We start from the raw sequence: 57,671 nt of genomic DNA on the forward strand, positions 1-57,671 counted from the left end.
TCCCGGTACAGGAGACCGCCGACGCGCTCGCCGAGCTCACCGCCGCCGACCTGCGCATCGGCGCGGTGATCGTGAACCGGGCGAGCGAAGGTCTGCTGCCCGCCGAGGCGCGCGGGGCGGCCGCCGAAGGAGCGCTGGACGGCGACGCCATCCGGGCCGGGCTGACCACGGCGGGAATCTCCTTGTCGGACGAGGATTTCGAAGGCCTGATCACCGAAACGGTCGAGCACGCCGCCACTCTGCAAGCGCAGGACGACAGCGCGGCCGAACTCGCCAAGATCGACGTGTCGCGGCTCTACCTGCCTGCCCTCGCGGACGGGATCGACCTTGGTGGCCTGTACGAACTGGCCGAACATCTGAGCGCGCAGGGAGTCCGATGAGCACGCCGAGCTCGAATGTGGCCGTACCACTAGATATTTCGGAGATAATCGCGGACCGCACCGCCCGGGTTGTCGTCTGCTGCGGCTCCGGCGGCGTCGGCAAAACGACCACAGCGGCGGCGATCGCGCTGCGCGCGGCCGAACTCGGCCGCAAGGTTGTGGTGCTGACCATCGACCCGGCCCGCCGACTGGCCCAGTCACTCGGCGTCGCCGATCTGGACAACGCTCCGCAGCGGGTGCCGCTCGGCCCGGAGGCCAAGGGCGAACTGCACGCGATGATGCTCAATATGCGCCGCACCTTCGACGACATGGTGCTCGAACACACCAGCCCGGACAAGGCCGAGCAGATTTTCGCCAACCCCTTCTATCAAACGGTCGCCTCCTCCTTCGGCGGAACGCAGGAGTACATGGCCATGGAGAAACTGGGGCAGCTGGCGGGCCGCAAGGAGTGGGACCTGATCGTGGTCGACACTCCCCCCTCACGCAACGCGCTCGACTTCCTCGACGCGCCCAAGCGGCTCGGCAATTTTCTCAACGGCAGAATGATTCGGGTCATCATGGCGCCGGGCCGCGGCGTCACCCGATTGGTGACCGGTGCGATGAGCCTGGCGGTGCGTGGCGTGTCCACCATCGTCGGCGGCCAGATGCTCAAGGACGCGTCGAATTTCTTGCAATCGCTGGAATCGCTGTTCGGCGGATTTCAGGACCGCGCCGACCGAACCTACGCGATGCTGTCCAAGCCCGGCACCCATTTCCTGGTGGTCGCGGCCGCCGAGCCCGACGCGCTGCGCGAGGCTTCGTTCTTCGTCGACCGGCTCTCGACCGAACGGATGCCGCTGGCCGGGCTGGTACTGAACCGGACGCATCCAGTGCTGAGCACCCTGTCCGCCGACCACGCGCGGACCGCTGCCGACCAACTGGCCGAGACCGATCCGATCACTTCATCGGTGTTGCGGATCCATGCACAGCGGGTCGCCACCGCGAAGCGCGAGAGGAATCTGTTGCATCGTTTTACGGGCGCGCATCCGCGGGTTCCGATCGTCTCGGTGACCGCTTTGCCCTTCGAAGTTTCCGATCTGGAGGCGCTGCGGGTGGTCGGTAATCAGCTCACGGGCACCCCTGCTCCCGAGCCGCTCGTAATATCCGATTGATATGCCCCGCAACGCCGACCGAGCCCGCTTCCGCGGGCTCGGTCGCATTCGGCTAGGGGTTAGATCGCCACCTGGTGCTGACGCTGGGCCTGGAAGAAGTCCGACCAGGAAGTCACCTCGGGGTGCTGCTTCAACAGCGCACGCCGCTGCCGCTCGGTCATGCCACCCCACACACCGAATTCGACACGATTATCGAGGGCGTCCGCCCCACACTGCATCAGCACCGGGCAGTGCCTGCAGATTGTCGCGGCTTTGCGCTGGGCAGCGCCACGGACGAACAGTTGATCGGGATCTACTTCCTTGCATCGGGCCTGGGCTACCCAGGCGATCCTTGCTTCGGCCTGCTCTACGTCCAATCGAGCGATGGGGGTTGTCATGTGCATTTGGTGTGCCCCTTTGCAGTCCGAACACCGGGTCAACGGCGCTCCAGAATCGCGTGTCAGCGTCGCAGCAACCCAAACCCCGCTGCGAACCGCACCACATTCCACTTTGAGTGTTAGCTCTATCACACTGGGTTCTCAATCTAGGTAAAGGTTGGCCTCGAGCGCAAGACCGATCCGAGACTTTTTGGTACGTCCGTCCCTCCAAACGTGATAGAGAACCGGGCGGTCGACTCGACACGCACTTTGGCCCTCTTGCGACACGCCGGAAGCCGCTCAGCGACACGCCAAGCGGGCCCCGCGAACCGCGAGTTCCGGTCAGAACACCACCCCGTAGGCTGGGGATCGTGCCGATCACACAAACGCTCGCGAGGCTGGCCGGCAGCTGCGCGCTGGCCGCGGTGCTTATCGCAGGAATGCTGTTCCCCCTCGCAGGCGGCTTCGGATTCGTTTCCAACCGTGCCGCCGATGCCGTAGACAACGTGTCCGCAGAGCTGGTGGAGGGCACCGCCCCCGCCGTCTCGACCATGGTCGACGCGACTGGAGCACCGATCGCCTGGCTCTATGAGCAGCGCAGATTCGAGGTTCCAAGCGACAAGATCTCCAACAACATGAAATTGGCGATCGTCTCCATCGAGGACAAGCGCTTCGCGGAGCACGCCGGTGTGGACTGGCAGGGCACGATGCGCGCGTTCCTCACCAATACGACAAGTGGCGACGTCCAGCAGGGCGCCTCCACGCTCGACCAGCAGTACGTGAAGAACTTCCAACTGCTCGTCGTCGCCAAGACCGACGCCGAGCGCCGCGCGGCCATCGAGACCACTCCCGCGCGCAAAATCCGTGAGATCCGGATGGCGCTCACGCTGGACTCGGAGCTGACCAAGGACGAGATCCTCACCAGGTATCTGAACCTTGTCCCGTTCGGCAACGCCTCCTACGGCATTCAGGACGCGGCGCAGACCTACTTCGGTATCGACGCCGCCGAGCTGAATGTGCCGCAGGCGGCGATGCTGGCAGGCATGGTGCAAAGCAGCTCGAAGCTGAACCCCTACACCAATCCCGGCGGCGTGACGGTTCGGCGTAACACCGTGCTGGACACGATGATCCAGAACATCCCGAGCCGCGCCGAAGAATTCCGCAAGGCCAAGGACGAAGCTCTCGGCGTGCTGCCGGAGCCGAAGGGCCTGCCGCGCGGCTGCATCGCCGCCCACGATCGCGGGTTCTTCTGCGACTACGCGCTGCAATATCTGGCCAACGCGGGCATCAGCCGCGAGCAGATCGACAAGGGCGGCTACCTGATCAAGACCACCCTCGATCCCGCGGTGCAGGATTCGGTGAAGCGGTCGGTGTCCGAGGCGGCCAACCCGAACCTCGAGGACATCGCACAGGTCATGTCGGTGGTCGGGCCAGGGCAGGACTCACATCCACTGATCGCGATGGCGAGCAGTCGCACCTACGGCCTCAACCGGGACGCGAACGAAACCGTGCAACCGCAGCCTTATTCGATGGTCGGTGACGGCGCGGGATCTATTTTCAAGATCTTCACCACCGCCGCGGCCATGGAGAAGGGCCTCGGTATCAACTCCCAACTCGATGTGCCCGGCCGATTCGAGGCAAGAGGCATGGGCAACGGTGGCGCCCGCGGCTGCCCGCCCGCGACCTACTGCGTCGAGAACGCGGGCAAGTACAAGTCGCCGATGTCGGTGACCGAGGCGTTGGCCACCTCGCCGAACACCGCGTTCGTCAAGCTGATCCAGGCCGTTGGTGTCACCCCGACCGTCGATATGGCGGTCCGGCTCGGCATGCGCTCCTACACCGAACCTGGCAGCTCAGGGCACGGCAACCAGAGCCTCGCGGACATGATGAAGGAACAGAACCTCGGCTCGTTCACCCTCGGTCCTGTCGCGATCAACCCGCTGGAGCTCTCGAACGTCGCCGCGACGATCGGTTCCGGTGGCCGGTGGTGCCCGCCGTCACCGATCAGAGAAGTGATCGACCGCTCCGGTAAGACGGTGCCGCTGACTCAGCAGGCCTGCGAGCAGGTCGTCGAGCCCGGCCTGGCCAACACCCTCGCCAATGCCATGAGTAAGGACGACATCAGCGGCACCGCGGCGGGCGCGGCCCAGTCGACAGGCTGGAACTTGCCGCTGTCGGCAAAGACGGGAACCACCGAAAGCCACCGCTCCTCCGCCTTCGTCGGCTTCACCAACGCACTCGCCGCCGCGGCCTACGTCTACGGTGACAGCCCGACGCCGGGTGAGATCTGCTCGTTCCCGCTGCGCAGCTGCGGCGACGGAAACCTCTTCGGCGGTAACGAACCGGCCCGCACCTGGTTCAACGCGATCAAGCCGGTGGTACCGAACTTCCCGCCGCCCGGCCTGCCACCGCTGGACGACAAGTACGTTCGTGGGTCCAATGGCGCGCAGGTGCCCGACGTCGCGAACATGTCACAGGGCGAGGCGACCGCAGCACTGGTCGCCGCGGGCTTCCAGGTTTCGCCGGTGAACGGAGTCGGAGCACAACCGAAGGGCACTGTGATGGGAACCGCGCCGAATGGCTCGGCGATCCCCGGCTCGGTCATCACGATCTACGTCAGTGACGGCACCGAACGGGCCGCACCGCCACCAGGTCCGCCGCCGGGCGTGCCGGGCTTGCCGCCACCACCGCGGTTGCCACCCATCCCGATTCCGATCCCCATCCCCGGCTTCCCACGATAGAAAACACCGCCGACCCGGACGCAATGCGCCGGGTCGGCGGTGTTTTCACAGGACGCTTTCGCAGGACGAGGACTAGAGGCGGGCTTTGACGGCGGCCGAGATGCGCGAGCCGTCGGCCTTACCCTTCGCGATCGCGGTGGCGGCCTTCATCACCTGGCCCATCTGACGCATACCCGGCCGCTCCCCCAACTCCTCGGCGACCTGGGCGATCGCGGTGTCGGCGACATGGGCTACCTCCGCGTCCGACAGTTGGGTCGGCAGGTACTCGGCGATGATCCGCGCCTCGGCGTGTTCGTTGGCGGCCAGCTCACCGCGGCCTGCCTGGGCAAAGATCTCGGCCGACTCGCTGCGCTTCTTCGCCTCTTTCTGCAACACGGCAATGACGTCGGCGTCGGACAGCTCGCGCGCCTGCGAGCCCGCGACCTCGGCGTTCTGGACGGCAGCCAGCAGCATTCGCAGGGTGGCGAGGCGCAGCTTGTCCTTTGCTTTCATCGCGGCGGTCATGTCCGCACGCAGCTGCGATTTGAGTTCCGACATGCGCAACACGGTAGCCGTTCGTACGGGTCTGGCCCACTACATTTGCCGTGGGGTCCGGTTTCGGACCGGACATCCGGACGCTTGTGCGTAAACACACTCGGCGATCCTCACCGGGGTCACCTATGCTGGGCAAATGCCCGTAATCTCGACCTCCGCCATCCGACGAACTGCGTTGGGAGCCGCCGGGGCCGCGGTGGCCGGTGTCGGCTACGCCTCGTTGATCGAACGAAACGCCTTCGCGTTGCGTGAGGCGACCATGCCGGTGCTGCAGCCGGGTTCGGCATCCCTACGGGTGCTGCACATCAGCGATCTGCACATGATGCCGGGGCAGAAGCTCAAGCAGCAGTGGCTGCGTGAGCTCGATCGGCTGGAGCCGGACCTGGTTGTCAACACCGGTGACAACCTGTCGCACCAGAAGTCGGTGCCTGCGGTTGTTCAGGCCCTCGGCGGATTGCTTTCCCGCCCTGGTCTTTTCATTTTCGGCAGCAACGACTACTTCGCGCCGGTGCCGAAGAACCCGGCGAAGTACTTCAAGAAGGACCACCGCCGCGTGTACGGCGCGCCGCTGCCGTGGAAGGACCTGCGCGCGGCGTTCACCGAGCGCGGTTGGCTGGATCTGACCCATGTGCGCCGCGATGTCGAGGTCGCGGGCATCCGGATCGCTACCGCGGGTGTCGACGATCCGCACCTGCAGCGCGACCGGTACGACACCGTCGCCGGCGCCCCGAATCCATTGGCCGACCTGAGCATCGGCCTGACCCACTCACCCGAGCCACGGGTACTCGATCGGTTCGCCGAGGACGGCTACGACCTGGTGATGGCTGGGCACACGCACGGCGGACAGCTATGTCTGCCCGGATACGGTGCGCTGGTGACCAACTGCGGTATCGATCGCTCCCGGGTGAAGGGCGCCTCGAAGTGGGGCGAGCACACCCAGCTGTACGTTTCCGCAGGCCTTGGCACCTCGCCGTGGGCACCGTACCGCTTCTGCTGCCGACCGGAGGCGACACTCGTGACGCTGGTCGCCGCACCGCCGAGGCGGCCTCTTGCCGACAGCGGGCAGGGTGTTTCGGCTTCGGAGGCCATCGCCCGCTAGGGTCGCTTGCCGAGACATCATGTCAGGCAGGGGACGACTGTGAGTGGATTCGACGACCGGCGCAACGACCCGACGGTTATGGGACAGCCCGGTGCGGCGCATCGGCAACAGCCGTACGGGACAGAGCAATCCGGACCCGAGGGCGATAACGGCGGGCAGACGCCCGCACCGAACTTCCAGTGGCAGCCTGTGCCTGGCGCGCAGCAGCCGCTGAATCCGCAGTGGGACGCCGGCGCAAGCCAACAGCCACCCGCGAACCACCAGTGGCAGCCCGCTGGGCCGCCACAGCCGGAGCCCACAGTGCAATGGCAGCCCAGCCCCGGCGGGCAAGCACAACCAGAGCCCACACTGCAGTGGCAGCCGAGTCCCATCGGGCAAGCGCCGGGACCCACGCCCCAATGGCAGCCCAGCTCTAGCGGGCAGTCATCGCCGAACCAATGGACTCCTGGCGGGGCGGCGCAGTTCGAACCCACTCTCCTACGTCAGCCTGCGCCCGACGCGCGGGCGGCACAGAACCAACAGTGGGATTCCAGCTCGGCCGAGGAGCTATCGCCGAACCAGCACTCGGCTCCCAGCCCATTCGGGTCCGCACAATTCGAGCCCATTCCCCAGGGGCACCCCGCGCCCAGCGGACAGATCCCGGAAACTCAACGGTGGGGCTCCGAGCCGAGCGAGCAGACGCCACCGAACCAGCCATGGCAGGCCACGGGCGCACCACAACCCGAGCCCTCTTTTCCGTGGCAGCCCGCGCCCAGCGGACACGCACCGCAAAACCAACAATGGGACTCCAGTGCGAGCGGACAGACACCACCGAACCAACAGTGGTCCGCTGGATCGCAGCAACAAGATCCCACACTCCAGTGGCAGCCGAGCCCTACCGGGCAGCCTGAGCCCACACTCCAGCAACAGCCAAACCCCAGCGGGCCAGCGCAGTCCGAGCCCACACTCCAATGGCAACCTGCACCGGCGCAGCCTGTCCAGTACGGCGAGGTATCGCCGGTCGGGCAGTTCTCCGCGAATCAGTACGGCGTATCGCAGCCCGCCTACGGCGGCTATGGTCGGCCGCCTGGATTCGGCGGACAGCCTGGTCAGCAGTTTCCGCATGGTCGCGGTCCGAACGGCCGGGCGGGCGGAGGTCACGGCAAAGCGTGGCTCGCCGCGGCGGTGGCGGCGATCGTGGTCGCCGGTGGTGCGACGGCCGCGGTGGTTGTCGCCGATCGTGGATCGGACGACACCCGCGCGCAGGACACGTCGCCTTCGATGGTGAGCGCGTTGACGACCACGGCGGGGGCGCATCCATCGTCGCCGAAGCCGAGTGCTGCCGAGCCCGCGCCCGGCGGGACCGGGACCCGCAACGAACCTCCGGTCGTTCCCGGCTATCAGGTGGTCGTCGCGCCGGATCGCGGCGCGGCCTATGACGTACCCGCCGACTGGACGGTCGCCTCCGAGGGCACCATCGGTGGTTTCGGTGAGCCGCCGAACGCCGTCGTCGGCAAGGGGTACGCGAGCGAAGGCAAGAGCTACTGCCCGGGATCCACCCGCACCGTCTCGTTCCTGACCGGCTCCAAGGAATCCGATTTGGCAAGTGCCGCAACGGAAGTCGGCACCAAAACGGCGCAGGTCGCGTATCACGGCGCCCCTGGGGCACCGGGCGGCGGTCAGCCGCTGAGCTCACTCGACGGCGGCCAGCAGGGCATGTTCGTCGAGACAAAAGGCAGCATCCCCCAAGCCAAACCGGGCTGCGCCACCGAGTACTCGGTCTACACTTTCGCTGCGCCCACCGAGAGCGGCAGCTTCGTTATGGTGATCGCCGCCGACACCGGCATCCCGAAGGCCGTCGACGCCCCGACCGCCATGCAGATCTTCGCCAGCGTCCGCGCACACGAGGGCTGATTGACCTGCTGGTTTAACGTCTAGTCCTTCGCTGTTGTAAGCTACCTCAGGTTCAACAACGGGGTGTGGCGCAGCTTGGTAGCGCGCTTCGTTCGGGACGAAGAGGTCGCAGGTTCAAATCCTGTCACCCCGACTCGTTGGTTGAGACGACAGCGGGGCCCCTGATCAGCATCACTGATCGGGGGCCCTACTCGTTCGCCGGGCAGCGAAGTGAACACCGAGGACCGAGCAGCGGAAGGCAGCATCTTCGCGCCGCCTCGACCATCATCGTCGCCACCTGACCTTCATCACCGTCACGTGCGGACACCTGCCGACCATCGACTTCGCTCGTTTCTTCGGCCAAATGCCGCGAGCAGCACCCGACGAGCGGGAAAACCGTAAACAATCCGTAAACCGGTTGGTCCAAGCTGATGGCACAGAAGGCAGCGGGTCGGACGGATCCGCTCGATCGAAGGGAAGCAACCTCATGCGCAAGCTGAAGCTCCAGGTCCAGATGACCGTCGACGGCTACATGTCCGGCCCGAACGGCGAGATGGACTGGATGACGTTCCCGTGGACCGACGACATCGGCGCCTACATCGGCGCGCTCACCGCTCAGATCGACACCATCGTGCTCGGGCGCAAGCTCGCCGAGGGCTTTATCCCGCATTGGGCGGCCGGGCCGGACGGCGAGCCCAAGGAGGCCATCGACCTGATGAACAACACGCCCAAGGTCGTGATCTCCAACAGCCTCGCCGAGTCACCGTGGGACAACACCGTCGTCGCGGGCGGCGATCTCGCCGAGATCATCAACAAGCTCAAGGCCCAACCGGGTGGCGACATCATCGTCTACGGCGGTGGCACCCTCGTCTCGAACCTGATCGCCGCGGGCCTGATCGATGAACTGCACCTGTTCGTCAACCCCACCGCGATCGGCGCTGGACTGCCCGTTTTCGCGAACCCCGGCAGGAACCAGCAGCTCAGCCTGGTCGCCGCCACACCATTCGACTGCGGGATCATCGCATTGCACTTCGAGCCGAAGCGTGCCTGAACAGTTGCGAGCGGGGTCGTTTCCGCCCGACTAACAAGGTCACACCTTTCGCACGGTCACACCCGCTGCGGCCAGCGCTTCCGTCGCTTCCTCCGGAGCGGTCCGATCGGTGACGACGGCGTGCAGCGCCGCAGCGGGGGCCGCGAAAGCCAAGGCGGTGTGCGAGAACTTCGCGCCTTCGGCGACAGCGATGACGCGGCGTGCCGAAGCGATGGCCGCCCGCTTCACCGCGGCGTCGCCGAGGTCGTAGGCCGTCAGCCCCTCGCCAGCGGAGAGTCCGCAGCACCCGAGCACAGCGGTGTCGAAGCGCAGAGCGGCCAGCGAAGCCTCGGTCAGCGGGCCTGTCAGGGCGAGTTCGGCGGGCCGCGGTTGCCCTCCGGGCACCAGCAGCGTCACCTGCGAAGCCCCGATCAGTGCGTTCACCGCGTGGAGAGACAGCGGCATGACAGTAAGCCGCCGGTGGGTAAGCGCGCGAGCCACCTCCAGACATGTGGTGCCGCTGTCCAGGACGACGGACTCACCGTCGGAGATCAGCGCGGCGACTTCGGTTGCGATTCGCCGCTTGGCCTCCAGGCCCTCCGTCGCGCGGAGACCGAAGGGCGGCTCCTCGCCGCGCAGCAATAGATTGCGTGCACCGCCGCGAAAGCGTTCCACGACGCCTTGGTCGGCCAGGACCTCCAGATCGCGGCGGACCGTCATCTCAGAAGCGCCGGTGATCTCCGCGAGGTCTGCGACGCCCAGCTGGCCTGCCTCGCGTACGGCTTCGGTGATCTGCCTCAGTCGGGCTGCGCTCGACATACTCGCCATGCCACAATCTAACATCAGCCATGTTCGAATTTGGGCCTTTCGAACATCGAATCTGTTGTTTATGTTCGTACGCATGGATCAAAGCACGGACCAAAGCTCGGGCAGGGGCCTCCGGGCCGGTCGGCTGGCCACCTTCGCCTACTTCGCGCTCAACGGCTTCCTCATGGGGATGTGGATCGTGCACATTCCAGCCATCGAACACCGGGCCGGAGTCAGCCACGCCGTACTCGGGTGGCTGCTGCTGATGCTCGGAGCAGGGGCCTTCGCGGGAATGCAGGTGGTCGGCCCGCTGACCGACCGGTTCGGCGCACGCACGGTCGTCCCGGTCAGTGCGGCTCTGTTCAGCGCGTCCCTGATCCTGCCCGGGTCGGCCACGAACGCCTGGACGCTGGGTGCGGCGCTGCTACTGGTCGGCTGCGGCAACGGCTCCATGGACGTCAGCATGAACGTGCATGCCGTGCAGGTGGAACGGGCATACGGGCGGCCGGTTATGTCCGCGTTCCATGCGACCTATTCCATCGGCGGTGTCCTGGCCACACTGATCGGCGCGCTGACGCTCAGCCTGGGCTGGAGCCCCGCGCTCACCCTGGGCCTGGCGGCGACGTTCGGGTCGGCGGTGTCGGTGGCGGCCGCTCCCCCGCTGCTCCGGCTGGAGCGGGAGCAGGCACCCGGCGCAGGGACAGAAACCGAGCCCGTGCGCACTCCTCGCCGCATTTGGATCCTGGCGTCGCTCGCGCTGATGCTCATGCTCTGCGAGGGCGTGGCGAACGACTGGAGCGCGTTGCACCTGCGGGACGTTCTCGATGCCTCCCCGGCCACCGCCGCCTTCGCCTACGGCGCGTTCGCCACCGCGATGACCGTCGGGCGATTCCTCGCGGACAGGACGTCCGCTCGGTTCGGGGCGATGGCGATCCTGCGCTACGGCGCAGCGGTGGCCGGGATCGGGCTTGCGACGGCGGCGATGTCGCCGTGGATTCCGCTGGCGCTGGTCGGCTGGACGATTGCGGGGATCGGCCTGTCCGGTTGCGTGCCCCAGTTGTTCAGCGCGGCAGGGCATACCGACCGGGCCGCCGCCGGGGCGAACGTCGCCCGGGTCGCCGGGATCGGCTATCTCGGGGTACTGGCCGGTCCAGCCGTCATTGGGCCGATGACGCGCTTCATGCCGTTGAACACCACGTTCCTACTGCCGGTGACGTTCTGTGTGATCGCCGCGTGTACGGCGGGGGTGTTGCGGGAGACGTCGGTGAGGAGACTCTTACCCCCTGCTAACTTGCGGACATCTCACTGAAACGCGAGGTCAATAGCGTACACACGCATGTCGACAAGGGTGGCCACACTGGCTGATGCGGCGGGACGGCCGCTGCGGGAGGTGGTCTATACGACGCTGCGTGGCGAGTTGATGAATGGGGACATCAGGTTCGGGGAGCGGCTGACGGAGCCGAAATTGGCGGCGCGGTTCGGGATTTCGCGGACGCCGATTCGGGAAGCGCTGACAGTGCTGTGCTCGGATGGGTTGTTGCAGCGGGAGGAGTACGGCTTTACACCGGTACGGCCGAGCATTCCACTGATTCGCGACCTGTACGAGTTGCGACTCACGTTGGAGCTGGGGGGAATTCAGCGAGCGATCGATAATTCCGTGGTGCGCCACGACCACGCGCTGCTCGAGAAGGAACGCGCCGGTTGGCTGGCGTTGCGGGCGGATCCACCGGTACAGGAGCCGGGGTTCGTGGTTCGCGACGAGGAATTCCATGTCACCTTGCTGACGGCGGCGGGCAACGCCGAGCTCGTCCGGTCGTTGAAGGCGGTGAACTCACGGATCCGACACGTCCGGATGTACGACTTCATGGTCAACAACCGGATCGAAACCACCATATCCGAGCACCTCAGCATCCTGGATGCCGTTCTGGCCGAGGATCTTTCGCTCGCATACCACTTGCTGCACACCCACGTCGGCGGGTCCCTCGATGTGGTGCTCGATCGGGTCACGCGGGCTATCACCGCGATGTCTCTGGCAACTGAATAGGAGGTAATGGTGCATTCGATACGAGTACAACCGCAGGCATCGCCCACCGAACGTGTTGCCGCCGCCTTTCGGCGGATCGCGGAGGTGGATCGGCAAGAGGTGTGGATCACGCTGCGCGCGGAAGACGACGTCGCGGCCGAGGCGGCCGCCGTCGAACAGCGGCTTGCCGAGGGTGAGTCACTGCCGCTGGCCGGAATATTGGTGGCGGTCAAGGACAACATCGATGTGGCCGGGCTGCCGACCACCGCGGCCTGCCCTGAATTCGCCTACACCGCAACAGTTACCGCGTCTTCGATAGAGCGGCTGATCGCGGCGGGCGCGATCGTGCTCGGCAAGACCAACCTGGACCAGTTCGCCACCGGCCTTGTCGGCACCCGCAGCCCGTACGGCGCCGTTCGTAATGCGCACTACCCGGAGTTGATCTCCGGCGGCTCCAGCTCGGGGTCGGCGGTGGCGGTCGCGTTGGGCATCGTGGACATCGGAATCGGCACCGACACAGCCGGATCCGGCCGGGTACCCGCTGCGCTGCACGGAATCGTCGGTATCAAGGCGACGCTCGGCGTCATCCCGGCACACGGTGTCATCCCGGCTTGCGCCGACTACGACGCCGTCACCGTCTTCGCCACCGACCTCGACCGCGCGGTCGCTGCCGCGGCCGCGATGGCGGGGCCGGAGCCGCGCGACCCGCGCAGCAGGAACTGGCCCTCGGACGTCCACCTCGCCGCACCCGAGGCGTTGCGCCTCGCCATCCCACGCGCCGAGGATCTGGCGGCGCTCAGCGCCCCCTACCGCGAAGCCTTCAACCGAACCGTCACCGCCGTAACGGGTTCCGGTGCCGCCACGGAAGAAGTCGATATTTCCGCGTTGCTCGACGCCGCCCGTCTGCTGTACGACGGCGCGATCGTCGCCGAACGCTATGCGGCGGTCGGCAAGTTCCTCGCTACCGCGCCCGCGGGCGCGGATCCAACGGTGTCGGCGATCATCGATGCCGCGCGGTCGACAACCGGTCCCGGATTCGCGGAGGATCTCGAGACGTTGGCAAGGACACGCGCGTCGGCCGCCGCGCTGCTGGCCGATTTCCACGGGCTGCTGCTGCCGACGACCACCGAGCACCCGAGTATCGCTGCCGTGCAGGCGGATCCGTTGACGATCAATCGGCGGCTGGGCACCTACACCAACTTCTGCAACCTGCTGGATATGGCGGCAGTGTCGGTGCCCGGTCTGCCAACTGTGGACGGCCTCCCGTTCGGGGTGATGGTCGTCGTCCCGGCCTTCGCCGATCAGGTCGCCGTCGATATCGCCGCACGGATCGTCGGCGCGGACACCGCTGCGACTCTGGTCGATCGCGGCACCGAACTGGCGGTGTTCGGTGCGCATTTGCGTGGCCAGCCACTGCACTGGCAGCTCACGGAGATCGGGGCTCGGTTCGCCGGGGAGATCCGCACCACCGACGCCTACCGACTGACCGCGCTGGACACCGTTCCGCCGAAGCCCGGGCTGGTCCGTCGCGGCGACGGTCTCGGCGCACCGATCCTCGGCGAGCTCTTCATGGTATCGGATGCGGGCCTCGGCCGATTCCTCGCCGCGTTGCCCACACCGATGGCGTTGACCAGCATCGAATTGTCCGATGAGCGTTCGGTTATCGGCTTCGCCTGCACCTATGACGCCGCCGAGGCGGCAACGGATATCACCTCGTTCGGCAGCTGGAAGGCCTACCTCCAACGCCAGAACTAGGGCTGAATTCACTCCCGAACGTTTGTCTTAAACATTTGTACTAGACAAGCGTGCAACGCTCTGTTAAACATATGTCTAAGACATTCGAGTCAGAGCAAGGGACCAGAACATGAACGCCAACTCCGCCACCCCCACCGACCAGCCTCGCGTCCTCGTTTCCGGCGGTGGAATCGGCGGCAATGCCGTGGCGCTGCAGTTGCTTCGGGCAGGCATCCGGGCCACCGTCGTCGAGCGTGCCGACGCGCCACGCCCTGGCGGTCAGGCTGTCGACCTGCGCGGACCGAGCAGCGAGGTGGCGCAGCGGATGGGCCTGATGCCAGGCATCCGCAAGCACCAGCTCGACGAGCGCGGCATTGTGATGGTGGACAGCGACGGCAAGGAGCTGCTGCGCATGCCCGCCGAAATGTTCGACGGCAAGGGCGCGGTAGCCGAAATCGAGCTCACTCGCGGAGACCTCAATCAGGTACTGCTCGACGCGCTCGCCGAAGCGGGCGGCGTGGACTACCGGTACGGCGAATGGATTACCGAGATCAGCCAGGACGACACCGGCGTCGAGGTCACCTTCGCATCCGGCGGCACCGAGCGCTTCGACATCCTGATCGGCGCGGACGGGTTGCACTCCGCCACCAGGCGCCTGGCATTCGGACCGGAAGAGGAGTTCTCGACCTATCTCGGCGGCTACATGTCGTTCTTCACGCTGCCGACCCCCGCGGGCACCGAAGACAATTGGTTCACGATGAACTCACTGGTCGGCGCGACAAGTGTCGGCCTTCGTCCCGACTATGACCCGTCCACTTGTAAAGCGATCATCACGATGCGCACCGACGCCGATTCGACGCTGCGCCGCGATATCCCCGCGCAGCAGCAAATGATCCGTGAGCGGCTCACCGGCGGCGGCCGCATCGCGACCACGGTCAGCGACGCCATGGCCGCGGCCGGTGACTTCTACTTCGACGAGCTGGCGCGGATCGACATGCCGACCTACTCGAAGGGCAGGGTCGTCCTGCTCGGCGACGCGGGTTACTGCGGATCGCCGCTCACCGGTCAGGGCACCGCGATGGCTTTGGTCGGCGCCTACGTGCTCGCGGGCGAAATCGTCTCGAACGCAGGTGATCCGGCGCGGGCGCTCGGCCGCTACGAAGAGGTGCTCCGCCCGTTCGTCGCCACGGCACAGGAGCTGCCGCCGGGCGGCCTGAAGGCGATGACGCCGAAGTCCCGCTTCGGGATTCGCGCGGGCCACCTGGTCAGCAGGCTGATGACCGCCAAGATCATGAAGCCGCTGATGATGAAGATGCTCAGCGGGACCGACGCCTACGACCTGCCCGATTACGCCGTGCAGACCATCGGCTGATCGCCGGACACACGATGACCGACGCCGTCCACCACGGCGCCGGTCATCGTCATTCGATCGTGGTTCGCTCGTCGAGCAGGAACGGCAACAAGAAGTTTCGCAGCATAGCCCGCTCCTCGTCCTCCCCCGCGCCGGGCAGGGTCAACAGGGAAACGATCACCCGTACCATCCACTGCCCGAGCATCCGCGCCGCGTCCGCGGGCAGACCCGGCCGGTAGCCCGCTACGAATCCGGTACCGATCGCATCGATCACGTGCGACGAATTCGACAGCTGGGCAACGATTCCGGAGTTCGCCGGCTCGAACCACACCGCCAGGTGCGGTGTCTTGCGCACCTCCGCAAGCACCGCGGCCACACCGTCGAGCAGTTGCTCGGCACGGTCGGTACCCGCATCGTCGGGACGATCGCGCCAGACCCGCTCGACCAATTGCCGCGCCTCCCGGCCCGCGAAGGCCACATACAACGTCTGGCGATTGTCGAAGTAGCGATAGAGCGTCGCCCTGGAACACCCTGCGGCGTCGGCCACTTCGGCCATTCCGACGCCGCTGACGCCCTTCTCCGAGAACAGCATGCGCACCGCGTCGAGGATGCGTGCTGTTGCCAGTTCCGTCCGGCCGTCGGCCAGCCAGTCCCCGTTCATGCCGCGCACCGGAACGGGACGGTCGTCGGCCTGCGCACATAAGGGCCGGGTGCGTACTCGACCGCGTCGATGTCGACCTGATAGTCCGGGAACCGATCGAGCAGCTCCTCCAAGGCAACTCTCGCCTGCATCCGCGCGGCCGCGGCGCCGAGGCAGTGGTGCGGGCCGTGGCCGAAGGTCAGGATTCGCTGCGGGTTTCGGTCGATGTTCAGTTCCTCCGCGTCGGCACCGTATGCCCGGTCGTCGCGGTTGGCCGCACCGTAGAGCAGGAACACCTTTCGTCCAACCGGCAACGTCTTTCCGTGCAATTCCACATCGCGCGTGGTTGTCCGAGCCAACCCCTGCACGGGCGAGGTGAGCCGGGCGAGTTCTTCGATCGCGAGTTCGATGCGGTCTTTGTCGGCCACGAGCGCGGACCGCTGCTCCGGGTGCTGTTGCAGCAATTGCACTGCGCCACCGAGTAATCCGGTGGTCGTATCGTTGCCGCCCGCGACCATCGTCCAGGTGTAGGCGAGGATCTGAATGAGGCCACGCATATCCTCGGCGTCGGCGGCCATGCCCGCTTGCACCAATAGCGAAACTGTGTCGTCGCCGGGTTCGGTGCGGCGCCGTTCGACGAGTCCGGCGAAGTAGCCGAGCATCTCCATCGAAGCCTGCTGCGCCTGGGTATTGCGTGCGTCGATACTTCCAGCGACCACGGCATCGGTCCACCCGTCGAACCGCCCTCGATCCTCGGCGGGCACCCCGAGATAGTGCGCGACAACCATGCTCGGCAATGGCTTGAACAGCTGCTCGACGATATCGCCGCCACCATGCTCGGCCAACAGATCGAGGCGTCGCCTGACGAACGCGCGCACCACCGGCTCGACGTCGACCACCTGCCGCGGCGTGAATCCGCGCGCGACCAATCGCCGAAACTCGGTGTGCACCGGCGGATCCTGCATAACCAGCGGCGGGTTGTCGGTCAGCCCGATCTGCTCCAGCTCCCCGTACTCCACCGTCAAACCGTCGCTGGAGGAGAAGGTCTCGGTATCCCGCACCGCCGCATACACATCGGCGTGCCGGGTCAGCACCCAGTAGTCGTTCTCGGGCTTCGCCTCCGGCACCACATGATGCGCCGGATCCTGGTCGCGCAGGGCGGCATACATCCCCCATGGCGACTTCCAGGTCTCGCCCGAGCGGAGTTCGAACCGGGGAGCGTCGCGATACTCTTGAAGCAACATGTAGCGACGCTAAGACAGATTAGCAATTTTGTCCACACCGGTCGGGGGGCGGCCGGGCCGGTCACCCCTCGTGAACCGGCCCGACCCATACCTGGGTGGGATCGTCGGCGTGCACCGAATGGTTACCTTCGGCAGTGGCGGGTCGCCGGTCAGCTCCTGGAAGTGCCATGGGCTCTATCGAAAAGCCAGCCGGAGCGGTCACCCCTCGCGGACCGATCCGGCTGGCCTTCTCCCAAGAACACGACCTGTCAACCCCTCGAAGACAGGTCGCGCCCGGTTCCACAAACAATGCCGCCCGGCGCTTGGCACACCCTTAACAAGATCTTGTACGCGAAAAAGCACAGGTAGACCCGCCGATATCACCGGGAACCGGTCGAGTTGCCACCATATGAGCGCGAATCGCGGGATGATGAAAAGAGGGCGCCAAGTAGATTGGAGCGGCGATGGAAACCGTGGTCGTGTGGATACTGGCCTGCTTGCTGTACTGGTGGGGCCTGCTGTAGAGCGCAGTAGCCGCTTTCGACGCTCGGGTCAGTCGATCGAGGTCGCGGACTCCGCTACGGTTTCGTCATGGACTGGATCCGGCATTGCGCAACCATGATCGAGTGATGCTGCGATCGGCGTCCCGCTGTGGATCAGCGCAGGGTTTCGGTGACGAGCTCGGTGGCGTCGGCGATTACGGCTTCGCCGGCCGTAGCGTCAACCGTTGCCTTGCGAGTCAGTATGGCGATCACGATCGGGGCTCGGCCGCCGTCCGGCCAGGTGATCGCCACGTCGTTCATGCAGCCGTAGTCTCCGGTGCCGGTCTTGTCGCCGGTCGCCCAGCCTGCGGGCAGTCCGGCGCGTATGCGCTTTTCGCCTGTGGTATTCGCCTTCAACCAGGCGATCAACCGATCGCGCTCCGGCGCGCCGAGTGCGTCGCCGAGAACCAACGCACGATAGTCGGCGGCCAGTGCGGCGGGGGTTGTGGTGTCCTGCGGGTCGCCGGGGACAGCGGCGTTGAGCTCGGGCTCCCAGCGATCCAGCCTGCTCACCTGGTCGCCGAGGGTACGCAGGAACGCCGTGACCGCCTCGGGGCCGCCGAGTTCGCGCAGCAGCAGGTTGGCGGCGGTGTTGTCACTGTGGGTGATCGCCGCTTCGGACAGCTCGGCCACCGACATTCCAGTGGCCACCCGTGTGCTTGTCACCGGCGAGTTCGCGATGAGATCGGCGGGAGTGAATTGGATGACCCTGTCGAAGTATCCGGTATCGAGCGGATGCGCCTTCAACAATGCCGCGACGGCAAGGGTTTTGAAGGTGGAAAGCAGCGGGAAGCGCTGGTTGCTGCTGTTCGACACGGTTTTGTCAGTGCCGGTATCGACCGCGAATAGGCCGATCTGGGATTCGTAGCGCAGCTCCAGGTCCGCGATCCGCGCGGCGTTGCGCACCGGAGCCTGCGCCGTCGCGCCCGGAAGATCCTGTGCCGCCTTCGAATCGGTGTCGCAGGCGGCCAGCAACGGGAGCATCGACACGGCGGTCAGTGCTACCCGATGGTTACGCGTCAGCCGAAACATGACCTCACTGTGTCAGGCGGTCGAGTCGCCGGAAAATCGGGGCGGCGACTCGACCCTGCGCAGCCGAGTCAGCCCTGTGCGGGCGGCGGGGTCGCGCCATCGTCGAGACCGGCGCGGACGCCCTCCTCGACCCGCTTGCCGAGATCCGAGTCCACCTTCGACCAGTACTCGAAGACTCGGGTGAGCACCGGCTCCCGCACACCGCCGAGCACGTGGCCGACGATGTTGTTCACCAGGCGGTCGCGCTGGTCATCGTCGAGGACCTCGCGCACCAGGGTGCCCGCCTGGGTGAAGTCGCCGTCCTCGGGGTGCTGGATGTAGCCCGCACGCACGATGGTCGGATCGAAGTCCCAGCTGCCGCCGTCGGGCGCCCGGTCCGGGTCGGCGTGCGGGCCGCCGAACGAATTCGGTGCGTAGACAGGCACATTCGCGTCGTTGTAGTCGTAACGCATGGCGCCCTCCTTGGAGTAGGAGTTCACCTCGGCGGCCTTGGCCCGGTTCGGCGGCAGCTGCGCGTAGTTGGCGCCGATCCGGTAACGGTGTGCATCCGCGTAGGCGAACACCCGGCCGAGCAGCATCTTGTCCGGCGAGAAACCGATGCCGGGCACGACACTCGAAGGCTCGAAGGCGGCCTGCTCGATATCGACGAAGTAGTTGCCAGGGTTGCGGTTCAGGGTCCACTTACCGACCTCGATCAGCGGGTAGTCCTTGTGCGACCACACCTTGGTCAGGTCGAACGGGTTGAACCGGTAGCCGTCGGCCTCGGCGACCGGCATGACCTGCACGTGCACCGTCCAGCTCGGGAACTCGCCGCGCTCGATCGACTCCCACAGGTCCTTGCGGTGGTAATCGGCGTCCTCGCCCGCGATCCGATCGGCGTCGGCCTGGGTCAGGTAGTCGATGCCCTGGTCGGTCTTGAAGTGGTATTTCACCCAGAAGCGCTCGCCTGCGGCGTTGATCCACTGGTAGGTGTGCGAACCGTAGCCGTTCATGTGGCGGTAGGTCTTCGGGACGCCGCGGTCCCCCATCAGCCACGTCACCTGATGCGCGGTTTCCGGACGCAGGGTCCAGAAGTCCCATTGCATGGTGTGATCGCGTAAACCGCTGCCGGGCAGCCGCTTCTGCGAACGAATGAAGTCGGGGAACTTGATCGGGTCCTTGATGAAGAAGACCGGGGTGTTGTTGCCGACGAGGTCGTAATTGCCGTCCTCGGTATAGAACTTCACCGCGAAACCGCGCGGGTCGCGCCAGGTGTCCGGGCTGCCCTGCTCACCGGCCACGGTCGAGAACCGCACCAGCGACTCGGTCCGCGCACCCGGCTGGAACAGCTTGGCCTTGGTGTAGCGGCTGACGTCGTTGGTCACAACCAATTCACCGTAGGCGCCCGCGCCCTTGGCGTGCACGATCCGCTCCGGCACCCGTTCCCTGTTGAACTGGGCGAGCTTCTCGATGAGGTAGTGGTCGTGCAGCAGGATCGGGCCCTGAGTACCCGCGGTAAGCGACTCGTCGTCGCTCTGCACAGGGGTACCGCTGTTGGTGGTTGTCGGCTTGGTCATCTCGAAGCCTCCTTGGCTGATGTGCAACATCTCGGGTGGGCTGACCCGCGATGTCAGGTGAGAGCCGTCCTTAGGAACGACATGTAGGGCATAGACCCCAGAACACGACCTCGGCCTCGTCGATCGTGAACCCGTGATCGTCCACGGGTTCCAGGCAAGGGGCGCTGCCCACGACACAATCCACGTCCACGACCGTGCCGCAGCGTCGGCACACCAGGTGATGATGGTTGTCCCCGATCCGGGTCTCGTAGAGCGCGGCCGAACCGGCCGGCTCGATACGCCGCAGGATTGCGGCATTCACGCAGGCCCGAAGCACGTCGTAGACGGCCTGCGTGGATACCGAACCCAGAGCTTCCCTGACCGTGACAGCCACCTGATCGGCGTCGGAATGTGGTCGGGCCGCGACCGCATCCAGCACCGCGACCCGCGGGGCGGTAACCCGCAGGCCGGCCGCGCGCAACTGCTCGCGCGGATCGGTGGCGTCGGTGTGCATGCCCCCGATAGTTGCCGCTTTTCTGGAATTAGTCAAGATAAGAATTGGAATCAGTCAAGAAAAGCCGCGGGTTCGATGGCCGCCACCACCCCGCACACCGCGACCCCTGGCATCGGCGGCCTATCGAGAATTCTTGCGCCGCATGTACTTCGCCAACTCGTCGTAAGCGCCGTCATTGTTGGCGAACTCGACGACGTTGCGAGCGGATTCGAACCAGGCACCGGTACTCGGTTTGATCTGGGCCAGTGCGATCTCGATGTCCCGCATTGTGACGGGACGTACGGCGCCCGAGGTGATCGAGTCGGCCATTGCCAGCTGGGTGGCCGAGGTGCACACATGGGCGAGGTCCGCGCCCGAGAAGCCGTCGGTGCGCTTGGCGATCTTGCCGAGATCGATCCCCGCGACCGGCCGAGCACGCAGGTGGTGATGCAGGATCGAACGCCGCGCATCGTAATCCGGCAGGGTCACCAGGATCATTCGATCGAAACGACCGGGGCGGCGCAGTGCGATATCGACATCCCATGGATGGTTGGTCGCGCCCATCACATAGATGCCCTCGTTGCTGCTCGACATCGAGTCCATCTCGGTGAGCAGCTGGTTGACCACCGAACGCATGCCCGCCGAGTGCGTCATCTGGCTGCGCTTGTGGCCGAGAGCATCGATCTCGTCGAAGAACAGCACGCAGGGCGCGTTGCGGCGCGCGGTCTCGAACACCTGGTGCAGATTTCGTTCACCTGCGCCGAGGTAGATGTCGAGCACCTCGGCGATCTCGATCGGGAAGAAGTTCGCGCCGAGCTCACCGGCAACCGCCGAGGCGATGAAGGTTTTGCCGCATCCCGGCGGGCCGTAGAGCAACAACCCACCCCTGGCACTGGTGCGGTAGGCCTTGGCGAGTTCCGGGTTGCGCAGCGGTCCGAGCAGCGACAGGTCGAGCTGCCGCTTCACCTCGTCCATTCCGCCGACCTCGGTGAGAGTGAGGTTGGGACGTTCGATGAAGGCCACGTCATCTTCGGAGATGAAGGTATCAGCGGCGCCCCCGACGGAAGCGGGGTCGACGAAAGCCGGTGCGATGATATCGCCGACCTGGCTTTCGGCTGCCTGCCAGTCGTACTGGTGAGGCTGGTCGCGGTCGGGTTCGGATCGGTCGGGATGGAATCGGTCGCGCTCGGACGCTGCAACGCTCGGTTCGATCGGGCTGTCCGCCGCAATCGGCTCATCGTCGACAGCCGAGGCTGCGACGAGCGCGGTGGTGCACCGCTGTAGCAACGCGAGCACCTCTGCATTTCGCTCGTCGGATACAAGAGCCTCCGCGCAATGCGCGAGCGCGTCGACGTGCCTGCTTCGGTCGAGGAGCAGCTCGATGACGCGCACGCGAATCGGCAGCACATCGGGGCTGCGTTCCAGCAGCGCAAGCATTTCCGTCAGCACCGGATCTTCGCTCACAGCGCCCCCTGTCCATGTTCGTGCTCCGCCCTGATTCTAGGCACGAGTGACCCGGCGGCCCGTCTCGCCGGTCGATGCGAGCGGCTCGCCGTTGCCGTTGCGCGGGTCACATCCGACGGCGCGGAATAGATCGCGGTGCGCCGAGGTTGATCCCCTCTGTCGGCGTCCGGACAGCCCCGGGCCTCACCCCTTTTTGTCGCTTCGAGCGACCACCCGCCGAGAGGCGCTTGTGGGACGTCGGCATCCGAGTCGTGACGCTGCGTGGCGTCCGGCGACTCAGCGCCGCCAGGTCTGCGGGCCTGGCGGCGTTTCGCGTATTCCGGTCCTTTGGGTGAACGACGTTCAGCCTGTTGACCCTTGCATCGGGTCCTGGCGCGATAGCCTTTGCCCATGGGGCGTTTCTACGGATTCCTGGCAGGAATCGCGGCGGTATCGCTGGTGGCGGGGAGCGTGTTTGCCGGGAGTGCGCAGGCGAACTCGGCCGGGCAGGTCGAGTGCGAGGTGTCCTCCGGCCGGCAACCGGAGCGGGCCGCACCGGAGCAAGTGGGGCTGGATTCGCAGCGGCTCGCCGAAGCGCTGGCCTTCGCGGGCGGGCGAAATCGGTTGAACGTGCAGATCTTCCGGCACAATTGCCTGATCGGCGAGGGCCCGACGAACGACCAGACCGGAAACGTCGCGTGGAATATCTGGAGTGCGACCAAGAGCGTGGTCTCCATCCTTGCCGGAATGGCATGGGATCGAGGCGAACTCGACATTGATGCGCCGATCGATCGGTATCTGCCGCCGGGGCTCGGCGACGAGGTACATCGGTCGATCACGGTGGAAAACCTGCTCACCGAGACCTCGGGCATGCCGGTCGGGGTGCTCACCGAGGGCATTACCGGCGTGATTCCGCTCGACCCGAACAGTGCGGTGCAGGCGCTCGGGGTGCCGTTGGTCAACCCGCCGGGCGAGGCCTTCAGCTACAGCCAGCGCAATGTCGACCTGCTCGCGTATGTCATCGAGCTCGCGGTCGGTGAACCGTTGCAGGAGTTCGCGCAACGGCAGCTGTTCGATCCGCTCGGCATTGCCCGCGGCGACTATTACTGGGCTCGCGATCGCGCTGGGCATACCTACGGCTACGCCCACTTGATGATCCCACCGAACGATTTCGCAAAACTCGGCCTGCTGGTGAGCAACGAAGGCCGTTGGGGCACAGCACAACTGGTGTCGCAGGAGTATCTGCGGCAGGCGCACCGGCCATCGGCGAGGAACAGCTGCTACGGGTACCTTTTCTGGGTCGGACCGGCCTGCACGGAGACCCCCGCCTTCCTGCCCGCCGATGTGTATTCGATGGCGGGGCTCGGCATGCAGGACGTCTTCATCATCCCGAGCCTGGACATGACGGTGGTCTGGACCGGAGTCTTCGGCAACCGCAGCAGTCAAGGTCCGTCCGGAGTCGTGCAGAACACCGCGGAATTGCCGCACGAGTTCTTCCGCAAGGTGTTCGCCGCATTCTACGAAAACCCACTACCCGACCCCGGCCCCTTCGTCGAGCCGCCGGTGCGGCTGGACCCGAGCAGGTTCGTCGATTCGAACATCCTGCTCGCGGTATTCGGGATCGGACCGTCCGCCTACCCCGGCTGCAATGTCTTCGCCTGCCTGAACCAGCCGCTCGCAGCGCCTTTCGCGGATACCGCACCCGGCTGCGTCGTTCTGGTCTGCCTCGGGCCCGATCCGCGCACACCCGGCATTCGCTGAATCAGCGAAGTCGGCTCCCCCACCGAGGAGCTCTCTTCGAAGCCGCGATCGCGGACCGCATCGACGGCCCGCGGCAGCCGGATCGACGCGACCGGGCGAGGTGTGAATGCCGAACGGCGCAGTGGTCCAACCGAATTGGACCACTGCGCCGTTCGATGAACTCGATGTTCGCCCTACCGATCGGCGAGCAGGACCTCGGCGATCTGGATGGTGTTCAGGGCGGCACCCTTTCGGAGGTTGTCACCCGAGAGGAACAGTGCGAGGCCGCGGCCGTCCGGCACGCCGGGATCCTGACGGATCCGGCCGACGAGGGATTCGTCCTTGCCCGCGGCCTCCAGCGGGGTAGGCACGTCGACGAGCTTGACGCCCGGCGCCTTGGCCAGCAGTTCCTTGGCGCGTTCGACCGAAATCGGTTCGGCGAATTCGGCGTTGATCGACAGCGAGTGACCGGTGAATACCGGCACCCGAACGCAGGTGCCGCTGACGAGCAGTTCGGGAAGGCCGAGGATCTTACGGGTTTCGTTGCGCAGCTTCTGATCCTCGTCGGTCTCGCCGGAGCCGTCGTCGACCAGGGCGCCCGCCAGCGGGATCACGTCGAAGGCGATCGGCGCGACATACTTGTTCGGTGCCGGGAACTGCACCGAACTGCCGTCGTGCACAAGCTTTTCGGCGTCGCCGACCACGGCGCGCACCTGGGAGACCAGTTCCTCGACACCGGCGAGACCGCTGCCGGACACCGCCTGGTAGCTGGAGATGATCAGGCGCCGTAGCCCTGCCACATCGTGCAGCGGCTTGAGCACCGGCATCGCCGCCATGGTCGTGCAGTTCGGGTTGGCGATGATGCCCTTGATCAGATTGCGCGTCTGTTCCGGGTTCACCTCGCTGACCACCAGCGGGACCTCGGGGTCTTTGCGCCAGGCCGACGAGTTGTCGATGACCGTGACACCGGCGGCCGCGAAACGCGGAGCCTGCACGCGGGACATGGTGGCGCCCGCCGAGAACAGCGCGATGTCGAGGCCGGACGGATCGGCGGTCTCGGTGTCCTCGACCACGATCTCGCCGCCGCGCCACGGCAGTTTCTTACCCGCCGAGCGCGACGAGGCGAAGAAGCGGATCTCATCGGCCGGGAAGCCGCGCTCCTCCAGCAGCTTTCGCATGACGGCGCCGACCTGTCCGGTCGCGCCGACGACACCTACTCGAACTCCCATGGCTTAACGTCCTGTTCCCGCGTGGACCACGGCGACATCGTCGCCGCCCAGGTCGAAGGCACGGTGCAGCACCTGGACGGCTTCGTCCAGTTCGGTGTCCTTGACCAGCACCGAGATCCGGATCTCGGAGGTGGAGATGAGGTCGATATTCACACCCGCGTCGGCCAGCGCCTCACAGAAGGTGGCCGTGACGCCGGGGTGGCTCTTCATACCTGCGCCGACGAGTGAGACCTTGCCGATGTGGTCGTCGTAGACCACCTGGGCGAAGCCGATCTCTTCCTGACGCTTGGTCAGCATCTCGACCGCGCGCGAGCCATCGGTCTTGGGCAACGTGAAGGTGATGTCGGTCTTACCGGTATCGATCTTGGAGATGTTCTGTAGCACCATGTCGATGTTGATTTCGGCATCGGCGATTGCGCGGAACACCTTGGCCGCGTAGCCAGGCTCGTCCGGCAGTCCGACCACGGTCACCTTGGCCTCGCTGCGGTCGTGCGCGACGCCCGTGAGGATTGCTTGCTCCAAGGGGATGTCCTCCATCGATCCAGATACGTAGGTGCCGGGCTTGTCGGTGTAAGACGAGCGCACATGAACGGGAACGTTGTAGCGGCGCGCGTATTCCACGCAGCGCAGCATGAGTACCTTCGCGCCGCAGGCCGCGAGCTCGAGCATCTCCTCGTAGGAGACCTGCTCCAACTTCTGCGCATCCGGCACGATCCGCGGGTCCGCGGTGAAGACGCCGTCCACATCGGTGTAGATCTCGCAGACATCCGCCTGCAGCGCCGCGGCCAGCGCGACCGCTGTGGTGTCGGAGCCGCCACGGCCGAGCGTGGTGACATCGCGGCTGTCCTGACTGACGCCCTGGAAGCCCGCGACAAGCACGACAAGGCCCTCGTCGAGCGCGGCGCGGACTCGACCCGGCGTGACATCGATGATCTTCGCGTTGCCGTGCGAGCCCGTGGTGATCACGCCTGCTTGCGAACCGGTGAACGAGCGGGCCTCGGCGCCGAGTGAGTGGATGGCCATGGCCACAAGCGCGTTGGAGATGCGCTCACCCGAGGTGAGCAACATGTCCATCTCGCGGGCGGGTGGCGCGGGGGCCACCTGCTGGGCCAGATCCAAGAGCTCGTCGGTGGTGTCGCCCATAGCCGAGCAGACGACCACCACGTCGTGGCCCTGCTTCTTCGTCTCGACGATCCGTTCAGCGACGCGCCGGATACGCTCGGCGGTTGCCACCGAGGATCCTCCGTACTTCTGAACAACGAGAGCCACGACAGGGTCCTCCAAGATCGACAATCAGCTGCTAACAGCCACCAAGACTACCGACCGGGGTCCAATGGATTTGTCGGTACCTCCTCAGCCCGCGAGTATCGAAGGGGCCGTTCGCGAATCGAACTCGGTCGAAAGGGTCGCCGGCAACCACCGATATTTTGTGTTCTGGAACACCGCGATCAACTACTCGCCGTCCCGCCGGACCCGCACAATCGGCTGGACTCGACCTCGTCGGCGTGCAGGTCGATGGCCATGACATTCGGTCAAGCCCTGGTGAACCAGGTGACCTGTGTTCCATTGCTGCTGACCTCCGAGCGCTGCGTCGGACGAAACAGCGTCGGGCGGAATTCGCCCGCGAAGGCGGGCGTGCCTTTGCCCGCGACCACCGGATAGCTCTTGATGACGAGTTCATCGATCTCGTCGAGCAAGGCGGCGGCGAATTTTCCGCCGCCAGCCAGCCAGATGTCCATGCCCTCTTCTTGCTTCAGCTTGCGGATGAGGCCGACGGGGTCGCTCTCGACCAATTCCACTGTCGGGTCGTCGATCCGGCCGAGCGTGCTCGAGACCACGTACTGCTTCATGTGGGCGTATGGACTCGTGACGCCGATGGCCAGTGCGGGTTCGTAGGTGCCCCTACCCATCACCAGGGTGTCGAAGCTGCGATTCGGAGCATCCACAGCCATACCCAGGTGCGGTCGCGCGTGGGTGGGCAGGGTCTCGGGATACTCGGTGCGAATCCAGTTCAGCATGTCTTCGGGCACCGGGCAGAAGTCGATCTCACCGTTCGGGCCGGCGATGTAGCCGTCGAGGGACATGCCGACGAAGTAGATCAGCTTTCGCATGTAGGTACCGCTCTCTGCGTAGTTGTGGGGTTGTGGGGTTGTGGTCGCGAGGTTCGTCAGACCTTGGTGAGCCAGGTGACCTGGGCCCCATTGCCGAATTCCTTGCGCCGCGTCGGCGCGAACAGCGTCGGGCGGAAGCCGCCGGAGAACATGGACACACCGCCGCCCGCGACGACCGGGTAGCTCTTGACGATCAATTCGTCGAGCTCGTCGAGCAGCTGCGTGGCCAGCTTTCCACCGCCGCAGAGCCAGATATCGCCGCCCTCTTCCTTTTTCAACCGCCGCACCAGGCCGAGAGGGTCGCTCTCGATCAGCTCGACCTTCGGGTCATCGATACGACCGAGCGTGCTGGACACGACGTACTGCTTCATATGCGCGAACGGACTTGTCACGCCTTCCGACAGGCCGGGTTCGTAGGAGCCGCGCCCCATCAGCACCGCGTCGAAGCGCTTGCCGGGTTCACCCGGCGCGATCTCGATACTCGGCCGAAAATGAGTGGGGACGAACTCCGGATACCGCTGGTTGATCCAGGCCATCATGTCGGCGTCGGTCGGATAGAAGTCGTATTCGCCCGCCGGGCCTGCGATGTATCCGTCGAGAGAAACGCCGACGTAGTAAACAAGCTTGCGCATCTTCGAAACCGCCCGATCTGTTGTACTCTGTCTGTAGTGATTTCGAATGTAGTACTACGGATGGAGTGGTGTCAAGTGCGGACCAACCCGCAACGGCGGCAAACGTTGATCGACGCGGCCATCGAGGTGCTCGCGAAAGAAGGTGCCCGCGGACTGACCTTCCGCGCGGTAGACAAGGAGGCGAGCGTGCCCGCGGGTACGGCGTCGAACTACTTCGCCAGCCGCGACGACCTGCTGACCCAGGCGGGTAGCCGCTTCTACGAGCGCCTGCAACCGAGCGAGGCGACCATGGCTCAGCTCACCGATGGACCGAAAACCCGAGCGAACATCGTCGAGTTGCTGAAGGAGACCGTCGCGCGCATCGAGGCCTTCCGCACCGGCTACCTGGCAGTGCTCGAACTACGACTGGAGGCGACCCGGCGGCCGGAACTGCGCGCGGTGCTGAGCGAGCGGGTGCGCGCCGACATCGATTACAACGTGCGCAACCACCTCGCGTCCGGACTGCCCGGCGACGAGAAATCGGTACTTCTGCTGTACCTGGCGCTGAATTGGCTGATCGTCGACCGGCTCACGCTGCCGGACATCTTCACCGAGGAGCAGAGTCAGGAGCTGATCGAGGCGGCAGTAGAGCGGATCATCGGCGGCCGGGACTGATATAGGCGCTTGTGACGCGCATCACTCACGTTCGATAATGGAGCGATGATGGCGAATGTCGGAGACCAACTCCTGGTCCATGGGCACGTTGTGGGACAAGGTGATCGCCACGGCAAGATCATCGAGGTTCACGGACCCGAGGGCGCACCGCCCTACCTGGTGCGTTATGACGACGGGCACGAGTCGCTCGTCTTTCCGGGACCGGACGCGATTATCGAGCCGGGGTAGCGAACTCCAGCCCCATGGGCTTGGCCGGAACGTCATCCGGCCATGCCTGACGACGCATGCACCGACTGCCAAGTCGGCTGGATCGGCGAATTCGCCTTTCCGACCGCACCGTGAGCCCAAAAAGCGTTCGCCCGTTCATGATCGGTCGATACCGGTGACGCGCTCGGCGCGCGGGCCCGCTCGAGGTGGTCTCGGCCACTGACCACACAGTTGACGATCGTATGTGTCGCTGGGCACAATCGGCCGAGTAATTGGGTGGGGGCGGAGGTATGGATGCGCACAAAAACCGATATCCGATTCGTCGTCGATGCCGACCCTGATCAAGTGATGGACGCTTTGGCCGCAGTCGAACTGCTGCCCGAATGGTCGAACTCCTACCGCGACGCACGGGTCGCGTCGCGGGATGACGAGGGTCGGCCGCGACGGGTATTCGTCAAGGCGGAGTTGATGGGCGGACCTGATTTGCAGGTCCTGGAATACGACTGGACCGACAACAGGTCCGAGTGGGAGGTCACCGACAGCACGCGCGGCGTCAAGGGCGGCGGCTGGTTCGAGATTTCCGACGGCGCGGACGGTACCGACGTCTGGTATCACGTCGAACTCTATCTGCCGATCCCGGTTCCCGGGCTCCTGGTCAGTCGGACGCTGCGCCGTTCGAACGAAGAGGCGGTGGCGAACTTCATCGACTTCGCCGAACGATTTCCGGACACCGAAACGACCGAGGCTGTATAGCGACGAGTGACAGCAGCGGGCGCGCAGGAATCCGACGCGCGACTGTCGCACAGGGGTGCGAATATATGGACCATGATCGGTTCCAAAGCGATTCGGCTGCGGCAGGTGTCCGAAGGTGATTCGGTAACTCAGCTCGAGTTGTTCTTCGACCTCGTTCTCGTCTTCGCGTTCACCATGGTCACCGACCTGGCCGCGGAGCAGACCAGCGCGAAGAACCTGGTGCGCGCGACGCTGGTGCTCGCGGTGATGTGGTGGGTCTGGATCGCCTACTCCTGGCTCGGCAATGCGGTGCGCGCCGACGAGGGCGTCACCAGGGTCGCCATGTTCGTCGCCATGGGCGGGGTATTCCTGGCGGCGCTCACCATTCCGGAGGCCTACCGCGACCTGCCGGGCGGTTGGTTCGGCCCGCTGGTCTTCGCGATCGCGTACCTGCTCGTGCGGCTGGTGCATCTGGTCATGTTCTGGCTGGCCAGCACCGAAGACCGGCAATTGCGCAGGCAGGTGATGAAATGGGGAGCCGGTTCGATCACCATCGGAACCACCCTGCTCGTGATCGCCGCGACCACCTCGGGGACGCTGCAGATCGGGCTGTGGATAGCCGCGATCGCGGGCGACATGCTGTGGACCTTGCTCGCGGGCGAGGACTGGCGGGTGAATTCGGCCAGCCATTTCTCCGAGCGGTACGGACTGATCATCATCGTCGCGCTCGGCGAATCGATCGTGTCGATCGGTATCGGCGTGGCCGGACTACCGATCTCGTGGCCGATCGCGCTCGGCTCGCTGCTCGGCCTCGGGATCTCGGGGCTGCTGTGGTGGGCATATTTCGACGTCGCCGCGCTGGCGGTGGAACACGCGCTCGCACGGGCCGAGGGCGAACGGCAGATCAAGATCGCCCGCAATTGCTACACGTATTGGCATTTCCCGATGATCGTGGGAATCATCGCGCTGTCGCTCGGTTTGAAGAAGGTCCTCTACTACGTGGGCGACGCATCGCACCACACGCTGAAGGACGCGTTGTACGGCGTTCCACTGTTCTGCCTGTACGGCGGCGTTGTGCTCTATCTGATCGCGCTCGTCGGGTTCAAGCACTACGCGACAGGCAATGTCACCGTGGTGCGTTTGGTGGCCGCTGTCGCGCTGCTCGCGCTGATCCCGCTGGCCGCCGCGCTGCCCGCGCTCGCATCGCTATCGATCCTGTTCGCGGTGCTCGGCGCGCTCATCCTCTGGGAGATGGCCCGCTACGCGCAGCCGCGCAACGAGATCAGGCACGCGGCACACGACTGAGGTGATGGCGCACCGACGCCTCGGGACGCGAAGGGCCATAGACGGACGGTTCGACGCGCACCTTGTGGTGTACGGCGTCCCTGATCTGATCGATGTTCTCGCGCAACATGTCCGAGACGAGCTCGTCGGTCCGTGGATCCTCCAGCACCTGGAAGACGATGCGGAATGTGGTGTCGGCGATCAACCTGATGATGTCGTCGTGGAACGGAATGAAGCGGACCCGCCCTGCCGCCGGGTCCTTCTTGATGAGCTCGAGGATCATCTCGTCCATTTCGGCGCGGTTCTCCTCCAGCGCCGCGGCGATATTGCGGGTGTAATGACCCGAGCGCAGCACAACTGCGACCTCGTCGAGCACGGCGATGGTCATCGGGCGCTTGATGACGTCGACGATGGTTTTCACGAATCGGTTCACCACGGCGGCGGTCACCCGATCGCCGAGCGCCCGATCGGCGACGCGGCCGACACGGACCGCGATCACCACGATCCGCAGTAACCGGAACCCGCGGAAGAACGGGCTCGTCACCGGGATCATGCCCAGTACCTCGTACCAATAGATGAACGGGAACGTCCACGGCCAGCCCGCCCTGCGCCAGCGCCACAGGAATTCCACGGCGAAGATCGCACACACCGAGTAGTCGATGGCCACGATCACCCGGTGGGTGTGCCCGCTGACCGGAAAGAAGGTGACCCAGGCGACCAGCACCACCGAGACGACGGCGAGCGCCAGCATCACCAGATCCGACCAAAGGGCGGGCGGCTTGCGCAGGAAATCACCGGGCTCCGGCGTTTCGTCGATATCCGAGACAGTGGTCGGAGTTGCCACGTGAGGAATCCCTTCGACGCCGAACGATCCCGCCGAGAGTAATCGGCATCGATGACAGCAGAGCTATTTCCCGGCGCGGACGATCGCCTCGATGTTCCGCTCGGCCAATGCCGCGATGGTCAGCGACGGGTTGACCGTGCCGGTGCTCCCAGGAATGGCGGCACCGTCCATCACGTACAGGCCGGGGTGGCCGTGCACGCGGCCATAGCCGTCGGTGGCCATGCCGAGCACCGCGCCACCCAACGGATGGGCGGTGAAGTTCGCGTTCGCGTCGTAGCCGAGCGCGTTGTATTGGACCGCGTTGGACCGCTCGGCGATGCGCCGGTCGACCGCGCGTGCGGCGGCCATCGTTTCGTCCCGATTCCGGCTCGGCCAGGACAGCCCGACGCGGTTGCTCGCCCGGTCGTAGCCGAAGCGGGCCCTGGCTGGATCGAGCACCATACCGAGCGAGGCGAGCGCGCCGGTCTCGAACGGAATGCCTGGGATGTACCAACTTTCGAGGGTGAGCGGCACCACCGATTCGTCGAGGATCCGGCTGACGCTCGGCACCGCCTGGCCGAGGCCGGCCAGCTCGCTCGCGCCGCGCGCGAGCACCACGTCACCGTTGGTTCCCCAGCCGTCGCCGATGTGTTCGTTGAGGTTGGGCAGGGTTCCGGTGGCCTGGGCACGAACGAGCAGTTCCGAGGTGCCGATCGAGCCCGCACCGAGGAACAACCGATCGCAGGTGAGGGTGCGGGTGCCGAGGACATCGCCGGTCGGCGCGAGTTTGGTGACGGTGACCGAATAACGCCCGCCGGGTTCCTGCCCGATCGCGTCGACCCGGTGGCCGGGGAACACCGCGGACTTGCCGGTGTCCTGCGCCGAGCGCAGGTAATTCTGGTTGAGGTCGAATTTCGCGCCGTTGGAATTGCCGAGATTGCTGCGGGCCGCGGTCGCCGACGGCCGGGATCCGCCCGAGAGTTCGGCACGCAGGACGTTCCAGTTGAATATCGAGTCGTTCGGCAGCGGTTGGTAGCCGGCCCTTCGCACCTGATCGTCCCAGCAGCGGGAGTGGGTGAACGGTGAGGAGCCGTAGAGGTCCGCCGGAATCGTGCTGAGCCGCAACATCTCTCGCACCCGCGGGTAGTAGACGCGGTCCATCTGGCCGTAGTCGACGGTGCCGCCGAAGACCTGGTCGAAGAACCGGCGTTCCGGCGCGACCATCGCGCCGGTGAAGATCACCGAGCCGCCGCCGACAGCCGCGGCACGCCACACATCGATACCCGGATATTCGGTGCAGTCGAGCACGCCGCCGAATTTGGCGAACTGCATCGGAACCTTGGTGACGCCGGTGAAGCTGGTGCGATGCCAGAAGCCGCGGCCGTCGGGCAGGTCGTCGCCGGTGAAGATATCTCGCCACGGGTCACTCGGCCAGCGCGAGCCACGCTCGAGCACCGTGTTCGCGACACCGGCCTCGGCGAGTCTCAAGGCGGTGACCGCGGCCCCGAAACCCGAGCCGATCACGATGGCCGGTGAGTGCGCGGGCGGATCAGGAAGTGGCGCAAAGATTTCCGGTACCCAGTTGCGGAACAGCCCGTGCCAGAACGGATCCGCCGCGGCGGTACCCGTACTCAGCGTCGTGCCAGCGGCACCCAATAATGCCGCCGCACCAGCTGCCTTGAAAAAGGCACGTCTCTGCACCAGCCACCTCCCTCATCACGCATGGCCGAGCGCAGATTACACCGCTATGAGCGGCCGCGTCACCCGCCGAACGGCGCCCGATCGGCCTTGCAGGAAGCGGCGGTATCCGGGAGGAGCAGATCGATCAGATAGCCCTCTCGTAGCCGGCGGGTGCAGTCGCCCGCCGGATCATGCCCGTAGCCGTCGACGACGACCAGCCGCGCATTGCCCATCTGTTGTTGCGCGCGCTTCGCGAACACCAACGGTGTCACCGGATCGAACCGGTTGTTGATCAGCAGCGCGGGTACTTCCGACCGCAGCGTCCACGGGCCGGTGAACCGCTGCGCGTAGCCGCCCTGCGGCGCCGGCCACGAAGCGCATGGCTGCCGCATATAGAGCCAGAACGCCGCATAGGTCGGTCCGGTGCCCGAGAATTCCCGCGCCAGCGCGGGCCACTGGTCGGCGCGTTCGGGAAATTTGCTGTCCGCGCAGGTGATCGCGGTGAAGGAATCGAGGAAATCCAAGCGGACGGCGGCGGCGGCAAGCACCTCTCGCACCAGGGTGGGATTGCCGTCGGCGCCCCGTTCCAGTTCGGCAAGCAGTTCGGCGAGCGCGGGCCAGCCCCGCTGCGAGTCATAGAGCAGCAATGCGTGTGCCTGGATGGCCTCGCCGTAGCTCACCGGCACCGCGGCCGCATCGCGCCCCACTTCGATCGGCCCCTGTCGCAATCGATCCAGCAGCGCACGATCGCGGGCCCGGACATCCTCACCCGCGAACGCGCATTTCGGTTGGCCCGCCTGTGTGCACAACCGGACGAACTCACTGAGCACATCCTCGGTACCGATCGCGGTGTCGGCGATCGCGGCGCTGGAGGAGTTGGTGTACGCGTCCGGATCGATCATCGCGCTCAGCTGCAACGCGCGGACCCGGTCACCGAACAGTGCGCCGTAGACCTCGCCGAGATAGCTCGCGTAGGAGCCGCCCGCATAGGTGAGCTTCGGATCCCCGACCGCGCGGCGGAGCAGATCCATGTCACGGGCGGCGTCGACGGTCGTGAGGTGCGGCAGCAATGTGGCGCTGTGTGCGGCACAACCGGCCGCCAGCTCACGACTTGCGCGCTCGGTGGCGCGCTCCTGCTCGGCATTCGCCGGTGGCTGCGTGGCAGCCGACCAGAACCGTTGCTGCGCATCGGGATCGGCGAAGCAGTGCACCTGCGAACTGCGTCCGATCCCGCGCTGGTCGAAGGTGACCACATCGAATCGCCTGCTCAGCTCGCCGGGAAAGAGTTCACCGCCGCGCGCCCAGTCGAACCCGGAGCCGCCGGGTCCACCTGCCGCGGCGAACAGTGTGCCGACGCGCTGTGCCTGGTCTCCGGCGAGCTGGCGGATGACCGCGAGCGGGATCGTCGCGCCGTTCGGTTGCGCGTAGTCGAGCGGTACGGCCGCGACAGCACATTGATATCTGCTCAGCTCAGGTTCCGCACACGGCGCCCAGTCCAGCCGCGGTGTCGGTGCGGCATCGGACTGCGCGACCAGTTCGGCCGCCCTGGACTGCTGCTGCTCTGATTGCCGCTCGGCCGACTCACCGCAGCCGCCCAACGCGGGCAATAGCGCGATCAGCACACCGAATACGACGATCTTCGACTTATCCACAGCGAGTATCCTCTGCCAACACCATGCCCGCGTCGTCCTCCCTTATGACGAGATCGGCTGTGCACATCCATATCCCAGGGCCGCAAACCCATCGCGCCGACGCGGACCGCGAATCACGACATCAACAGTCGAACGACAGCGACGATCCCGACGACGACGATGACCGCGCGCAGCGCATTGGGCGGCAAGCGCCTACCCATCTTGGCACCCAATTGTCCGCCGATGACCGAGCCGATCGCGATGAGCGCGACCACGGTCCAGTCCACGTCGGCGACCAACGTGAAGACAACCGCTGATACCGCGTTCACCAGCAGCCCGAGCACATTCTTGACCCCGTTGAGCCGCTGTATGTCCTCATGCACGAATACCCCGAGCAGCCCGATCAGCAGCACCCCCTGGGCCGCGCCGAAGTAGCCCCCGTAGATGCCCGCGGCGAAAACCGCGACGAACAAGATCAGGCCGCCGTGCTCGGGTTCCGGCCCGGTGTCGGCCTCCCGACGCCGCTTCACCCACCGTGCCAGCCTCGGTTGCACCACGACAAGAACGAGCGCGGCGATGATCAGCACCGGCACGATCGCCTTGAAGGCCGTCGCCGGGAGCGTCAGCAGCAGCACCGCGCCGGTGGTGCCGCCGAGCAGCGACGCGGTGCCGAGCCTGATCAGCCTGGCGCGCTGGCCCTCCAGCTCACGCCGATAGCCGATCACGCCGCTTATCCCACCTGGAACAAGCCCGATCGTGTTCGACACATTCGCCGTCACCGGAGGAAGTCCGAACGCGAGCAGCACGGGGAAGGTGATCAGGGTGCCCGACCCCACGATGGTGTTGATGCCGCCCGCCGCGATGCCCGCGCCGAAAACGGCCAGTTGTTCCAGCCAAGTCATATGAAATCCTTCGACGTCCCGCCGGACCGAGTCCGGACAAGCCGTACAAGCGTTTGTGTGCCAGGTCGGAACGCTATAGGTAATGTCGGATGACCGGACGACAGGACCGGGCTATGAGGAAGGTGACGCGGCACGGTAAACTCCCAGTCATCATGCAGCGGGCACTTCTTCTCAGCCGCCGCGACGGGGTCTGATCCGACCGGCCTCCCGTCGCGGGGTTCCGCCGCGCCGGTCGACCCTTGAATGGGATCCACCACACCCTTCGGAGAATCGCCATGTCCCCCGCTGACGCCTTCGTGTCCGGCTCGCGCACCATCGTGCCCCCGTCGAAGCCCGCCCCTGCCGACCAGCCAGGCTGGAACACCCAGAAGATCTCCTCGATGCCGACGTTCCGGTACCGGCCCTTCGCCGAGGAGGTCGAGCCGATCGAAGTGCCCGACCGCACCTGGCCCGACAAGGTCATCGATCGCGCGCCCGGCTGGTGCGCTGTCGACCTGCGCGACGGCAACCAAGCGCTGATCGACCCGATGAGCCCCGCCCGCAAGCGCCGCATGTTCGACCTGCTGGTGCGGATGGGTTACAAGGAGATCGAGGTCGGCTTCCCTTCGGCGAGCCAGACCGATTTCGACTTCGTCCGCGAGATCATCGAGGACGGCGCGATCCCCGAGGACGTCACCATCCAGGTACTGACCCAGTGCCGCGCCGAGCTGATCGAGCGCACCTTCGAGGCCTGCGCGGGTGCGACGAACGTGATCGTGCACTTCTACAACTCGACCTCGGTCCTGCAGCGGCGTGTGGTGTTCCGCGCGGACCAGGCCGCGGTGAAGAAGATCGCCACCGATGCGGCGAAGCTGTGCCTGGAGATCGAAAAGCAGTACCCGGACACCACCTGGCGCTACGAGTACAGCCCGGAGTCCTACACCGGCACCGAGCTGTCCTACGCCAGGGAGGTCTGCGACGCGGTCACCGAGATCATCGCGCCGACCCCCGCCAAACCGATGATCATCAACCTGCCGGCGACCGTCGAGATGGCGACCCCGAACGTTTACGCCGACTCGATCGAGTGGATGAGCCGCAACCTGGCCCGCCGCGATTCGATCGTGCTCTCGCTGCACCCGCACAACGACCGCGGCACCGCGGTGGCCGCCGCGGAGCTGGGCTACCAGGCGGGCGCGGACCGCATCGAAGGCTGCCTGTTCGGTAATGGTGAGCGCACCGGCAACGTCTGCCTGGTCACGTTGGGGATGAACCTGTTCTCCCGCGGCGTCGACCCGCAGATCAACTTCTCCGACATCGACGAAATCCGTCGCACCGTCGAATACTGCAACCAGCTGCCGGTGCACGAGCGCCACCCCTACGGCGGCGACCTGGTCTACACCGCGTTCTCCGGATCGCATCAGGACGCGATCAACAAGGGCCTGGACGCGATGAAGGTGGCCGCGGATGCCGCGAACTCCGACGTCGACGACATCACCTGGGAGGTGCCGTACCTGCCGATCGACCCGAAGGATGTGGGCCGCACCTACGAGGCCGTCATCCGAGTCAACTCGCAGTCCGGCAAGGGCGGCGTCGCCTACATCATGAAGACCGATCACGGGCTGGTGCTGCCGCGGCGGCTGCAGATCGAGTTCTCCCAGGCGGTGCAGCGGATCACCGACGGCGAGGGCGGCGAGGTCACCCCGAAGGAGATGTGGGACGTCTTCTCCGAGGAGTACCTCCGCCCGATTCTGCCGCTGGAGCGGATGCGGCAGAAGGTGACCGCCTCGGAGATCGACGGCGGCGTCGACGCCATTTCCGCGATCGTCAAGGTCGACGGCACCGAGCAGGAGATCACCGGCAACGGCAACGGACCGCTCGCCGCGTTCGTCGAAGCACTGTCGACGATCGGCTACGACGTGCGCGTGCTGGATTACTCCGAGCACGCGATGTCGGCGGGTGACGATGCGCAGGCCGCCGCGTATGTGGAGTGCGCGATCGGCGAGAAGGTGGTGTGGGGCGTCGGCATCGCCACCTCCATCACCACCGCGTCGCTGCGCGCGGTGGTCTCGGCGGTGAACCGGGCGCACTGATCTCGGTCGGCCCACTGATCCGGGTCGATCCGATCATCTCGGTCGACGAAGTACGGTGAGAGCCGGACGCCTTGGTACGCAACGAAAGTTGCTGATCGTCTCGAGCGACCTGCAAGCAGTCGCTAGCGATCGTCTCGAGCGACCTGCAAGCAGTCGCTAGCGATCGTCTCGAGCGACCTGCAAGCAGTCGCCAACGGCCCCTGGCGTCCGGCTCTCGATATTGTTGGCAGAGACCGGCAATCGGGCCACGATCGGTGGCGTGTCTGCATGCCGTGTTCGCCGTCTACACCACGGCACGGGTCACCGAACCCCGTGCTAGCGTTGGTTTGCATTCAAGCGCCGAGCTTCTCTGCTCGAATTCCCGAGCAGATGGGGGAACTGTGACTACAAACGACCACAATCCGACGTCTCCGCCCTGGCTGCAGAGTCATTCGGTAGATACGGCCGAGGTCACCACCGAGGCCGACGGACAGCAGACAGCGGCTGACGCCGACGACCTCGACACCCGCAGCGCCGAAGTGTCGGCTGCCGACGTCGCGCCAGAACCATCCGACGCCACCGAAGTGCAGGAATCCAGCACGGATTCGGAGGAACGGCCCGAGGCGGAATCGCAGGAAGCGCCTGCACAGCAGGAGGCGGAGCAGTTCGCCGGGTTCCCACCAATGGTGGGCCCGATGGACCAGACCACCTCCTATGCGCACGCCGCGCCACAGCAGTCCTACGGTCCGCCAGAAGGATTCGCGCCGCCGCCGCAGGACCAGTTCGCGCCGCCGCCGCCAGAAGGATTCGCGCCGCCACCACAGGAACAGTTCGCGCCGCAACCGCAGGACCAGTTCGCGCCGCCGCCGCCAGAAGGATTCGCGCCGCCGCCGCAGGAACAGTTCGCGCCGCACACCACCGGTCAGTTCGCTCCGCACCCGGCGGAGCAGTACCAGCCCGCTCCGTATCAGTCGGGTCCCCCGGGTCCGTATCAGCCGGGCCCCTACCAGCCCGGTGCGCCGGTCGGCCCGACCGAGAGTGGCGGCCACCCGGTACAACCGACGCCCGATCAGCAGAACTACGGCGAGTACCGGCAGGAGATCGGCCCCGATGGGTTGGTCCGGCGGGTGCAGCAGGACCCGTCGGAAGGCCAAGGCGATCAGTCGAGCGCGCCGATCTACAGCTGGGCGCCGCCGCCCCCGCCGATGCAGCAGCACGCACCGCCGATGCAGCAGCACGCACCGCCGATGCAGCAGCAGCAGATGTACCAGCAACCGGGCCCGCCCGTCGGACAACCGCCCCCTGGCCAGCAAGGCCCCATGGGTCAGATGCCACCGCCCGGCTGGCCGGGCGAGCCGAATCCGCATCAGCCGCAACAGCCGTTCCAGCCACAGCACATGCCGCAGCCGGGCCAGCCAGGCCATTCGGTCAACGATCTGAATCTGCTCAAGCGCGCCCGCAAGGCGCCTCGCAGCGGCTGGCGCCGGACGGTACACAAGGCCACCGGCGGCATGCTCAATCCCGGCGAATCCGCGGCCGATCTCGTCCATCGCGATCTCGTCGAGCGAGTGAATCAGCCGGTGCGCGGGGACTACCGGATCGCGATCCTCTCGCTCAAGGGTGGCGTCGGCAAGACCACCACCACAGTGGGACTCGGTTCGACGTTCTCGACGATGCGCGGTGATCGGGTGATCGCGATCGACGCGAACCCCGACCTCGGCACGCTCGGCCATCGAGTTCCGCGCCAGACCCGCTCCACCGTGCGCAACCTGCTCGAAGACCAGCACATCACCAGGTACTCGGATGTCCGCGCGCATACCTCGCAGGCGCCGAGCCGACTGGAAGTACTTGCCAGCGAACAGGATCCGGCGGTGTCGGAGGCCTTCAGCGAGTCCGACTACCGGCAGGCCATCGCGACTCTGCAATCGTTCTACAACATCATCCTCACCGACTGTGGCACCGGCCTGATGCACTCGGCCATGGCGGGCGTGCTGGACATGGCCAGCTCGCTGGTGCTGGTCACCTCACCCGCCATCGACGGCGCGCGCAGCGCGTCGGCCACACTGGACTGGCTGGACCACCACGGGTACAGCAAGCTCGTCGAGCGCACGGTCGTGGTGGTGAACGCCTCGCGCCGCGGTGCTTCCACGGTTGATCTCGACCAACTGCGCAAGCTGTTCCTCGACCGCACCCGCGCGGTCCAGGTGGTGCCCTTCGACGACCACCTCGCCGAGGGTGCGGAAATCGACCTGGAATTGGTGAGCAAGCCGACCCGGCGCGCACTGCTGGAACTCGCCGCTATGGTGGCCGACGATTTCGGTTACATCGGTGCGCAGCAGCACCGGGGCGGACGGCACTAGAACTCGAGAATCTCGACGAGCCCGGCGCATGTCGCGCCGGGCTCGTCGAGTTCAGGGGGTAGTTCGCGTCCACAAATATGCTGCGCCCCAAGGTTATTCAGCGGTCACCTGCCGTGCGGCGGTTTCGAAGGCAGTCAATACAGCGGCGATGGCCGGGCGCTTGTCGGCGTGTGGGCGAGTGGCCAGTTCATACAGGCGCGCGGCGCGGACGCCGGACAACCGCAGCACCGCCAGTTCTGGGTGCGCTACGGCGAACCTGGGCATCAAGGCCACCGCGTAGTCCGCGGCCACCAGGGTTTCGATTACCCGGAAGTCGTTGAGGCGCTGCGCGATACGTGGCTGGACGCCGGTCATGGTCGCGATCGAGCGGAGCACGTCGTCGACGGGAAAGCCGCCGCGGACGCTCAACCAGGTTTCGTCGGCGAGCTCGGCGGGGGTCACCTCGGAGCGTCCGGCGAGCGGATGGGTCGGTGCGACAACGACATCGGTGGGTTCACGCATGAGCACCCGGGTGACAACGCGGGAACCGTCGATCGCGGGGGCGCGCTCGTCACGATGGGTGAGGACGATGTCGTAGTCCGCGAGCAGCCGGGGCACTTCGGTCGGCGGCAGGTCCACGTCACTGGCGATGACCTCGACGCCGCTGTCGGCCATCGCGGGCAGCACATACGGCAGCAGCAGCGAGGCACCCGACGGGAACAACGCGACGCGGACCCGCCCGCGCGGCGAGCCACGATAGTGCGCCATCTCGGCCACGGCCTTGTCCATCGCCGCCAGCACCTCATCGGCGCGCAGCACCAGCGCCTGACCCGCGTCGGTGAGCCGGACCCTGCGCCCGTCGGGCTCCAGCAGCGCGACCCCGGCCTCCTTGGCGAGCACCTTCAGCTGTTGTGACACCGCCGACGGCGTCATCGACAGCGCCGACGCGACGGCCGCGATGGTGCCGCGGTCGGCGAATGCGCGAAGCACGCGCAGACGTTCGACGGTCATCGGCGGCCCGACCGGCGCATTGTCCGGATTGATCATTCAGCAATGCTACATAAACCATGCATATTAATTCGATTGTCCTTATGGGTCTGGTTGCCCACGATGAAAGGCGTGACCAATCGTGACCGCCTGCTCGGCCTAACCGTCGTCCTGCTCTGGGGGCTGAACTTCATCGCCATCCGGGTCGGGCTCGACCACTTTCCGCCCGTCTTCTTCGCAGCGCTGCGCTTCGCGGTCATGGCGGTGCCGGTGATCCTGTTCGTGCCGCGCCCGAATGTGCCGCTGCGCTGGCTATTGCTGTACGGCGTCGGGTTCGGCATCCTGCAATTCGCCTTCCTGTTCACCGCGATGCGGGAGGGCATGCCGACCGGACTGGCCTCGCTGGTGCTGCAATCCTCCGCACCGTTCACCGTTGTCCTCGGCGCACTGCTACTGCGCGAACGGCTCCGGCCGGTCCAGCTGGCCGGGCTCGGGGTCGCGGTCGCGGGCATCGTGGTGATCGGCATCGACCGCGCCCAGCAGGCCCCGCTGCTGCCGGTGCTGTTGACACTGGCGGGCGGTCTCGGCTGGGCCTTCGGAAACATCGGCTCCAGAAAGGCCAGCGCGGGCGGGGGCGTCAACACGCTGCACCTGACACTGTGGATGACCGTGATCCCACCGATCCCCCTGTTCGCCCTCTCCGCGCTCACCGAGGGCCCGAGCACCGGCCTGCGCGCACTGACCGAGGTCGCCACCCCGACCGGCTGGCCATCACTTGTCGCGCTCGCCTACATCGTGGTGCTCGGCACTGCCGCGGGCTCGGGCCTGTGGACCTACCTGATGAGCCGCTACCCGGCTGGCACGGTCGCTCCCCTGTCGCTGCTGGTTCCGGTGGTCGGCATCGCCGCGGCATGGGCCGCGCTCGACGAAAAGCCGTCCCCGCTATCGCTGGTCGGCGGACTCATCGTGATCGCGGGAGCATTCGTCGCGACGACTGCGGGGCGTCGAGCCGAAGCGAACAACACAGCGACGGAACCTGCCTCGACCTCGCCCGCACCCGAGAACGCATCGGCGCCTGCGCTTGTCGGCCGGACCCGGCTCGCGGAGGTCTGACGCCGATGCCACGCGGTTGAGTGGGAAGGTTCCTCGCATCGGTTCAGTCGTTCGCACTCAGTCGAGCACCCCGCACGTTTACCATCAGGCGGCGGTAACCAGGGTGGGGTAGCTGCACCCGGGATAGGCCGCTTTACAGTGTGCAGTGCGTGTTAATAGTCCCGAAAAGGCTGGGCAGCAGAGTTGCGCATGGCAGAACATCGATGGCCCGTGTCACGACGGGCAGTGCTTCGTGGCACGGTCGCGGCGGGAGTGGCGACAGCGGGGGCTTTGACAGCAGGCGGGCTGAGACCGGCGCCTGCCTCCGGCAGTCCCGGTGGCAGGCGGGTCGCGGTGTTCGGCGGCGGGGTCGCGGGGTTGACCGCGGCGCACGAACTCGCCGAGCGTGGTTTCCAGGTCACCGTCTATGAGCGACGCGCACTCGGCGGTAAAGCACGCAGTATCCCGGTGCCCGGCACCGGATCACAGGGACGGCCGGATCTGCCCGGCGAGCACGGATTCCGTTTCTTTCCCGGCTTCTATCAACACATTCCGGACACGATGCGGCGGATTCCTTTCGCGGACAATCCGAACGGCGTCTGGAACAATCTGATCGGCGTGCCGGAGGCGCGGTTCGCCCGCCAGGGCGGTGACGACTTCCGGCTCCCCCTCGGCGCGCGAGCCCGCACCGCGTTCACCCCGGAGATGTTCCGGGAGACCGTCGGCGCGGCCATCACCACGACGCTGAAAATGCCTGCCGCCGAAGGTCTGTACTTCGCCGATCGGCTGCTTGTCTTCAACTCGAGTTGTGACGCTCGCCGGTTCGGGCAGTGGGAACACATGTCCTGGCGCGAATACGTCGGCGGGCATCAGCGCTCGCACGAGTTTCGCGCGCTGCTCTCGCGCACCCTGACCAGCATCATGGTCGCCGCCAAGGAGGATATCGCCAGCGTTCGCACCATCGGCAATATGGGTGAACAGTTCCTCGGCAATCCCTTCGAGATCGGCAATGACGGCGCGCTCGACCGCGTGCTGAACGGTCCGACCAACTCGGTGTGGATAGAGCCGTGGGTGCGGCGGCTGCGCGAACTCGGCGTGCAATTCGCGCTCGGCGCCGAGGTGCGCGGGCTCGAGATGCGTGACCGCCGGATCGCCGGTGCCCGCGTCGTCGACGAGACCGGCGCGCAGCGCACCGTCGATGCCGATTACTTCGTGGTGGCGCTCTCCGCCGAGCGGGCCCGCGAGCTGTGGTCGCCGGAGGTGCTCGCGGTCCGGCCGGATCTGGCGGCGATGGACGGCTTGTTCGTCGACTGGATGAACGGCATCCAGTTCTATCTGCGCAGCCCTGCGGATATCTCGCGCGGGCACACCGCCTTCATCGATGCGCCGTGGTCGCTCACCTCGATCTCCCAGAACCAGCTGTGGACAAGGAAACTCACCGAGTTCGGCGACGGGAACGTGCAGGACTGCCTCTCGGTCGACATCTCCGACTGGAATACCCCCGGCATGCTCTACGGCAAGACGGCCAAGGAGTGCACGCGCGAGGAGATCGCTCGCGAGGTGTGGGCGCAGATGACCGCGCACCTCAACGATCGCGGTGCGGTGCTGCGCGATGCCGATCTGCATTCGTGGTTCCTCGACCCCGGCATCGCCTGGCAGGCCGACCAACAGCGCAACGCGAACGCCGATCCGTTGCTCATCAATACCGCCGGATCATGGGAGTATCGGCCACAGCCGCACGGCGCGCTCGAAAATCTTTTCCTCGCAGGTGATTACGTGCGCACCAACATCGACCTCGCGACGATGGAGGGCGCCAATGAGTCCGCGCGCGCCGCGGTGAACGCGCTACTCGACGTCGCGGGCTCAACCGCCGAGCGTTGCCGTACGTTCACGCTGTATCGCGCCGCCGAGTTGGAGCCGTTTCGCCGTATCGACGCGGATCGCTACGCCGCCGGCCAGCCGAATCTGTTCGACGTCCAGATCTGAGCTGCGCAGGTGTGATCGATCTCCTCTCGCCGGGACACTCGATCGCGGAGGCGGTGCTGCCGGTGTTTGAATCGAGGTATGCGCGAGAACATCGGCACGGATGAGATCACCGACCCCACCGACCTCAGGCAGTTGCTCGGCGAAGTCATGCCACGCGCCGTGAACAAAGAGCGCATCGCACTGCACCCCAGGGACCGCGAATGGATCGCGAACTCGCCGTTCCTGATCATGAGTACCAGCGACGCCGACGGTAATTGCGACGCATCCCCCAAGGGTGACCCGGCCGGTTTCGTGCAGGTGCTCGACGACCGGACCCTCGCGGTTCCGGAAAGGCCCGGCAATCGCCGCGCCGACGGGTACCTCAATATTCTCGCCAACCCCCATATCGGCCTGCTGTTCCTGATCCCGGGACGACGCGAGACACTGCGCATCAATGGCCGGGCCCGTCTGGTGCGCGACGCGCCCTACTTCGACAACATGGTGGTCAAGGGAAATCGACCGATCCTCGCGGTCGAGGTCGAGGTCGAGCAGATCTTCCTGCACTGCGCGAAGGCGTTCATGCGCAGCCACCTGTGGCAGCCGGAGCAGTGGCCGGTGGATACCCTGCCGAGCCACGCCTGCCTGGTCAAGGAGATCCAGGCCGATATCACCGAGTCGGTCGAAGAACTCGAGCGCTACTACTCGGCGAACTACGACGAGAAGCTCTACCGCTACTGACCAGCACGGCCCCCCAGCCCACCACATAGACTCGCGGCGTGGCAGATATTTCGGTGCGTGGGCGGCTCGCGCTGTGGGCAGCAGCTGCGGCGTCGTGGGCTTCGCAGAAGGCCGGACGTGGCAAGGGCTCGATGATCGGCGGATTGATCGCACTGAAGATCGATCCGACGGTCATGGATCAGCTCGGACGCGGCAAGCGCACAGTGCTGGTGACCGGCACCAACGGTAAATCGACGACCACGCGGATGACAACGGCCGCGCTCGGCAGCCTCGGCGAGGTCGCCACGCAGGCCGACGGCGCCAATATGGACGCCGGGATCGTCGCCGCGCTGAGCACGCATCTCGACGCGCCGCTGGCCGCGATCGAGGTGGACGAACTGCACCTGCCGCACGTCACCGACGCGCTGAACCCGGCCGCCGTCGTGCTGTTGAACCTCAGCCGCGACCAGCTCGATCGGGTCGGCGAGATCAATATGATCGAACGCAAGCTGCGCGCCGGTTTGGCGCGGCACCCCGACGCCGTGGTGATCGCCAATTGCGACGACGTGCTGGTGGCCTCCATCGCCTACGACCATCCGAATGTGGTGTGGGTCGCGGCGGGCAGCGGCTGGGCGGTGGACGCGACGAGCTGTCCGCGCAGCGGCGAGCCCATCGTGTGGGAGGGCACGCACTGGCGCAGCACCGGCGCGGATTTCCGACGCCCCGAACCAACTTGGTGGCTCGACGGCGAAAAGCTTTGCGGCCCAGATGGGTTGGCCCTGCCGCTACGGCTTGCTCTGCCGGGGCGTGCGAATCGCGGTAATGCCGCGCAGGCGGTGGCCGCCGCCGTCGCGCTCGGCGCGGACCCAGCGGCCGCGGCAACGGCTACCGGAACCGTGCAGGAGATCGCGGGCCGCTACCGAACCGTTCAGGTCGGCGAGCACACCGCGCGACTGTTGCTCGCGAAGAATCCGGCGGGCTGGCAGGAAGCGCTCTCGATGATCGAACCGACCGCCGCCGGGCTCGTGATCGCGGTGAACGGGCAGGTGCCCGACGGCGAGGACCTGTCCTGGCTGTGGGACGTGCGCTTCGAACACTTCGAGGGCGTTCAGGTGGTGGCCGCCGGCGAGCGCGCGACCGATCTCGCCGTCCGCCTCACCTACGCCGGAGTCGAACACACCACGGTGCCGGATCCCTTGCGCGCCATCGCTTCCTGCCCCGCTGGGCGGGTCGAAGTGCTGGCGAACTACACGGCGTTCCGTGATCTCAACCGCGACCTGGAGGGGCGGAAGCCATGAGCGAGCGAATCACGTCCGTGCGACTCGGCGAGGTGCGGCCATGACTCGATCAACGGTACAAATCGGGCTGGTGCTGCCCGATGTCATGGGTACCTACGGCGACGGCGGCAATGCGCTGGTGTTGCGCCAACGGTTGCGGATGCGCGGCTACGACGCCGAGGTCATCGAAATCACGCTGGCCGACCCGGTTCCCGAGTCACTGGACATCTATACCCTCGGCGGAGCGGAGGATTCGGCGCAGCGCCTTGCCACCCGGCATCTACAGCGCTATCCCGGCTTGCAGCAGGCCGCCGCGAAAGGCGCTCCGGTGCTTGCCATCTGCGCCGCAATCCAGGTGCTCGGCAACTGGTATGAGACCTCATCGGGCGAACGCGTCGACGGTGTCGGCCTCATCGATGCCACCACAACACCCCAGCAGAAGCGCGCCATCGGCGAGGTGACCACCACACCCATGCTCGCCGGTCTCACCGCACCGCTGAGCGGCTTCGAAAACCACCGCGGCGGAACCACACTCGGCCCCGATGCGACCGGCCTCGCCCGCGTCACCCGCGGCGTAGGCAATGGTGTCGGCGATGGGCTGGAGGGCGTCGTCCAGGGTTCCACCCTCGGGACCTACATGCACGGCCCCGCATTGGCCCGCAATCCCGAACTCGCCGACCTGCTGCTCGCCCGCGCCCTCGGCGTATCGGAGCTGGCACCGCTCGACCTCCCCGAGGTCGAACAATTGCGCCGGGAACGCCTGCGCGCCTGAGTGATCGGGTCGCGGACCAATGCCCGCCGGTAAGCCTGCGTGCGTCGAGAAGTGGCACGCGATGGTCGGTTCGTGAGTACAGCTGTCCAATGGGCGAACACCGCTGGATTGCGAGGATGGCAACCTCATACTTCTGGCAGTAGGGATCTCGTGTGACCAGTGTGAGGTCTTCGCACTGCGCTTGCGCCACGAGCATGCGGTCGAACGGGTCCCGATGGATCATCGGCAGGCGCCCGGCCGCGATGGCGTGATCGTGGTTGATCGGCAGCGGAATGAATCCGCTGTCTCGGACACGTTCAGGCAAATCCTCAGGACCCGCCAGCTTCCCGGTGGCCTGCTCGAGGGCGATTTCCCAAATCGTCGCGGCGCTCATGTACACGTCCGGATCATGGTCGAGCCGTTCCTTCAGATCATCCGACAACGCGGGATCGTCGTTCAACCACCACAACACCACATGGGTGTCCAGCAGCAGGCTCATGGCTTCGAGCCGAAGTCGCCGGCGATTGCGGCATTGGTCTCCTCGGAATCCCAATCCGGAGCGAGCACCAGTTGACCGCGCAGCGACCCGCGGCCAGTGCGGTCGGCTCGGCGGACGAGCGGCACGACCTTGGCAACGGGATGGCCGGCACGGCTGATGACAATCTCCTCGCCGTGTTCGACCCGCTCGATGATTCGCGACAGATTGGTCTTGGCTTCGTGGATATCGAATTGTTCCGCTGCGTTGCCCGACATACCGCCTCCTTAGCTAAGGGTTAGTCCAGTGCGTGTCGCAAGGCCAGAAAATGCTGGTAGCACGTCCGAATTCCGCACACGCGACCTGAGCAGCGGCCCAGGTCGGGCAGGGGTCGAATTTCGGAGACATGGACCGAGGCCACGGTTTTGTTCACGCCGCGCGCAACTCTCCTCGGATACCGACGCGCGCAATAACGTCGTAGTTTCGTCCGAATCGGACGCGCCTTGCCGCCGACCGGGTGACGTGGTGTCGGTACGCGAATCGAGGAACGCATGACCGCCGTTGCTCCGGCTCGAGACCGAGCCGTCGCCGAGGAAGACCCGGCACCCCGGCGCGATCGACGGAACTACCGCCGACTGCTCGGCCCGGCACTGACCCGGCTCGGCGCATTGGCGGTGGTGCTGGTTTCGTGGGCCGCGATCACCGCGGCGGGGTTCGTCGATCCGCTCTATCTACCCTCGCCGCACGCGGTGTGGGATGCGTTCGTGCGAGCGAATACTCGCCATCAGATCGCGCCCGGCGTCGATCGGATGGTGATCGGCGAGCAGAACTATTACCTCTGGGAGCATTTGGTCGCCAGCCTGCAACGGATCGCCGCCGGGGTCGGACTCGCGATCGTCGTCGGGCCGCTGATCGGGTTCGTGATGGGGATGGTGACGCCGGTGCGGCTGGTCACCGAGCCGATATTGAACTTCCTGCGCTCGCTGCCGCCGCTGGGCTACATCGGGCTGCTCATAGTCTGGTTCGGCATCGGTGACACCTCGAAGATCTGGCTGCTGTTCCTCGCCGCCTTCCCGCCGATCGCCATCGCGACGCTCAACGGCGTCACGACCGTCCGGCAGGACTACCTCAACGCCGCCCGATCGCTCGGCGCGGGCCGGTCGCAGGTGATCACGCACGTGGTGCTTCCCGCGACCCTGCCCGAGGTGATCAGCGGCATTCGCATCGCGACCGCCTTCGCCTGGACGACGGTGGTCGCCGCCGAACTCAACAACGGCATCCCCGGTATCGGCGGGCTCGCGTATATCGCTGGCACCCAACTCGATACTCCGCTGACCATCGCCTGCGTCATCGTGATCGGCGCCGCCGCGCTCGCCCTCGATTCGGCGATCAAATTCGTTGGGGACAAGGCAGTTCCATGGAAAGGCAAGGTATGAAATCCGCACTGCGCAGGACTATCTCGACCGGTATCGCGCTGACCGCGGTCATCGCCGCGGCCACCGGCTGCGTGGAATCCGGCAGGGGCGACAGCGGATCGTCCGGACAGGCAGCGGCGTGCCCGTTCCCGGTGGACGACAGCGTCAGCACCGCCGCAAGGATCGGATACCAGGCGATTCCCAATGCCGACCTCTACGTCAAGGACAAGGGTCTGTTGCAGGCGTGCCTGCCGAACGCGAAGGTCACCTGGAGCCAGTTCTCCTCCGGCGCGGACGTGGTGCAGGCCTTCGGTGCGGGCAGCCTCGATATCGGCACATTGGGCTCCAGCCCCGCGACCAAGGCGCTGTCGGCGCCGCTGAATCTGCCGGTCCGGGTGCTGTGGATCCATGACGTCATCGGTAAGTCGGAATCGCTTGTCGCCAAGGACAAGTCGATCACGTCGCTGGCAGGTCTGCGCGGCAGGCGGATCGCGACGCCGTTCGGCAGCACCGCGCATTACAGCCTGCTCGCCGCACTCGGTAAGGCCGGGCTGGCCAATGACGTGTCGCTGATCAATATGAAGCCGGACGCCATCCCCGGCGCTTGGAACGGCGATCAGATCGACGCGGCGTGGGTGTGGGATCCGACGCTGTCCAAGCTCGTCGAATCCGGCGGCACGATAGTCACCAGCAGCGCGGACACCGCCGCGGCGGGTGCGCCCACCTTCGATCTCAGCGTCGCGGACAAGAAGTTCCTCGACGAGAACGCCCGCTTCGCGGTGGTCTGGGCGAAGGTTCAGGACTACGCCGTCGAGCGGTTGCGCACCGCACCCGACGAGGCGGCCGTCTCGATCGGCGCACAGCTCGGGGTCGAACCGAAGCTGGTCGGTCCGCAGTTGGCGGGATACACCTATCTGAGCGCGAAAGACCAAGCGAGCGTGCGATATCTGGGTGGCGATTTCGGCGGCACGCTGCGCGATACCGCCGAATTCCTGTTGGGCCAGGGTGGTGTCGATGCGGTCGGAACCGAACAGGTCTACCGCGACAGCATCTACTCCGACGCCGCCGAGGGCGCATCGTCATGACCGCGTCGCGCGACGAGCACTGGGTGACCCTGACCGGAGTCAGCAAGAGCTACCCCGGCGCGCACGGGGCGACCCAGGTGCTCGCACCGACGGACCTCACGCTCGAGAGTGGTGAATTCCTCTGTGTAGTAGGCCCTTCCGGATGCGGGAAGACCACACTGCTCAACATCCTCGCCGGTTTCATCGAGCCGACCGAGGGCTACGCGCACGTCGACGGCCGACCGATCACCGGGCCGGATCCCGACCGCGGTGTGGTGTTCCAGCAGTCGAACCTCTACCCGTGGCTCTCGGTTCGGCAGAATGTCGAGTTCGGCCCGAAACTCCGTGGCGTGCCACGTCGACGCCGTGCCGCGGCGGCCGACCGGCTACTGGCCATGGTCGGCCTCGATCATCTCGGCGCGCGCAAGCCCTACGAGTTGTCCGGAGGACAGCAGCAGCGCGCTCAGATCGCGCGGGTACTGATCAACGATCCCCAAATCATTTTGATGGACGAGCCTTTCGCCGCACTGGACGCGCTGACAAGGGAGAAACTCCAGGGCGAACTGCTCGCCCTGTGGCGCGAACGCCGCAAAACCGTGCTGTTCGTGACGCATAGCATCGACGAGGCCCTGCTCTTGGGCACCCGCGTCATCGTGATGGGCGCGCGTCCCGGCCGCGTCATCTACGACCGCGCGGCATCTTTCAAGGAAGGACTCGACTACGCATCGTTCGCTGCCGTCCGCGCTGCCCCCGGCTTCGCGACGATGCGAGATGAAGTGTCGGAGCATATCTTTGCCGCCCAGGCGGCCTGAGCAGGCCGGATCGGCCGCCGAATCATGTGGACCCTGCGCGACTGCCGGAATTCAGTTCGCCGCCGCGCCGCACAGTTCGTGGACCAGGCGCATTTTCTCCAGGACCGGGTCAGGGAGCACGAAGGGATAGAGGTCAGGGTGGCCCATCGAGCGGTTGACCATGTTGAGGGCCCAGGCCAGCGGTAGCCAGAGCTCGATGAACCTGTCGAAGCCCGCTCGGCCGACTCGAGGACGGTCGAGGGTGGCGCCCGCAGGCGCGAAACCGAACGCCGCCGCGGTGTCGAGGGTGTCGCGGATGTGCAGATAGTGGGCGAAGGTTTCGGCCCAGTCCTCGGCGGCGTGCATGGTGGCGTAGGAGGAGACGTAGCTCGCTTCCCAATTGGGCGGCGTTCCCTCGTCGTAGTGGCGATTCAGCGCCGCCTGATAGTCGGCGAACGGGTCGCCGAAAAGATCCCGGAAGCGTTGCAGCGCATCGTCATCGGCGACAAGAACGGTGAAATAGTAATGACCGATTTCGTGACGGAAGTGGCCGAGCAGGGTGCGGTACGGCTCGTCCATTTCGATACGTAACTGCTCGCGATGTGGGTCGTTGGCCTCGGCGAGATCCAGGGTGATCACGCCGTTCTTGTGGCCGGTGGTGACCTTGTCGGTCGCACTGGAGAGCAGGTCGAAGGCCAGGCCGGATTGCGGGTTCTGGTCGCGGCCGACGATCGGCAGTCCGAGTTCCGTCAACTCCATGATCAACCGCCGCTTGGCCGCCTCGGCCTCCGCGAAGGCCCGCATTCCAGCGGCATCGCCGTCATTGGGGCGGGTGCGGGTCAGCCGGCAGGACTCACAGAGCACCGGGCCGGAATCAGGTACCCGGTTCGGAACCTGTACGAGCCAATTGCACTGCGCCACATGCAGGTTGTCACACAGACGGAACACGCGTCCATCCACCTCGCCAGCCGGGTGACCGTTCGATACCCCCAGGGTGGCATCCGAAATCACCAGCAGCGCGCGATCGGCGAGGCTGAAACCCAGTGGGCTGGAACAGGACAGGCACACAGAGTTTTCGAAAGCCAACTGCTGGCCACAATTCGGACAGGTGAAATCGCGCATGGCCGCTACACCTCTACCGGAGCGACATCGACCGAGACAGTAATAGTGCTCTCCTTGGCGTCGGTATAGATGATGCCGCGCACCGGCGGTACGTCGGCGTAATCGCGGCCCCACGCCACGGTGACGTATCGCTCGTCGGCGAACTGGTCATTGGTCGGGTCGAACGCGATCCAGCGGCCGGTCCTGTCGTGTTCGCCGTCGCCGGGCACCCATACCGCCGACCAGGCATGGGTGGCGTCGGCGCCGACCATCCTTTCCTTGCCCGGCGGCGGATCGGTTGCCAGATAACCCGATACGTACCGGGCGGCGAGGCCGTGCGAGCGCAGGCAGGCGGCGCCGATCCTGGCGAAGTCCTGGCAGACACCCGCTCGCGCGGCGAACACATCGGCGACCTTGGTGGAGACGGTGGTCGAGCCCGATCTATAGGTGAAGTCGGCGTAGATTCGGGTGGTCAACTCGCGTACCGCCTCGAGCAGTGGCCGCTGCGGAGTCAAGGATTCGGCCGCGAATGCCGTGACCTCGGGAGTGATCTCCGGCGGTTGCAGGTCAAGGGTGAACTCGAACGCCAGCGGTCCGGTCGTCGCGGTCGGCCTGGCGTTCTCCCACGGCTCGGCGGCCTGGCCGAGGCCGGTATGGTCCGGCCGGTCCACCTCTACCAGGGATTCACCGGTGACAACCAGCGTCCGATGTTCGGCCGTCACATGGAAGTACGAGGTGGTATTGCCGTAGACGTCGGTGCCGATCGACCGATCCGACGGCACCGGATCGATGTCGATCTCATGCGAGAGCAGCCGCTGCCCCGGGTACTCCCGTGGCGTGAGATACGCGCGCCCATATGAGCTGCTCACCTCGTCGGAGTACGAGTACTTGGTTCGGTGCACCACCCGATAGCGACGGGGGCGAGCTTCGCGGCCGATCATCCGACAACCCTGGTGCTGCCCCACAGCGGCTGAATACCGACCGGCAGCGCCAATCTCGTCGCCTCGAACGATTCGGAAATCTTCCGCAGCCGCAAGTGCACGCCCTCCAAGAGCTCAGCCAGTTCGCTACGCCTGCCATCGGCATCGGTGACATCCAGGTCATCCGGGTCGACCCGGCGCAGCATCCGCTGCGCGTCGGCGAGCAACCGTTGTGGCCGCGACGATCCGGACGCGGCGGGCAGCGCCTGGAAGTCCGCGTCGAGTCGCTCCAGTTGGTAGGCGAGCGATCGCGGATTGGCCTCGTCGAACAGCAGCAGCCCGGCGACCGCGGAGACCCGCACCGAATCCCGGTGCCGCCGACGGTAACTCACCGAGGATTCGGCAGCGCGCAACACCGTTTCGGTGACCGCCCGCTCGACCTCCGCCGGATAGGTCTCGGTCAGCGCCGCCGCGAGCAGGGCGGTCAATGCGATCCCGCGCTCGATGCGCTTGCCGATATCCATGACATACCAACCGTTGTCGCGCACCAGCGATTCGGCGCCGATCCCCGACAGTGAGAGCAACGCCGCGAGCGTGAGCGAGTGCACCTCCGACAGCGCGGTCTCCTGGTCTCCCCCGGTACCGCGGTATTCGACCAACGCTCGATCGACCGCACCGAGAATCATCCAGGTGTCGACCGACAATTGGTCACGCACCGCACGTGCCGCCGCCGCGTACCGATCGATCGCGAACGCCAGCGAACCCGGCGTATTCCGATCGGTGGTCAGCCGCACGAGGTACTGATAACCCTCTCGCGAGGCACCCGCGACCGCCGGACGACCGACGAACATCGACTGCGACTGTGACTGCGCAGCCACGGTCGGATCCGATAACGCCGACTGTTGTTGCATCGCAGAGCTACTCGACTCGACTCGATCGGCATCCGCCTCCGTCGCGGCCTTCCGCTCTTCGATCGAATCCGACTCTGCCTCATCGGCATCTGGTCGATCCGCGGGCGAGTCGACGGTGGAGATGCTGTCGACCGGAGCACGCGTGCCCGTGGTCCGAGCAAGGGCGGACATGAGCGTGGTGACCGCCTCCGCACCCTCGAGCCACGGGCGGTAGCGGTAGTCCTGGTAGCAGTCGTGGGTCGCGATGAGCAGGCGCACAACCGATTCGGCGCGTTCGCTGTAGCGGCCCATCCAGAACAGGTCGTTGAGCACGCGGGGCGAGCTGACGGTTTCGATTGCGGGGCCGCGGCGCTCGCGCTCCTCGTGGACCGGTTCGGCGGCGACGGCCGTGACCGCGGTGGGTGCCGCGCGAACCCAAATGTCTTTGGCGGCAACCTTGATGATCACCCGCTGCGGGTGCAGGCGATGACGCTGTTGGCCGAGACCACCCGTCATCGCCGTATAGCCGCCGCGCCGGGCCAGCGAAAACAGCCGCATCCCGACCGGGGACGAGGCGAGACCGCCGTAGCCCTGTACCGCAGGCGCCACCGAAAACTGGGCCGGGTCCTGGCCGACCCATTGCCAGCCGCTCGCCTCGATCCGCGCGGCGAGTTCCGAGCGCTGCTCGGCGGACAGCTCGGGACCGAACTCGGTCGACCCGTCGACGGTCGAGCGAATGACGAGGCGATCCAGATTCGCGATCAGGTGCGACCGCTCGGCGTCGTTGCCGCCCCAGTACGACGGCGCGCTGTCGAGGATCAACTCTTCGCCGAGCAGTGCCCGCGAAATCCGCGGCAGGAACCCGGTCAGCGCGGGGTTCTCCAGCAGCCCGCTGCCGATCGTATTCACCACGGTCACCGCGCCACGACGCAGCACCTCCACCAACCCGACCACACCGAGCCGGGAATCCGGGCGCAGATCCAGCGGATCGGAGAATTCGGCGTCCACCCGGCGCAACACCACATCGACTCGCTTCAAGGTGCCGAGCGAGCGCATCCACAACGCACCGTCGCGCACAACCAGGTCCGCGCTCTCGACCAGCGGAAAACCCAGTGTCGATGCGAGATAGGCCTGATCGAAAGCGGTTTCGGAGTGCACACCCGGACTCAGCACCACGACGACGGGATCGTCCTCCGAATTGGGAGCGGATTCGATCAGCATCAGCCGCATCGCACGCGCGAACGGGGTGAGCGGGCGCGGATTGGAGTGCTCGAACGCCTCCGGAATCGCGGTGGAAACCACTCGGCGATCGGCGAGCGCGTAGCCCGCGCCCGACGGCGCCTGCGCCCAGTCGGCGATAGCGCGGAACTGTCCATCGCTCCACCTGCTGATATCGCAGGCGTGCAGGAACAGTTGATGCCGCCCCGGCACCGTGATGCCGTGCGCGGCCCGCACGTAGCCACTGTTGCCGAACACCAGCTCGGGCGGCAGCAGGCCCGAGGTGATGATGCGCCGCGCGCTGTAGACGTCGGTGAGCACCTCGTCGAGCACACGCGAGCGCTGCACAAGTCCCGCCTCGAGACGGGTCCAGTCGTCCGCGGAGACCAGCAGTGGAATGGGGTCGAGCCGCCACGGTGCGGGCAGCGCCTGGTCCAGCGGCGAGATCACCTCGGTGTAGTAGATGCCGTCGTCATCGATCAGCCTGCGCACCCGGCTGTCGAGCCTGCCGAGTCCGGTCGTGCCGAGCTCGACGAAGTCGGCCGAGAGCTCCGACCACATGCGCCGGACCTTGCCGTCCTCGTCGACGAGTTCGTCGTAGTAACCGTCCATGGGTCGGCCGGATTCGTCGTATGCCGCGCTGTCCGCACCCTCGGCGCGGTAGCGCGCGAACTGTTCGCGCACGTCGATCTGGCTGTCCTCGCTCGGCGGCTCGACTCGAGCGGTATCTCGTTGGTCCCCCGCACGCTGCGCTTCATCGCGCACTGTCACCGCGCCGACCTCACTTCCGCTGCCGAGGTTGTCCTAGCGCGCCGGTTGGACGCGCATCCGCCTAGCGATCGCTGACCATTCCCCACACCGTCCGAGCCCGGCGCAGATCGAGAATGCCCGGCGCACCGATATCGGTGGACTGTGCTGCCATCTTCGCACGTAGTTGCCCCGGATCGACCCGTCCCGTGGTGTGCCCGGCCGCCTCGAAGCGCCGATTGCGGCGCGATTGCGCGGCCACCGCGTTCACGGGAGGGTCGTCGTAGGCCATGCCGCCCGGGTGAGCGATGTGATAAGTGCAGCCGCCGCGCGAGAGCCCGGTCTCGGCGTCGATCAGATCGAAGACCAACGGCGCGTCGACGGTGATCGTCGGATGCAGCGAGTTCGGCGGCTGCCAGGCGCGGTAGCGCACCCCGGCCACCTGCACGTCGGACTTGTCGGTGGCGAGCAGTGGTACCGGCATGCCGTTGCAGGTCAGCACAAAGCGGCCGCGATCGGCGCCGACGACCCGCACCTGTAGCCGCTCGACCGAGGAGTCGACGTAGCGGGCGGTGCCGGTTGCCGCGGTCTGCTCGCCGAGGGTGTGCCACGGTTCGATCGCGCCGCGCAGCTCGATCTCGACATCGCCGAGCACGACCGTGCCGATACGCGGGAAACGGAATTCGGTGAACGGGTCGAGCCAGCCGGTGTCGAATTCGGTGCCGTACTCGCGCAGGTCCGCGGCGACCTCGGCGATGTCGGCCATCAAGAAATGTGGAAGCAGGTAGCGGCCGTGCAGATTCGATCCGTGCCGAATCAGCTTGGCGCGCAGGGGTTGTACCCAGAATCGTTCGACGAGGCCGCGTACCAGCAGCGACTGAACCATCGCCATCTGGAAGTGTGGCGGCATCTCGAAACCGCGCAGCTCGACCAATCCCAGCCTGCCCCTCGCTGTTTCGGGGCTGTAGAGCTTGTCTATGCAGAATTCGGCGCGATGGGTGTTGCCGGTCAGGTCGGTGAGCAGGTGGCGCAGCGCGCGATCGATATACCAGGGCGAGGCGTCAGCCCGCGCGGAAGTCTCACTCAGCCTGGCTATTTCGGCGAAGGCGATCTCCAGTTCATATAGCGCGTCCTCGCGGCCCTCGTCCACACGTGGCGCTTGCGAGGTCGGACCGACGAACCGTCCCGCGAACAGATAGGACAGCGCCGGGTGGCGCTGCCAGTAGGTGAGCATGGATACCAGCAGATCCGGGCGGCGCAGCAGCGGCGATCGGGCGGGCGTCACGCCGCCGAGGGTGATGTGATTGCCGCCGCCGGTACCGCCGTGGCTGCCGTCGACATCGAACGATTCCGTGCTCAGTCTGGCCAGCCGTGCCTGCTCGTAGAGCGTGGACAACAGCTCGGACTGCTCGGCGAAGGAGGCCGTCGGCTGCACGTTCACCTCGATCACCCCCGGGTCGGGAGTCACCGACAAGGTCCGGAGCCTGGCATCGACGGGCGGTGCGTAGCCCTCCAGCACCACCGGCTGACCGGACGGACCCAGCGACGCGGCGGCGGTCTCGACGCGGCGCACCAGATCGAGGAAGTCGTCGAGTTCCTCGAGCGGCGGCAGGAACACGTGCAGCCTGCCGTTGCGCACCTGGCCGACCAGCGCGGTTGTCGGTTCCCGGTCAGCGTCTTCGACGACCGCGGGCGACTCGGTCCGTGTGAGGAACAGCGGACCGACGAACAGTGGGTCGCGCTCCGGTGGTGTCCGCGGGGTGCGCCAGGACACGGAATCCAGCGGCAACCGCAGCCCGGCCGGAGAGTCGCCGTCGGTCAACACGATTCGCCCCTCGGGATGATCCGGCGACCAGCCACGTCGCAGCCGCCAGTCGGCGCTGGCCCACCCGGCGCCGTCCTCACGCCGATACAACGGCAGCACGTATGCGGTGGGTTCGGTCACCGGCGCGTCGAGCTTCGCGAGCAGGTCCTTGCGCGCCCGCGCCGAATCCCGATCCGGCTCGAGATCGTCGGACGCGGCCACCGGGTCACCGACCGGCGCGCGAACCACATCTGCCAGCCGAGCCAGCGGATCCTCGAAGGCGGGCCGTACCTGAGTGTCCGGCAGACCGATGCTCGCGGCGACATGGGCAATCAGCTCGCGTGCCGAATCGGGGTCGGCGGGCGTCGGCCACAGCACGCGCCGAACCGCGGTGCGGTCCGTGGACCCAGCCCCCGTGGTCCGATCCGTTTGCGCGGGACCAGCATCCGAGACGGCAGT

48 protein-coding genes, 1 tRNA gene and 1 pseudogene (2 of these 50 only partly in view) are annotated in these 57,671 nt (G+C 66.2%); 26 read left to right on the forward strand and 24 right to left on the reverse strand.

The window, feature by feature from the left end:
- A protein-coding gene (bagA, locus tag ACLMAJ_RS14510; protein ID WP_412014427.1) for an ATPase BagA crosses the window boundary here: on the forward strand, positions 1 to 380 show its 3' portion. It extends 640 nt beyond the left edge of the window; only the last 380 of its 1,020 coding nucleotides appear in the window; its start codon lies off the left edge, out of view; it ends in the stop codon at positions 378 to 380.
- Complete coding sequence (gene bagB, locus ACLMAJ_RS14515; RefSeq protein WP_412014185.1) at positions 377 to 1,531, forward strand: ATPase BagB; 1,155 nt, start codon at positions 377 to 379, stop codon at positions 1,529 to 1,531. Before bagA ends, bagB begins: the two co-directional genes overlap by 4 nt.
- A gap of 59 nt (positions 1,532 to 1,590) precedes the next feature.
- Here the strand turns inward: bagB and ACLMAJ_RS14520 are convergent, their stop codons facing one another.
- Positions 1,591 to 1,914 carry a WhiB family transcriptional regulator gene (locus ACLMAJ_RS14520; protein ID WP_305082794.1) on the reverse strand — a complete coding sequence of 108 codons (324 nt, stop codon included), beginning with the start codon at positions 1,912 to 1,914 and terminating at the stop codon, positions 1,591 to 1,593.
- 344 nt (positions 1,915 to 2,258) lie between these two features.
- Between ACLMAJ_RS14520 and ACLMAJ_RS14525 the strand changes: the two genes are divergently transcribed.
- The gene (locus ACLMAJ_RS14525) at positions 2,259 to 4,628 is read left to right on the forward strand and encodes a penicillin-binding protein (protein WP_412014186.1); all 2,370 of its coding nucleotides are present in this window, start codon (positions 2,259 to 2,261) and stop codon (positions 4,626 to 4,628) included.
- A 72-nt stretch (positions 4,629 to 4,700) separates the two neighbouring features.
- Here the strand turns inward: ACLMAJ_RS14525 and ACLMAJ_RS14530 are convergent, their stop codons facing one another.
- Positions 4,701 to 5,165, reverse strand: a complete 465-nt coding sequence (locus ACLMAJ_RS14530; RefSeq protein ID WP_412014187.1) for a GatB/YqeY domain-containing protein — start codon at positions 5,163 to 5,165, stop codon at positions 4,701 to 4,703.
- 133 nt (positions 5,166 to 5,298) lie between these two features.
- On the opposite strand from ACLMAJ_RS14530, the gene ACLMAJ_RS14535 reads away from it, so the two are divergent.
- The 4 genes from ACLMAJ_RS14535 (at position 5,299) to ACLMAJ_RS14550 (ending at position 9,184) form a co-directional block, all read left to right on the forward strand.
- Positions 5,299 to 6,261, forward strand: a complete 963-nt coding sequence (locus ACLMAJ_RS14535; protein WP_412014188.1) for a metallophosphoesterase — start codon at positions 5,299 to 5,301, stop codon at positions 6,259 to 6,261.
- A 39-nt stretch (positions 6,262 to 6,300) separates the two neighbouring features.
- Positions 6,301 to 8,154 (forward strand): DUF8017 domain-containing protein, encoded by a 1,854-nt coding sequence (locus ACLMAJ_RS14540; protein WP_412014189.1) that lies wholly within the window; start codon positions 6,301 to 6,303, stop codon positions 8,152 to 8,154.
- Between the two features lie 59 nt (positions 8,155 to 8,213).
- Positions 8,214 to 8,287: transfer RNA gene (locus ACLMAJ_RS14545), tRNA-Pro, on the forward strand.
- Positions 8,288 to 8,620: 333 nt separating this feature from the next.
- A complete protein-coding gene (locus ACLMAJ_RS14550; RefSeq protein WP_412014190.1) occupies positions 8,621 to 9,184 on the forward strand; it encodes a dihydrofolate reductase family protein in 564 nt (187 codons plus the stop codon).
- Between the two features lie 39 nt (positions 9,185 to 9,223).
- Here ACLMAJ_RS14550 and ACLMAJ_RS14555 read toward each other — a convergent pair whose 3' ends face one another.
- Positions 9,224 to 9,982 carry a DeoR/GlpR family DNA-binding transcription regulator gene (locus tag ACLMAJ_RS14555; RefSeq protein ID WP_412014191.1) on the reverse strand — a complete coding sequence of 253 codons (759 nt, stop codon included), beginning with the start codon at positions 9,980 to 9,982 and terminating at the stop codon, positions 9,224 to 9,226.
- A gap of 82 nt (positions 9,983 to 10,064) precedes the next feature.
- Between ACLMAJ_RS14555 and ACLMAJ_RS14560 the strand changes: the two genes are divergently transcribed.
- From ACLMAJ_RS14560 to ACLMAJ_RS14575, 4 genes are all read left to right on the forward strand, one after another.
- On the forward strand, positions 10,065 to 11,279 hold the full coding sequence (locus ACLMAJ_RS14560) for an MFS transporter (protein ID WP_412014192.1): 1,215 nt from the start codon (positions 10,065 to 10,067) through the stop codon (positions 11,277 to 11,279).
- Positions 11,280 to 11,306: 27 nt separating this feature from the next.
- Positions 11,307 to 12,014, forward strand: a complete 708-nt coding sequence (locus tag ACLMAJ_RS14565; RefSeq protein ID WP_412014193.1) for a GntR family transcriptional regulator — start codon at positions 11,307 to 11,309, stop codon at positions 12,012 to 12,014.
- Between the two features lie 6 nt (positions 12,015 to 12,020).
- Positions 12,021 to 13,748 carry an allophanate hydrolase gene (atzF, locus tag ACLMAJ_RS14570; RefSeq protein WP_412014194.1) on the forward strand — a complete coding sequence of 576 codons (1,728 nt, stop codon included), beginning with the start codon at positions 12,021 to 12,023 and terminating at the stop codon, positions 13,746 to 13,748.
- 109 nt (positions 13,749 to 13,857) lie between these two features.
- On the forward strand, positions 13,858 to 15,099 hold the full coding sequence (locus ACLMAJ_RS14575) for an FAD-dependent monooxygenase (RefSeq protein ID WP_412014195.1): 1,242 nt from the start codon (positions 13,858 to 13,860) through the stop codon (positions 15,097 to 15,099).
- Between the two features lie 49 nt (positions 15,100 to 15,148).
- Here the strand turns inward: ACLMAJ_RS14575 and ACLMAJ_RS14580 are convergent, their stop codons facing one another.
- The 6 genes from ACLMAJ_RS14580 to ACLMAJ_RS14605 all read right to left on the reverse strand — a co-directional run bounded on the left by ACLMAJ_RS14580 (position 15,149) and on the right by ACLMAJ_RS14605 (position 22,007).
- Positions 15,149 to 15,739: a TetR/AcrR family transcriptional regulator gene (locus ACLMAJ_RS14580; RefSeq protein ID WP_412014196.1), complete on the reverse strand. Its 591-nt coding sequence runs from the start codon at positions 15,737 to 15,739 to the stop codon at positions 15,149 to 15,151.
- Positions 15,736 to 16,962, reverse strand: a complete 1,227-nt coding sequence (locus tag ACLMAJ_RS14585) for a cytochrome P450 (protein ID WP_412014197.1) — start codon at positions 16,960 to 16,962, stop codon at positions 15,736 to 15,738. The genes ACLMAJ_RS14580 and ACLMAJ_RS14585 overlap by 4 nt, the downstream gene beginning before the upstream one ends.
- 635 nt (positions 16,963 to 17,597) lie before the next feature.
- The gene (gene bla, locus ACLMAJ_RS14590) at positions 17,598 to 18,515 is read right to left on the reverse strand and encodes a class A beta-lactamase (RefSeq protein ID WP_412014198.1); all 918 of its coding nucleotides are present in this window, start codon (positions 18,513 to 18,515) and stop codon (positions 17,598 to 17,600) included.
- 68 nt (positions 18,516 to 18,583) lie between these two features.
- Entirely contained in the window at positions 18,584 to 20,071 is a 1,488-nt protein-coding gene (locus ACLMAJ_RS14595) for a catalase (protein WP_412014199.1), read from the reverse strand.
- A 70-nt stretch (positions 20,072 to 20,141) separates the two neighbouring features.
- Positions 20,142 to 20,564 (reverse strand): Fur family transcriptional regulator, encoded by a 423-nt coding sequence (locus tag ACLMAJ_RS14600; RefSeq protein ID WP_412014428.1) that lies wholly within the window; start codon positions 20,562 to 20,564, stop codon positions 20,142 to 20,144.
- A 120-nt stretch (positions 20,565 to 20,684) separates the two neighbouring features.
- Positions 20,685 to 22,007 (reverse strand): ATP-binding protein, encoded by a 1,323-nt coding sequence (locus ACLMAJ_RS14605; protein ID WP_412014200.1) that lies wholly within the window; start codon positions 22,005 to 22,007, stop codon positions 20,685 to 20,687.
- 390 nt (positions 22,008 to 22,397) lie between these two features.
- On the opposite strand from ACLMAJ_RS14605, the gene ACLMAJ_RS14610 reads away from it, so the two are divergent.
- Positions 22,398 to 23,747, forward strand: a complete 1,350-nt coding sequence (locus ACLMAJ_RS14610) for a serine hydrolase domain-containing protein (RefSeq protein WP_412014201.1) — start codon at positions 22,398 to 22,400, stop codon at positions 23,745 to 23,747.
- Between the two features lie 173 nt (positions 23,748 to 23,920).
- On the opposite strand, the gene ACLMAJ_RS14615 is transcribed toward ACLMAJ_RS14610, so the two are convergent.
- From ACLMAJ_RS14615 to ACLMAJ_RS14630, 4 genes are all read right to left on the reverse strand, one after another.
- The gene (locus ACLMAJ_RS14615; protein ID WP_412014202.1) at positions 23,921 to 24,955 is read right to left on the reverse strand and encodes an aspartate-semialdehyde dehydrogenase; all 1,035 of its coding nucleotides are present in this window, start codon (positions 24,953 to 24,955) and stop codon (positions 23,921 to 23,923) included.
- A 3-nt stretch (positions 24,956 to 24,958) separates the two neighbouring features.
- Positions 24,959 to 26,224, reverse strand: a complete 1,266-nt coding sequence (locus ACLMAJ_RS14620) for an aspartate kinase (RefSeq protein ID WP_412014203.1) — start codon at positions 26,222 to 26,224, stop codon at positions 24,959 to 24,961.
- Positions 26,225 to 26,487: 263 nt separating this feature from the next.
- Positions 26,488 to 27,066 carry a dihydrofolate reductase family protein gene (locus ACLMAJ_RS14625; protein WP_412014204.1) on the reverse strand — a complete coding sequence of 193 codons (579 nt, stop codon included), beginning with the start codon at positions 27,064 to 27,066 and terminating at the stop codon, positions 26,488 to 26,490.
- 56 nt (positions 27,067 to 27,122) lie between these two features.
- Positions 27,123 to 27,698: a dihydrofolate reductase family protein gene (locus ACLMAJ_RS14630; protein WP_412014205.1), complete on the reverse strand. Its 576-nt coding sequence runs from the start codon at positions 27,696 to 27,698 to the stop codon at positions 27,123 to 27,125.
- Positions 27,699 to 27,758: 60 nt separating this feature from the next.
- Here ACLMAJ_RS14630 and ACLMAJ_RS14635 point away from each other — a divergent pair, with 60 nt between their 5' ends.
- The 4 genes from ACLMAJ_RS14635 (at position 27,759) to ACLMAJ_RS14650 (ending at position 30,596) form a co-directional block, all read left to right on the forward strand.
- Positions 27,759 to 28,352 carry a TetR/AcrR family transcriptional regulator gene (locus tag ACLMAJ_RS14635; RefSeq protein ID WP_412014429.1) on the forward strand — a complete coding sequence of 198 codons (594 nt, stop codon included), beginning with the start codon at positions 27,759 to 27,761 and terminating at the stop codon, positions 28,350 to 28,352.
- A gap of 45 nt (positions 28,353 to 28,397) precedes the next feature.
- A complete protein-coding gene (locus ACLMAJ_RS14640) occupies positions 28,398 to 28,580 on the forward strand; it encodes a DUF1918 domain-containing protein (protein ID WP_412014206.1) in 183 nt (60 codons plus the stop codon).
- A 273-nt stretch (positions 28,581 to 28,853) separates the two neighbouring features.
- Complete coding sequence (locus ACLMAJ_RS14645; protein ID WP_412014207.1) at positions 28,854 to 29,312, forward strand: SRPBCC family protein; 459 nt, start codon at positions 28,854 to 28,856, stop codon at positions 29,310 to 29,312.
- Positions 29,313 to 29,384: 72 nt separating this feature from the next.
- Positions 29,385 to 30,596, forward strand: coding sequence for a low temperature requirement protein A (locus tag ACLMAJ_RS14650; protein WP_412014208.1), 1,212 nt, complete (start codon positions 29,385 to 29,387; stop codon positions 30,594 to 30,596).
- On the opposite strand, the gene ACLMAJ_RS14655 is transcribed toward ACLMAJ_RS14650, so the two are convergent.
- The 4 genes from ACLMAJ_RS14655 to ACLMAJ_RS14670 form a co-directional block, all read right to left on the reverse strand.
- Entirely contained in the window at positions 30,574 to 31,419 is an 846-nt protein-coding gene (locus tag ACLMAJ_RS14655) for an ion transporter (protein ID WP_412014209.1), read from the reverse strand. The genes ACLMAJ_RS14650 and ACLMAJ_RS14655 overlap by 23 nt on opposite strands.
- Positions 31,420 to 31,482: 63 nt before the next feature.
- The gene (locus ACLMAJ_RS14660) at positions 31,483 to 33,099 is read right to left on the reverse strand and encodes a GMC oxidoreductase (protein ID WP_412014210.1); all 1,617 of its coding nucleotides are present in this window, start codon (positions 33,097 to 33,099) and stop codon (positions 31,483 to 31,485) included.
- A 59-nt stretch (positions 33,100 to 33,158) separates the two neighbouring features.
- Complete coding sequence (locus ACLMAJ_RS14665; RefSeq protein WP_412014211.1) at positions 33,159 to 34,730, reverse strand: alpha/beta hydrolase; 1,572 nt, start codon at positions 34,728 to 34,730, stop codon at positions 33,159 to 33,161.
- Between the two features lie 113 nt (positions 34,731 to 34,843).
- Positions 34,844 to 35,611 carry a sulfite exporter TauE/SafE family protein gene (locus tag ACLMAJ_RS14670; protein ID WP_412014212.1) on the reverse strand — a complete coding sequence of 256 codons (768 nt, stop codon included), beginning with the start codon at positions 35,609 to 35,611 and terminating at the stop codon, positions 34,844 to 34,846.
- A 275-nt stretch (positions 35,612 to 35,886) separates the two neighbouring features.
- On the opposite strand from ACLMAJ_RS14670, the gene leuA reads away from it, so the two are divergent.
- Complete coding sequence (gene leuA / locus ACLMAJ_RS14675) at positions 35,887 to 37,680, forward strand: 2-isopropylmalate synthase (protein WP_412014213.1); 1,794 nt, start codon at positions 35,887 to 35,889, stop codon at positions 37,678 to 37,680.
- 674 nt (positions 37,681 to 38,354) lie between these two features.
- Positions 38,355 to 40,019: a MinD/ParA family ATP-binding protein gene (locus ACLMAJ_RS14680; protein ID WP_412014430.1), complete on the forward strand. Its 1,665-nt coding sequence runs from the start codon at positions 38,355 to 38,357 to the stop codon at positions 40,017 to 40,019.
- A gap of 93 nt (positions 40,020 to 40,112) precedes the next feature.
- Here the strand turns inward: ACLMAJ_RS14680 and ACLMAJ_RS14685 are convergent, their stop codons facing one another.
- A complete protein-coding gene (locus ACLMAJ_RS14685) occupies positions 40,113 to 41,009 on the reverse strand; it encodes a LysR family transcriptional regulator (RefSeq protein WP_412014431.1) in 897 nt (298 codons plus the stop codon).
- Positions 41,010 to 41,117: 108 nt separating this feature from the next.
- Between ACLMAJ_RS14685 and ACLMAJ_RS14690 the strand changes: the two genes are divergently transcribed.
- The 5 genes from ACLMAJ_RS14690 to ACLMAJ_RS14710 all read left to right on the forward strand — a co-directional run bounded on the left by ACLMAJ_RS14690 (position 41,118) and on the right by ACLMAJ_RS14710 (position 46,808).
- Positions 41,118 to 42,098 (forward strand): EamA family transporter, encoded by a 981-nt coding sequence (locus tag ACLMAJ_RS14690; RefSeq protein ID WP_412014214.1) that lies wholly within the window; start codon positions 41,118 to 41,120, stop codon positions 42,096 to 42,098.
- 210 nt (positions 42,099 to 42,308) lie between these two features.
- On the forward strand, positions 42,309 to 44,063 hold the full coding sequence (locus ACLMAJ_RS14695) for a hydroxysqualene dehydroxylase (RefSeq protein WP_412014215.1): 1,755 nt from the start codon (positions 42,309 to 42,311) through the stop codon (positions 44,061 to 44,063).
- A 78-nt stretch (positions 44,064 to 44,141) separates the two neighbouring features.
- A complete protein-coding gene (locus ACLMAJ_RS14700) occupies positions 44,142 to 44,780 on the forward strand; it encodes a pyridoxamine 5'-phosphate oxidase family protein (protein WP_412014216.1) in 639 nt (212 codons plus the stop codon).
- Positions 44,781 to 44,818: 38 nt separating this feature from the next.
- Positions 44,819 to 46,057, forward strand: coding sequence for a MurT ligase domain-containing protein (locus ACLMAJ_RS14705; RefSeq protein ID WP_412014217.1), 1,239 nt, complete (start codon positions 44,819 to 44,821; stop codon positions 46,055 to 46,057).
- A gap of 40 nt (positions 46,058 to 46,097) precedes the next feature.
- Positions 46,098 to 46,808: a type 1 glutamine amidotransferase gene (locus ACLMAJ_RS14710; protein ID WP_412014218.1), complete on the forward strand. Its 711-nt coding sequence runs from the start codon at positions 46,098 to 46,100 to the stop codon at positions 46,806 to 46,808.
- Positions 46,809 to 46,959: 151 nt separating this feature from the next.
- On the opposite strand, the pseudogene ACLMAJ_RS14715 reads toward ACLMAJ_RS14710, so the two are convergent.
- Together ACLMAJ_RS14715 and ACLMAJ_RS14720 are read right to left on the reverse strand one after the other, a co-directional pair.
- Positions 46,960 to 47,286 (reverse strand): annotated as a pseudogene (locus ACLMAJ_RS14715) (type II toxin-antitoxin system VapC family toxin); the annotation flags it as partial.
- Complete coding sequence (locus ACLMAJ_RS14720; RefSeq protein WP_412014219.1) at positions 47,283 to 47,540, reverse strand: type II toxin-antitoxin system Phd/YefM family antitoxin; 258 nt, start codon at positions 47,538 to 47,540, stop codon at positions 47,283 to 47,285. The gene ACLMAJ_RS14720 and the pseudogene ACLMAJ_RS14715, both read right to left, overlap by 4 nt.
- A 273-nt stretch (positions 47,541 to 47,813) precedes the next feature.
- On the opposite strand from ACLMAJ_RS14720, the gene ACLMAJ_RS14725 reads away from it, so the two are divergent.
- From ACLMAJ_RS14725 to ACLMAJ_RS14735, 3 genes are read left to right on the forward strand one after another with little or no spacing between them, the layout of a single operon-like run.
- On the forward strand, positions 47,814 to 48,698 hold the full coding sequence (locus ACLMAJ_RS14725; protein ID WP_412014220.1) for an ABC transporter permease: 885 nt from the start codon (positions 47,814 to 47,816) through the stop codon (positions 48,696 to 48,698).
- On the forward strand, positions 48,680 to 49,762 hold the full coding sequence (locus ACLMAJ_RS14730) for a taurine ABC transporter substrate-binding protein (protein WP_412014221.1): 1,083 nt from the start codon (positions 48,680 to 48,682) through the stop codon (positions 49,760 to 49,762). Before ACLMAJ_RS14725 ends, ACLMAJ_RS14730 begins: the two co-directional genes overlap by 19 nt.
- Positions 49,759 to 50,553 carry an ABC transporter ATP-binding protein gene (locus ACLMAJ_RS14735; protein ID WP_412014222.1) on the forward strand — a complete coding sequence of 265 codons (795 nt, stop codon included), beginning with the start codon at positions 49,759 to 49,761 and terminating at the stop codon, positions 50,551 to 50,553. Before ACLMAJ_RS14730 ends, ACLMAJ_RS14735 begins: the two co-directional genes overlap by 4 nt.
- A gap of 51 nt (positions 50,554 to 50,604) precedes the next feature.
- Here ACLMAJ_RS14735 and ACLMAJ_RS14740 read toward each other — a convergent pair whose 3' ends face one another.
- The 4 genes from ACLMAJ_RS14740 to ACLMAJ_RS14755 form a co-directional block, all read right to left on the reverse strand.
- Positions 50,605 to 51,654: a zinc-binding metallopeptidase family protein gene (locus ACLMAJ_RS14740; protein WP_412014223.1), complete on the reverse strand. Its 1,050-nt coding sequence runs from the start codon at positions 51,652 to 51,654 to the stop codon at positions 50,605 to 50,607.
- Between the two features lie 5 nt (positions 51,655 to 51,659).
- Complete coding sequence (locus ACLMAJ_RS14745; protein ID WP_412014224.1) at positions 51,660 to 52,574, reverse strand: transglutaminase family protein; 915 nt, start codon at positions 52,572 to 52,574, stop codon at positions 51,660 to 51,662.
- Complete coding sequence (locus ACLMAJ_RS14750) at positions 52,571 to 55,432, reverse strand: circularly permuted type 2 ATP-grasp protein (protein ID WP_412014225.1); 2,862 nt, start codon at positions 55,430 to 55,432, stop codon at positions 52,571 to 52,573. Before ACLMAJ_RS14750 ends, ACLMAJ_RS14745 begins: the two co-directional genes overlap by 4 nt.
- A 61-nt stretch (positions 55,433 to 55,493) precedes the next feature.
- A protein-coding gene (locus ACLMAJ_RS14755; RefSeq protein ID WP_412014226.1) for a transglutaminase family protein crosses the window boundary here: on the reverse strand, positions 55,494 to 57,671 show its 3' portion. Its footprint extends 1,380 nt past the window's final position; only the last 2,178 of its 3,558 coding nucleotides appear in the window; its start codon lies beyond the right edge, outside the window; the stop codon is at positions 55,494 to 55,496.

The organism is Nocardia arseniciresistens, from assembly GCF_046764875.1.
Classification (GTDB): domain Bacteria; phylum Actinomycetota; class Actinomycetes; order Mycobacteriales; family Mycobacteriaceae; genus Nocardia; species Nocardia arseniciresistens.

Coding starts and splice junctions, on each gene's coding strand:
- bagB (WP_412014185.1), top strand. CDS start 377: ATGAGCACGCCGAGCTCGAATGTGGCCGTACCACTAGATATTTCGGAG.
- ACLMAJ_RS14520 (WP_305082794.1), bottom strand. CDS start 1,914: ATGCACATGACAACCCCCATCGCTCGATTGGACGTAGAGCAGGCCGAA.
- ACLMAJ_RS14530 (WP_412014187.1), bottom strand. CDS start 5,165: ATGTCGGAACTCAAATCGCAGCTGCGTGCGGACATGACCGCCGCGATG.
- ACLMAJ_RS14535 (WP_412014188.1), top strand. CDS start 5,299: ATGCCCGTAATCTCGACCTCCGCCATCCGACGAACTGCGTTGGGAGCC.
- ACLMAJ_RS14550 (WP_412014190.1), top strand. CDS start 8,621: ATGCGCAAGCTGAAGCTCCAGGTCCAGATGACCGTCGACGGCTACATG.
- ACLMAJ_RS14555 (WP_412014191.1), bottom strand. CDS start 9,982: ATGTCGAGCGCAGCCCGACTGAGGCAGATCACCGAAGCCGTACGCGAG.
- ACLMAJ_RS14560 (WP_412014192.1), top strand. CDS start 10,065: ATGGATCAAAGCACGGACCAAAGCTCGGGCAGGGGCCTCCGGGCCGGT.
- ACLMAJ_RS14565 (WP_412014193.1), top strand. CDS start 11,307: ATGTCGACAAGGGTGGCCACACTGGCTGATGCGGCGGGACGGCCGCTG.
- atzF (WP_412014194.1), top strand. CDS start 12,021: ATGGTGCATTCGATACGAGTACAACCGCAGGCATCGCCCACCGAACGT.
- ACLMAJ_RS14575 (WP_412014195.1), top strand. CDS start 13,858: ATGAACGCCAACTCCGCCACCCCCACCGACCAGCCTCGCGTCCTCGTT.
- ACLMAJ_RS14580 (WP_412014196.1), bottom strand. CDS start 15,739: ATGAACGGGGACTGGCTGGCCGACGGCCGGACGGAACTGGCAACAGCA.
- ACLMAJ_RS14585 (WP_412014197.1), bottom strand. CDS start 16,962: ATGTTGCTTCAAGAGTATCGCGACGCTCCCCGGTTCGAACTCCGCTCG.
- bla (WP_412014198.1), bottom strand. CDS start 18,515: ATGTTTCGGCTGACGCGTAACCATCGGGTAGCACTGACCGCCGTGTCG.
- ACLMAJ_RS14595 (WP_412014199.1), bottom strand. CDS start 20,071: ATGACCAAGCCGACAACCACCAACAGCGGTACCCCTGTGCAGAGCGAC.
- ACLMAJ_RS14600 (WP_412014428.1), bottom strand. CDS start 20,564: ATGCACACCGACGCCACCGATCCGCGCGAGCAGTTGCGCGCGGCCGGC.
- ACLMAJ_RS14610 (WP_412014201.1), top strand. CDS start 22,398: ATGGGGCGTTTCTACGGATTCCTGGCAGGAATCGCGGCGGTATCGCTG.
- ACLMAJ_RS14615 (WP_412014202.1), bottom strand. CDS start 24,955: ATGGGAGTTCGAGTAGGTGTCGTCGGCGCGACCGGACAGGTCGGCGCC.
- ACLMAJ_RS14625 (WP_412014204.1), bottom strand. CDS start 27,066: ATGCGAAAGCTGATCTACTTCGTCGGCATGTCCCTCGACGGCTACATC.
- ACLMAJ_RS14630 (WP_412014205.1), bottom strand. CDS start 27,698: ATGCGCAAGCTTGTTTACTACGTCGGCGTTTCTCTCGACGGATACATC.
- ACLMAJ_RS14635 (WP_412014429.1), top strand. CDS start 27,759: ATGGAGTGGTGTCAAGTGCGGACCAACCCGCAACGGCGGCAAACGTTG.
- ACLMAJ_RS14640 (WP_412014206.1), top strand. CDS start 28,398: ATGATGGCGAATGTCGGAGACCAACTCCTGGTCCATGGGCACGTTGTG.
- ACLMAJ_RS14645 (WP_412014207.1), top strand. CDS start 28,854: ATGCGCACAAAAACCGATATCCGATTCGTCGTCGATGCCGACCCTGAT.
- ACLMAJ_RS14650 (WP_412014208.1), top strand. CDS start 29,385: ATGATCGGTTCCAAAGCGATTCGGCTGCGGCAGGTGTCCGAAGGTGAT.
- ACLMAJ_RS14670 (WP_412014212.1), bottom strand. CDS start 35,611: ATGACTTGGCTGGAACAACTGGCCGTTTTCGGCGCGGGCATCGCGGCG.
- leuA (WP_412014213.1), top strand. CDS start 35,887: ATGTCCCCCGCTGACGCCTTCGTGTCCGGCTCGCGCACCATCGTGCCC.
- ACLMAJ_RS14680 (WP_412014430.1), top strand. CDS start 38,355: ATGGACCAGACCACCTCCTATGCGCACGCCGCGCCACAGCAGTCCTAC.
- ACLMAJ_RS14685 (WP_412014431.1), bottom strand. CDS start 41,009: ATGACCGTCGAACGTCTGCGCGTGCTTCGCGCATTCGCCGACCGCGGC.
- ACLMAJ_RS14700 (WP_412014216.1), top strand. CDS start 44,142: ATGCGCGAGAACATCGGCACGGATGAGATCACCGACCCCACCGACCTC.
- ACLMAJ_RS14710 (WP_412014218.1), top strand. CDS start 46,098: ATGACTCGATCAACGGTACAAATCGGGCTGGTGCTGCCCGATGTCATG.
- ACLMAJ_RS14720 (WP_412014219.1), bottom strand. CDS start 47,540: ATGTCGGGCAACGCAGCGGAACAATTCGATATCCACGAAGCCAAGACC.
- ACLMAJ_RS14725 (WP_412014220.1), top strand. CDS start 47,814: ATGACCGCCGTTGCTCCGGCTCGAGACCGAGCCGTCGCCGAGGAAGAC.
- ACLMAJ_RS14730 (WP_412014221.1), top strand. CDS start 48,680: ATGGAAAGGCAAGGTATGAAATCCGCACTGCGCAGGACTATCTCGACC.
- ACLMAJ_RS14735 (WP_412014222.1), top strand. CDS start 49,759: ATGACCGCGTCGCGCGACGAGCACTGGGTGACCCTGACCGGAGTCAGC.
- ACLMAJ_RS14740 (WP_412014223.1), bottom strand. CDS start 51,654: ATGCGCGATTTCACCTGTCCGAATTGTGGCCAGCAGTTGGCTTTCGAA.
- ACLMAJ_RS14745 (WP_412014224.1), bottom strand. CDS start 52,574: ATGATCGGCCGCGAAGCTCGCCCCCGTCGCTATCGGGTGGTGCACCGA.